The sequence below is a fragment of the Citrobacter sp. Igbk 16 genome, assembly GCF_028069755.1.
Classification (GTDB): domain Bacteria; phylum Pseudomonadota; class Gammaproteobacteria; order Enterobacterales; family Enterobacteriaceae; genus Citrobacter.
This window is the reverse complement of the sequence record NZ_JANEWJ010000012.1, coordinates 1-57671: the sequence shown is the minus strand read 5'-3', so window position 1 is coordinate 57671 and position 57671 is coordinate 1. Positions and strand designations below refer to the sequence as shown.

The 57671-nt window shown below is 50.9% G+C and carries 50 protein-coding genes, 1 tRNA gene and 1 pseudogene (1 of these 52 running past the window's edge); 24 read left to right on the top strand and 28 right to left on the bottom strand.

The genetic code is table 11. From position 1 onward, the window contains the following. From NNO03_RS10270 to tesA, 3 genes are all read right to left on the bottom strand, one after another. Positions 1-90, bottom strand: the beginning of a protein-coding gene (locus NNO03_RS10270; RefSeq protein WP_271441941.1) for a co-chaperone YbbN. 765 nt of this gene lie to the left of the window's left edge; 90 of the gene's 855 nt are visible here — the first part of the coding sequence; the start codon lies at positions 88-90; the stop codon falls past the left edge of the window. Between the two features lie 59 nt (positions 91-149). Next, positions 150-920, bottom strand: coding sequence for an SDR family oxidoreductase (locus NNO03_RS10265; RefSeq protein ID WP_271449458.1), 771 nt, complete (start codon positions 918-920; stop codon positions 150-152). A 163-nt stretch (positions 921-1083) separates the two neighbouring features. Further along, complete coding sequence (gene tesA, locus NNO03_RS10260) at positions 1084-1701, bottom strand: multifunctional acyl-CoA thioesterase I/protease I/lysophospholipase L1 (protein ID WP_271449457.1); 618 nt, start codon at positions 1699-1701, stop codon at positions 1084-1086. Here tesA and ybbA point away from each other — a divergent pair. From ybbA to NNO03_RS10230, 6 genes are all read left to right on the top strand, one after another. Then, positions 1669-2355 (top strand): putative ABC transporter ATP-binding protein YbbA, encoded by a 687-nt coding sequence (gene ybbA / locus NNO03_RS10255; RefSeq protein WP_271441944.1) that lies wholly within the window; start codon positions 1669-1671, stop codon positions 2353-2355. The genes tesA and ybbA overlap by 33 nt on opposite strands. After that, complete coding sequence (ybbP, locus tag NNO03_RS10250; protein WP_271449456.1) at positions 2352-4766, top strand: putative ABC transporter permease subunit YbbP; 2415 nt, start codon at positions 2352-2354, stop codon at positions 4764-4766. Before ybbA ends, ybbP begins: the two co-directional genes overlap by 4 nt. 188 nt (positions 4767-4954) lie before the next feature. Further along, on the top strand, positions 4955-6088 hold the full coding sequence (locus NNO03_RS10245; protein ID WP_271449455.1) for a porin: 1134 nt from the start codon (positions 4955-4957) through the stop codon (positions 6086-6088). A gap of 275 nt (positions 6089-6363) precedes the next feature. After that, the gene (locus NNO03_RS10240; protein ID WP_271441947.1) at positions 6364-7194 is read left to right on the top strand and encodes a MetQ/NlpA family ABC transporter substrate-binding protein; all 831 of its coding nucleotides are present in this window, start codon (positions 6364-6366) and stop codon (positions 7192-7194) included. Positions 7195-7256: 62 nt separating this feature from the next. After that, a complete protein-coding gene (sfbB, locus tag NNO03_RS10235; protein WP_271449454.1) occupies positions 7257-8273 on the top strand; it encodes a virulence-associated ABC transporter ATP-binding protein SfbB in 1017 nt (338 codons plus the stop codon). Next, positions 8266-8925: a methionine ABC transporter permease gene (locus NNO03_RS10230; RefSeq protein ID WP_005125237.1), complete on the top strand. Its 660-nt coding sequence runs from the start codon at positions 8266-8268 to the stop codon at positions 8923-8925. Before sfbB ends, NNO03_RS10230 begins: the two co-directional genes overlap by 8 nt. Here NNO03_RS10230 and mnmH read toward each other — a convergent pair whose 3' ends face one another. The 5 genes from mnmH to ppiB all read right to left on the bottom strand — a co-directional run bounded on the left by mnmH (position 8926) and on the right by ppiB (position 13141). Further along, entirely contained in the window at positions 8926-10011 is a 1086-nt protein-coding gene (gene mnmH, locus NNO03_RS10225) for a tRNA 2-selenouridine(34) synthase MnmH (protein ID WP_271449453.1), read from the bottom strand. Positions 10012-10107: 96 nt separating this feature from the next. Beyond that, the gene (gene purK, locus NNO03_RS10220) at positions 10108-11175 is read right to left on the bottom strand and encodes a 5-(carboxyamino)imidazole ribonucleotide synthase (protein WP_271449452.1); all 1068 of its coding nucleotides are present in this window, start codon (positions 11173-11175) and stop codon (positions 10108-10110) included. Continuing rightward, positions 11172-11681 (bottom strand): 5-(carboxyamino)imidazole ribonucleotide mutase, encoded by a 510-nt coding sequence (purE, locus tag NNO03_RS10215; protein WP_005125240.1) that lies wholly within the window; start codon positions 11679-11681, stop codon positions 11172-11174. The genes purK and purE overlap by 4 nt, the downstream gene beginning before the upstream one ends. A gap of 240 nt (positions 11682-11921) precedes the next feature. Beyond that, the gene (gene lpxH, locus NNO03_RS10210) at positions 11922-12644 is read right to left on the bottom strand and encodes a UDP-2,3-diacylglucosamine diphosphatase (protein WP_271449451.1); all 723 of its coding nucleotides are present in this window, start codon (positions 12642-12644) and stop codon (positions 11922-11924) included. A 2-nt stretch (positions 12645-12646) separates the two neighbouring features. Continuing rightward, positions 12647-13141, bottom strand: coding sequence for a peptidylprolyl isomerase B (ppiB, locus tag NNO03_RS10205; RefSeq protein ID WP_003021875.1), 495 nt, complete (start codon positions 13139-13141; stop codon positions 12647-12649). Between the two features lie 173 nt (positions 13142-13314). Here ppiB and cysS point away from each other — a divergent pair, with 173 nt between their 5' ends. Next, positions 13315-14700, top strand: coding sequence for a cysteine--tRNA ligase (gene cysS, locus NNO03_RS10200; RefSeq protein ID WP_271449450.1), 1386 nt, complete (start codon positions 13315-13317; stop codon positions 14698-14700). A gap of 94 nt (positions 14701-14794) precedes the next feature. Here cysS and NNO03_RS10195 read toward each other — a convergent pair whose 3' ends face one another. The 3 genes from NNO03_RS10195 to folD form a co-directional block, all read right to left on the bottom strand. Then, positions 14795-15319 (bottom strand): metal-dependent hydrolase, encoded by a 525-nt coding sequence (locus NNO03_RS10195; RefSeq protein WP_271449449.1) that lies wholly within the window; start codon positions 15317-15319, stop codon positions 14795-14797. Between the two features lie 122 nt (positions 15320-15441). Further along, complete coding sequence (gene ybcJ / locus NNO03_RS10190; RefSeq protein WP_003831111.1) at positions 15442-15654, bottom strand: ribosome-associated protein YbcJ; 213 nt, start codon at positions 15652-15654, stop codon at positions 15442-15444. Position 15655: 1 nt separating this feature from the next. After that, positions 15656-16522, bottom strand: coding sequence for a bifunctional methylenetetrahydrofolate dehydrogenase/methenyltetrahydrofolate cyclohydrolase FolD (folD, locus tag NNO03_RS10185; RefSeq protein ID WP_003021887.1), 867 nt, complete (start codon positions 16520-16522; stop codon positions 15656-15658). A 574-nt stretch (positions 16523-17096) separates the two neighbouring features. On the opposite strand from folD, the gene fimA reads away from it, so the two are divergent. From fimA to sfmF, 6 genes are all read left to right on the top strand, one after another. Beyond that, a complete protein-coding gene (gene fimA, locus NNO03_RS10180) occupies positions 17097-17651 on the top strand; it encodes a type 1 fimbrial major subunit FimA (protein WP_271449448.1) in 555 nt (184 codons plus the stop codon). A gap of 76 nt (positions 17652-17727) precedes the next feature. Beyond that, entirely contained in the window at positions 17728-18261 is a 534-nt protein-coding gene (gene fimI / locus NNO03_RS10175) for a type 1 fimbrial protein subunit FimI (protein ID WP_271449488.1), read from the top strand. Positions 18262-18302: 41 nt separating this feature from the next. Beyond that, a complete protein-coding gene (fimC, locus tag NNO03_RS10170; RefSeq protein ID WP_005122054.1) occupies positions 18303-18995 on the top strand; it encodes a type 1 fimbria chaperone FimC in 693 nt (230 codons plus the stop codon). Positions 18996-19002: 7 nt separating this feature from the next. Beyond that, the gene (locus tag NNO03_RS10165) at positions 19003-21624 is read left to right on the top strand and encodes a fimbrial biogenesis usher protein (protein ID WP_271449447.1); all 2622 of its coding nucleotides are present in this window, start codon (positions 19003-19005) and stop codon (positions 21622-21624) included. 4 nt (positions 21625-21628) lie between these two features. Beyond that, positions 21629-22636: a type 1 fimbria D-mannose specific adhesin FimH gene (gene fimH / locus NNO03_RS10160; RefSeq protein ID WP_271441958.1), complete on the top strand. Its 1008-nt coding sequence runs from the start codon at positions 21629-21631 to the stop codon at positions 22634-22636. A gap of 10 nt (positions 22637-22646) precedes the next feature. Next, complete coding sequence (gene sfmF / locus NNO03_RS10155) at positions 22647-23165, top strand: fimbria assembly protein (RefSeq protein WP_271449446.1); 519 nt, start codon at positions 22647-22649, stop codon at positions 23163-23165. Positions 23166-23215: 50 nt separating this feature from the next. On the opposite strand, the gene fimZ is transcribed toward sfmF, so the two are convergent. The 4 genes from fimZ to fimW form a co-directional block, all read right to left on the bottom strand. Next, a complete protein-coding gene (gene fimZ / locus NNO03_RS10150; RefSeq protein WP_271441957.1) occupies positions 23216-23848 on the bottom strand; it encodes a fimbria biosynthesis transcriptional regulator FimZ in 633 nt (210 codons plus the stop codon). Positions 23849-24437: 589 nt separating this feature from the next. Beyond that, positions 24438-25160, bottom strand: coding sequence for a fimbriae Y protein (locus tag NNO03_RS10145; protein WP_271449487.1), 723 nt, complete (start codon positions 25158-25160; stop codon positions 24438-24440). Between the two features lie 23 nt (positions 25161-25183). Beyond that, entirely contained in the window at positions 25184-25912 is a 729-nt protein-coding gene (locus NNO03_RS10140; RefSeq protein WP_271449445.1) for an EAL domain-containing protein, read from the bottom strand. A 167-nt stretch (positions 25913-26079) separates the two neighbouring features. Further along, positions 26080-26673, bottom strand: coding sequence for a fimbria biosynthesis transcriptional regulator FimW (fimW, locus tag NNO03_RS10135; RefSeq protein ID WP_271442819.1), 594 nt, complete (start codon positions 26671-26673; stop codon positions 26080-26082). Between the two features lie 254 nt (positions 26674-26927). On the opposite strand from fimW, the gene NNO03_RS10130 reads away from it, so the two are divergent. Continuing rightward, positions 26928-27004: transfer RNA gene (locus NNO03_RS10130), tRNA-Arg, on the top strand. Between the two features lie 15 nt (positions 27005-27019). Here NNO03_RS10130 and NNO03_RS10125 read toward each other — a convergent pair. The 10 genes and pseudogenes from NNO03_RS10125 to cusR form a co-directional block, all read right to left on the bottom strand. Next, positions 27020-27349 (bottom strand): annotated as a pseudogene (locus NNO03_RS10125) (site-specific integrase); the annotation flags it as partial. A gap of 236 nt (positions 27350-27585) precedes the next feature. Next, entirely contained in the window at positions 27586-28254 is a 669-nt protein-coding gene (locus NNO03_RS10120) for a hypothetical protein (RefSeq protein ID WP_271449444.1), read from the bottom strand. Further along, complete coding sequence (locus NNO03_RS10115; protein WP_271449443.1) at positions 28251-28796, bottom strand: hypothetical protein; 546 nt, start codon at positions 28794-28796, stop codon at positions 28251-28253. The genes NNO03_RS10120 and NNO03_RS10115 overlap by 4 nt, the downstream gene beginning before the upstream one ends. 523 nt (positions 28797-29319) lie before the next feature. Further along, positions 29320-29748 (bottom strand): universal stress protein UspF, encoded by a 429-nt coding sequence (gene uspF, locus NNO03_RS10110; RefSeq protein WP_061067464.1) that lies wholly within the window; start codon positions 29746-29748, stop codon positions 29320-29322. A gap of 145 nt (positions 29749-29893) precedes the next feature. Continuing rightward, entirely contained in the window at positions 29894-30697 is an 804-nt protein-coding gene (locus NNO03_RS10105) for an MBL fold metallo-hydrolase (RefSeq protein ID WP_271449442.1), read from the bottom strand. A gap of 80 nt (positions 30698-30777) precedes the next feature. After that, positions 30778-31029 carry a hypothetical protein gene (locus NNO03_RS10100; protein WP_271442821.1) on the bottom strand — a complete coding sequence of 84 codons (252 nt, stop codon included), beginning with the start codon at positions 31027-31029 and terminating at the stop codon, positions 30778-30780. A gap of 14 nt (positions 31030-31043) precedes the next feature. Continuing rightward, the gene (locus NNO03_RS10095; RefSeq protein ID WP_271449441.1) at positions 31044-31550 is read right to left on the bottom strand and encodes a hypothetical protein; all 507 of its coding nucleotides are present in this window, start codon (positions 31548-31550) and stop codon (positions 31044-31046) included. Positions 31551-31878: 328 nt separating this feature from the next. Then, positions 31879-32205, bottom strand: a complete 327-nt coding sequence (locus tag NNO03_RS10090) for a copper-binding protein (RefSeq protein WP_271449486.1) — start codon at positions 32203-32205, stop codon at positions 31879-31881. Between the two features lie 143 nt (positions 32206-32348). After that, positions 32349-33800: a Cu(+)/Ag(+) sensor histidine kinase gene (locus NNO03_RS10085; protein WP_271449440.1), complete on the bottom strand. Its 1452-nt coding sequence runs from the start codon at positions 33798-33800 to the stop codon at positions 32349-32351. Further along, positions 33790-34473: a copper response regulator transcription factor CusR gene (gene cusR, locus NNO03_RS10080; RefSeq protein WP_271442678.1), complete on the bottom strand. Its 684-nt coding sequence runs from the start codon at positions 34471-34473 to the stop codon at positions 33790-33792. Before cusR ends, NNO03_RS10085 begins: the two co-directional genes overlap by 11 nt. 182 nt (positions 34474-34655) lie before the next feature. On the opposite strand from cusR, the gene NNO03_RS10075 reads away from it, so the two are divergent. The 4 genes from NNO03_RS10075 (at position 34656) to NNO03_RS10060 (ending at position 40941) form a co-directional block, all read left to right on the top strand. Next, positions 34656-36038: an efflux transporter outer membrane subunit gene (locus NNO03_RS10075; protein ID WP_271449439.1), complete on the top strand. Its 1383-nt coding sequence runs from the start codon at positions 34656-34658 to the stop codon at positions 36036-36038. 30 nt (positions 36039-36068) lie between these two features. Then, on the top strand, positions 36069-36416 hold the full coding sequence (gene cusF, locus NNO03_RS10070; RefSeq protein WP_137345380.1) for a cation efflux system protein CusF: 348 nt from the start codon (positions 36069-36071) through the stop codon (positions 36414-36416). 77 nt (positions 36417-36493) lie between these two features. After that, positions 36494-37786, top strand: a complete 1293-nt coding sequence (locus NNO03_RS10065; RefSeq protein ID WP_271449438.1) for an efflux RND transporter periplasmic adaptor subunit — start codon at positions 36494-36496, stop codon at positions 37784-37786. A gap of 11 nt (positions 37787-37797) precedes the next feature. Continuing rightward, complete coding sequence (locus NNO03_RS10060; RefSeq protein ID WP_271449437.1) at positions 37798-40941, top strand: CusA/CzcA family heavy metal efflux RND transporter; 3144 nt, start codon at positions 37798-37800, stop codon at positions 40939-40941. 40 nt (positions 40942-40981) lie between these two features. On the opposite strand, the gene rclR is transcribed toward NNO03_RS10060, so the two are convergent. Beyond that, entirely contained in the window at positions 40982-41836 is an 855-nt protein-coding gene (gene rclR, locus NNO03_RS10055) for a reactive chlorine-specific transcriptional regulator RclR (RefSeq protein WP_271449436.1), read from the bottom strand. 236 nt (positions 41837-42072) lie between these two features. On the opposite strand from rclR, the gene rclA reads away from it, so the two are divergent. The 6 genes from rclA to NNO03_RS10025 all read left to right on the top strand — a co-directional run bounded on the left by rclA (position 42073) and on the right by NNO03_RS10025 (position 47118). Next, complete coding sequence (gene rclA, locus NNO03_RS10050; RefSeq protein WP_271449435.1) at positions 42073-43398, top strand: reactive chlorine resistance oxidoreductase RclA; 1326 nt, start codon at positions 42073-42075, stop codon at positions 43396-43398. Between the two features lie 171 nt (positions 43399-43569). Then, a complete protein-coding gene (rclB, locus tag NNO03_RS10045) occupies positions 43570-43806 on the top strand; it encodes a reactive chlorine resistance periplasmic protein RclB (protein ID WP_271442687.1) in 237 nt (78 codons plus the stop codon). 10 nt (positions 43807-43816) lie between these two features. Beyond that, complete coding sequence (gene rclC, locus NNO03_RS10040) at positions 43817-44377, top strand: reactive chlorine resistance membrane protein RclC (protein ID WP_271449434.1); 561 nt, start codon at positions 43817-43819, stop codon at positions 44375-44377. 573 nt (positions 44378-44950) lie between these two features. Next, positions 44951-45646, top strand: coding sequence for a flagellar brake protein (locus NNO03_RS10035; RefSeq protein ID WP_061067471.1), 696 nt, complete (start codon positions 44951-44953; stop codon positions 45644-45646). A 21-nt stretch (positions 45647-45667) separates the two neighbouring features. Continuing rightward, a complete protein-coding gene (locus tag NNO03_RS10030) occupies positions 45668-46249 on the top strand; it encodes a LuxR family transcriptional regulator (protein WP_271449433.1) in 582 nt (193 codons plus the stop codon). Between the two features lie 101 nt (positions 46250-46350). Beyond that, complete coding sequence (locus NNO03_RS10025; protein ID WP_271442689.1) at positions 46351-47118, top strand: bifunctional diguanylate cyclase/phosphodiesterase; 768 nt, start codon at positions 46351-46353, stop codon at positions 47116-47118. 144 nt (positions 47119-47262) lie between these two features. On the opposite strand, the gene NNO03_RS10020 is transcribed toward NNO03_RS10025, so the two are convergent. Together NNO03_RS10020 and NNO03_RS10015 are read right to left on the bottom strand one after the other, a co-directional pair. Then, entirely contained in the window at positions 47263-56601 is a 9339-nt protein-coding gene (locus NNO03_RS10020) for an autotransporter outer membrane beta-barrel domain-containing protein (protein WP_271449432.1), read from the bottom strand. Positions 56602-56797: 196 nt separating this feature from the next. Beyond that, positions 56798-57376 carry a LuxR C-terminal-related transcriptional regulator gene (locus NNO03_RS10015; protein ID WP_271449431.1) on the bottom strand — a complete coding sequence of 193 codons (579 nt, stop codon included), beginning with the start codon at positions 57374-57376 and terminating at the stop codon, positions 56798-56800. Positions 57377-57671: the final 295 nt, after the last annotated feature.

Below are 57671 nucleotides of genomic sequence, written 5' to 3'. Positions count from 1 at the left end.
GAAATAGAACAGGACCGGGGTGGTCATCGACAATTCAAGGGTCTGCTGCAGATTTGATTCGTTAATATTGACAATATTTTGTGCGGACATGGAGTCACTCTCTATTCGTCTATTTGTTTCTACATGGGGGCTGACGAGCAGGCTTCAACTCAGCCGTGTAAAATTTTGTCCATTGCGCGGCCCGGGAGCAGGCGTTTGAGAAACGTCACAGCCCAGGTCACCAGCGTAACGGGATAACGCAATTTGGGTTTGTCGCTCTCAAAAGCATGGCGCACTTTGGCGACAACGGCCTCCGGACCCAATGTAAACCGAGCAGCAATACCGGGGTTCTCGACGGGCTTATCACTCTGGGTCTGGTTGACGTTTTCAGTAAAGCGGGTGCGAATGGGGCCGGGTTCAATCAGGCTGACCTTAATTCCGCTATGGCGAAGTTCCATCCGTAGCGCATCGGACCAGGCTTCCAGCGCATATTTGCTGGCGGCATACGCGCCTCGCCCTGGTGTGGAAATTAATCCCATGACTGAAGAGGTCATCACAATACGCCCTTCGCCATGAGGTAACATGGCGGGTAGCAGGCGCATAGTGAGCTGATGAGCGCCAAAAAAGTTGGCGGAAAACTGCTGTTCCATTTGCTCGCGGCTGATGGTGGACAGTGGGCCGTAAACGCCAAATCCGGCGTTGTTAAAGATCCCATACAAACGGTTATCGGTCAGGGCGATCACCTCATCGGCGGCGCGATCCACGCTTTCTGGTGAGTCGAGATCCAGCAATATGCCGGTAAATCCCATGCCGTTCATGCGCGCGACATCCTCAGGTTTGCGGCAGCCAGCCAGAATTCGAAAACCCTGGCGTTTAAGCTCAAGCGCACTTTCCAGGCCAATACCACTGGAACATCCTGTTATTAAGACCGATTTTTGCATAACTTTACCTGTCAGGATCTCCGTTGATTTACGAGTCGTGATTTACTATATCCGTCATACTTCAAGTTGTCTGTGCGTTGGCTACGCTCGCTCACCCCAGTCACATAGTTATCTATGCTCCTGGGAACTCTCTCACTTGCCGCCTTCATACAACTCGAATTATTTAGGATAGAAAAGGGGTGAGATGTTTCGCCATCCAGTCGGCAATAAACGGCTGGGCGTCACGATTAGGATGGATACCATCATCCTGCATCCATTGGGGTTTCAGATAGACCTCCTCCATAAAAAAGGGCAGCAGAGGAATATCAAACTCTTTGGCAAGCTTGGGATAAATCGCGCTAAAGGTTTCATTATAACGGCGACCGTAGTTTGCTGGCAGACGAATTTGCATCAGCAGCGGTTCGGCATTCGCCGCTTTTACGTCCTGCAAAATGGTACGCAGGGTTTGTTCAGTTTGGGCAGGTGCAAACCCGCGCAGGCCATCATTGCCACCCAGTTCGACCAGCACCCAGCGCGGCTGATGTTGTTTCAGTAATGCGGGCAGACGGGCCAGACCCTGCTGCGAGGTATCGCCGCTAATACTGGCATTTACCACCGGTGTTTTGCTGTGCCATTTATCATTAAGCAGTGCAGGCCACGCCGCACTGGCTGACATACGGTATCCGGCGCTCAGGCTGTCACCCAGAATAAGTAACGTGTCCGCCGCGGCGACGCGGAAAGTTAACAGAACCAGGAACAGGAAAGGCAAATGCCAGCGGAAAACATTGTTGAAGTTCATCATCTTAAGAAATCCGTCGGTCAGGGTGATCACGAGCTATCCATCCTTACCGGAGTTGAACTGGTTGTCAAACGCGCCGAGACCATTGCGCTGATTGGCGAATCAGGATCGGGGAAATCTACGCTACTGGCGATCCTTGCCGGGCTGGACGATGGCTCCAGCGGTGAAGTGAGTCTGGTGGGACAGGCGCTGCATACCATGGACGAAGAGGCTCGGGCGCAGTTACGGGCGCGACATGTTGGCTTTGTCTTCCAGTCATTCATGTTAATTCCAACGCTGAACGCACTGGAGAACGTTGAGCTTCCTGCACTGTTGCGGGGAGAACACAGTGGGAAAAGCCGCGATGGTGCGAAAACGCTGCTTGAACAATTGGGGTTGGGAAAACGTCTCGATCATCTTCCGGCGCAGCTTTCCGGTGGTGAGCAGCAGCGTGTGGCGCTGGCAAGGGCGTTTAATGGGCGCCCTGATGTCCTGTTTGCCGATGAACCTACGGGCAATCTGGATCGGCAGACTGGGGACAAAATTGCCGATCTGCTGTTTTCTTTGAACCGCGAGCACGGCACGACCCTGATTCTGGTGACGCACGACCCACAACTGGCGGCGCGCTGCGATCGGCGTTTACGTCTGGTGAACGGGCTGTTGCAGGAGGAGGCATGATAGCACGCTGGTTCTGGCGCGAATGGCGCTCGCCTTCATTACTGATAGTCTGGCTGGCACTGAGTCTTGCGGTGGCCTGTGTCCTTGCGCTGGGTAATATCAGCGACCGGATGGAAAAAGGTCTGAGCCAGCAAAGTCGCGAATTTATGGCGGGTGATCGGTCGCTGCAAAGTTCACGAGCAGTCCCGAAAGCATGGATTGACATGGCGCGACAGCATGGCCTGAAGGTGGGTGAACAACTGACTTTTGCTACGATGACCTTTGCCCGGGATACGCCGCAACTGGCGAACGTCAAAGCGGTGGATGATGTGTATCCGATGTACGGCACGTTGCAGACCCATCCGTCGGGGCTGAAACCACAGCCAGGCTCGGTGCTGCTGGCACCGCGTTTGATGGCGCTGCTCAACTTAAAAATCGGAGACCCCATCGACGTTGGCGATGCCACGTTGCGCATTGCGGGTGAAGTGGTGCAGGAGCCTGACTCTGGTTTTAATCCGTTCCAGATAGCGCCGCGTCTGATGATGAACATGGCGGATGTTGAAAAAACGGGGGCGGTCCAGCCGGGAAGCCGGGTGACCTGGCGCTATAAATTTGGCGGGACACCGCAGCAATTAGAAGGCTATGAAAAGTGGCTGCTGCCACAACTGAAGCCAGAACAGCGCTGGTATGGGCTGGAACAGGATGAGGGGGCACTGGGGAAATCGCTTGAGCGTTCGCAACAATTCCTGCTGCTGTCGGCGCTGTTAACGCTGCTGCTGGCGGTGGCCGCGGTTGCCGTAGCGATGAGCCATTATTGCCGTAGTCGTTACGACCTGGTGGCGATTCTGAAAACACTCGGCGCGGGCAGGGCGCAGCTGCGCAAGCTGATTATCGGGCAGTGGCTGATGGTGCTGGTACTGTCTGGTGTAACCGGGGGGCTGTTTGGGCTGTTATTTGAACGTGTCCTGGTGGTGTTGCTCAAGCCGGTTCTGCCCGGCGAGTTGCCGCCTGCCAGCCCCTGGCCGTGGCTGTGGGCATTAGGCACGATGACAGTCATTTCCTTGTTAGTGGGGCTACGTCCTTATCGATTGTTGCTGGCGACGCAGCCATTGCGGGTGCTGCGTAGTGATGTCGTCGCCAACGTCTGGCCACTGAAGTTCTATTTGCCTGTGGTATTGATCGTTGTGGTCGCGCTGCTTGCCGGGCTGATGGGGGGGAGCATGCTGCTGTGGGCGGTGCTGGCCGGCGCGGTTGTACTGGCGCTCTTGTGCGGCGTGCTGGGCTGGATGCTGCTCAACGTACTGCGTGGTCTGACGTTAACGTCACTACCGCTACGTTTAGCGGTCAGTCGACTGTTGCGCCAGCCGTGGTCGACGCTGAGCCAGCTATCGGCCTTTTCGCTGTCCTTTATGCTGCTGGCGCTGCTGTTGGTACTGCGTGGCGATCTGCTCGATCGCTGGCAGCAGCAAATGCCGCCAGAAAGTCCCAACTACTTCCTTATTAACATCGCCAGCGAGCAGGTAGTGCCGCTGAAAGCGTTCCTGTCTGAACATCAGGTGATCCCGGAGTCGTTCTATCCCATCGTGCGGGCGCGTCTGACGGCGATCAATGACAAGGCAACCGAAGGTAATCAGGACGAGGCGCTTAATCGTGAACTGAATCTGACCTGGCAGGATACCCGGCCGGATCATAACCCGATTACCGCCGGAAGCTGGCCGCCAAAAGCGGGTGAAGTGTCGATGGAAGAGGGGCTGGCGAAGCGCTTAAACGTGAAGCTTGGCGATCGTGTGACCTTTATGGGCGATACCCAGGATTTCAGTGCCACGGTAAGCAGTCTGCGTAAAGTGGATTGGGAAAGCCTGCGGCCGAATTTCTTCTTTATTTTCCCTTCCGGTGCGCTCGACGGGCAGCCGCAAAGTTGGCTGACCAGCTTTCGCTGGGAGAACGGCAACGGCATGTTGACGCAGCTTAATCGGGAATTCCCAACCATCAGCCTGCTGGATATTGGCGCCATCCTCAAACAGGTCAGTCAGGTCCTTGAGCAGGTGAGTCGTGCGCTGGAAGTGATGGTGGTTCTGGTCACCGCTTGCGGCATGTTATTGCTGCTGGCGCAGGTTCAGGTGGGGATGCGTCAGCGTCATCAGGAGCTGGTGGTCTGGCGTACGCTGGGAGCGGGTAAGAAATTGCTGCGTACTACGCTGTGGTGCGAGTTCGCCATGTTGGGGATGGTCTCCGGCCTGGTGGCGGCCATCGGTGCGGAAACGGCTCTGGCGGTTCTGCAAACCAAAGTTTTTGATTTCCCTTGGGAACCTGACTGGCGACTGTGGGTAGTCTTACCCTTCTGTGGGGCGTTGCTACTCTCTCTATGCGGTGGATGGCTGGGCTCGCGTCTGTTAAAAGGCAAAGCACTTTTCCGTCAGTTCAGTCATTAATTCATTTCCTTGATGAATGCGCACCGATTTTGCCATCGGTGCGTATTTTTTTGTCTATAGAGCACAAATTGATAACCCCTTGATATTTAACAGCACAAATCAATAAAAACCAGACAACACGAGAGTATTAATAAAAGTTAATATTTGTATGCTGAATAATTGGCAGGCTATCTATCAAGGTAAAAATAATGACTATAAAAAAAACAGCGCTGGCAGTATCGATCGGCGCAGCAGTGGCATTAACGACTTTCGCCTCTCAGGCGGAAATCACGGTCCTGAAACAAGATCCGCAGGCGGGCAATCCGCTGAGTCGTCTTAACTTCACCGTTGGCGGGAGTATTCGTCCACAGTTCCAGAATATGGCTGGCGATGATGGTAAGAATGGTTACAAACGTAATGGTTTCGATGGCGGTACTCGTTTCCGTTTCGCTGCTGATTACTATCTGTTTGATGACATCAGTTGGGTGAGTTACTACGAGCTGGGCGTTAACTTCCCGGCCATGTTCAACTGGGATAATCACTATGCTGACGGCGCCAACGATACCACGCGCCGTATGTTGTACACCGGTCTGAAGAGCGCGACCTGGGGTACGCTGACCTTCGGTCAACAGAACAGCATCTACTATGATGTGGTTGGCGCGAAAACGGATATCTGGGACTACGATATGATCGGTCAGGCACCAGGTAACGGGATCAACGGCGACTATGACGGTTCATATCGTACACGTAAATCACTGAAGTATAAAAACACCGTGGGAGATGTTGATCTCTACGCTTCTTATCTGTTCAGCGATGACTACAACCCGAATAACGGCCTGCGTTACAAACGTAAAGGCGGCGGTTCACTGGGTGTGGATTATCACATTACGGATGACCTGACCTGGGGTACGGCGTGGAACTACACCCGCGCGGAGATGCGTGGCAACACCAGCAAAACCTACGATCAAAACATCGTCGGTACTGCACTGAGCTGGAAACCGGACAACTGGACCTTCTCAATGGGCGGCGGCTGGTACCAGAACTTCATGACCACCAAAAAAGTGTCTGTAAACGAATACTTTGCGGGTGATGCCTGGGGTCTGGAATACTTCGCGGGTTACACCTTCCCGGTGGGTCAGTATGCGCTGAAATCTGTTCAGCCTTACGTCATGGGCGATCGCATTGAATACGTGAACGGTCGTAACTACCTGCGTACCGATAACGGTCTGGGTATCAGCTTCCAACTGGACTACGGTTTCCGTGTTGATTATGAACACGTCTTTACCTCCAGCACCGACAACCTGGGTGATATGAACCTGGTTCGTCTGCGTTACGACTTCTAATCGAACCCCTGCCGCCCGATACGCTTGCGCTTATCGGGCCTGGGAGTGCAGGGGGATCGCGTTATTTGTAAGCCGGATAAGGCACTTGTGTCGACATCCGGCTTTTTCATGCCTTCTCTCATTTAAAAACATACTCTGCAACATCATGAAATAATTTCAAGGACAGCAGGTTGTGATCTGTGTCATGTTAACAATCAGCCTGTTAACAGGCCAACAAGAACAACGCCGCAAGAACGGCGTGAGACATTACACCACAACGTTAAAATGGAGAGATTATGGGATTGCGTCAGAGTTTACGCGTCGCGACCGGGGCACTGTTGCTGGCCTGCGGATTACAATTTGCTCATGCGAATAGCGACCCGCATACCATCGTGTTTGGCGTCGCACCGGGTCCGTATGGTGATATGGTAAAGCAGGCTATTGCACCGACGCTGAAAGAAAAGGGCTACAAGGTGGTGGTGCGCGAATTTAGTGACTATGTTCAGCCAAACATGGCACTCTCCAACGGCAGCATTGACGCAAACCTGTTTCAGCACTCGCTTTATTTTGACAAATTCACTGCCGATAAAGGGTTGAAATTGAGTAAGCTCATCGTTGTTCCAACGGCGGGGATGGGTTTTTACTCGCATAAAATCAAAAGTCTGGATGAACTGAAGAAAGGTGATGTCATCACGCTTTCTAACGATCCGACGAACTTGGCCCGCGGTTTGCGCTTCCTGCAATCTATCGACCTTATCACCATCAAAGACAATATTGATCCCACTAAAGCCTCTGAACGTGATATCGCCAGTAACCCGAAAGGGCTGGTGTTTAAACCGCTGGAAGCTGCGCAGTTGCCGCGTACACTGGATGGTGTGACCGGCGCACTGGTTAACGGTAACTTTGCGGTTGCGGCAAAACTGGATCTCGCCAGTGCGATCAAGCAAGAGCACCTGGATGAAAACCTGAAAAATATCATTGCGGTACGCAGTGAAGATGCAGATAAACCGTTCGCCAAAGACATTGTTGAAGCGGTGAAATCTCCGGCTTATCGTGCGGTGATAGACGATCCGCAAAACATCTACAGTGCCTTCCAGAAACCGGAATGGATGACGGCAGCCCAATAATCGCTGCGCTTAAAGTTTAACAGGGCAGCAACGACTGCCCTTTTCGCATTTCTGAGGTCGGTATGATTGAGATAGATAAGGTTTGCGTGGATTTCAGCGCAGGCCGAGGACCGTCAACCCGGGCGGTAGATGAGGTCAGCCTGCGCATCGGCGCAGGTGAGATATTTGGCATTGTGGGAACCAGTGGGGCGGGGAAAAGTACGCTGTTGCGTACCCTGAACGCCTTAACGCGCCCAAGCCAGGGAAGCGTGAAGGTGAACGGTGTTGAAATTTCAGCGCTGGAAGGAACGCACTTACGTAAGGCCCGTCAGCGTATTGGGATGATTTTTCAGCATTTTAATTTGATGCACACCCGCACGGTGGCGCAAAACGTTGCCTTCAGCCTGAAGGCTGCCGGATGGGAGCGCAGCAAAATCGCCCCACGCGTGGCGGAGATCTTAGCACTGGTCGGGTTAGCGGATAAAGCAAACCGTTTTCCGGTACAGCTCAGTGGTGGTCAAAAACAGCGTGTTGGCATTGCCCGCGCCATCGCCAACCACCCGGATGTACTGCTTTGCGATGAACCCACTTCCGCGTTAGATCTGGAAACATCAGCCACCATTTTGGCTCTGCTCAAACAGATCAACCAACAACTGGGGATCACGATCGTGCTGATCACTCACGAAATGAATGTGATCAAATCAATTTGCGATCGTGTGGCGGTCATGTCCGGTGGCAAGGTGGTGGAGTCAGGTGAGGTGTTTGATGTCTTTGCCCACCCGCAGCACGCTTTTACTCAGCAACTGGTCTCGCACACGCTTAATCTGACACTCCCGGAGCGCTTGCGGCAACATCTGCCAGGGCAACTGCTGAAAATTTTGTTTATCGGCGACTCAGCGGAACAGCCAGTGCTGTCTGAAGTGGCGGTAAAGTTTGGCGTGGCGGTAAATATCCTGCACGGCAAAATTGAATATATCGGTGAGCGCGCGATGGGTATTTTGGTCGTGCAACTGACCGCGCCGCATAACCCTTCGGCGGTCGATGCCGCTGTGGAACATATTCGTCAACGTACCGCACAGGTGGAGGTGATTCGTGGATGATTTATTGCCGGATTTGACGCTGGCGTTTAATGAAACCTTCCAGATGCTGAGTATCTCAACCGTGCTGGCGATCGTTGGCGGCCTGCCGTTAGGGTTTCTTATTTTTGTCACCGACCGGCATTTATTCTGGCAGAACCGTTTCGTGTATCTGCTCAGTTCTGTGCTGGTGAACATTATCCGTTCGGTACCGTTTGTGATCCTGTTGGTGCTGTTGCTGCCGTTAACCCAGTTTCTGCTCGGGAACACCATCGGACCGATTGCGGCGTCTGTTCCGCTCTCTGTAGCGGCGATTGCGTTTTATGCCCGACTGGTGGACAGCGCGTTACGTGAGGTTGATAAAGGCATTATCGAAGCCGCGGAAGCGTTTGGCGCCAGCCCGATGCGTATTATCTGCACCGTGCTGTTACCGGAAGCCAGCGCGGGATTACTGCGTGGGCTGACGATAACGCTGGTGAGTCTGATCGGTTACTCCGCGATGGCTGGGATCGTGGGTGGTGGCGGGGTAGGCGACCTGGCCATTCGCTTTGGTTATTACCGCTACGAAACCCAGGTCATGATTGTTACGGTCGTGGCGCTGATTATTCTGGTGCAGGTGGTTCAGGTGCTGGGCGACTGGTTGGCGAAACGCGCGGATAAGCGCGACAGACACTGATCACTGTGCGTTAAGCCATTCGGCAACATCCTGCCATGTGCCGCGAAAGACGATTTTCGCGGCTTTCTTTTCCAGTTGATAGCGATACATCGGGTCGTAATACTCGTTGAGTAACGGCACCAGCCAGCCCATATGGGCGTCGGTACTGCCTGTCGTCTGCTGTTCGCGCAGGGCAACGTCGAGCTGCGCGGTTAGCTCCGCAAAGCGTTGTAACCCCAGACGACGGCGGATGGCGAACAGGCCGTGATGCAGATAGTCACTGTACTCCTGCCAGCCCTGATTTTCCCCGTAAGCGTGGGTAAAATCGTGGTGCATGCGCACGAAATACTCCTCGCGCAGCCGTTCCAGACGCAGCTCAAAAGGATCGTCCACCACCGCAATGGATGCCTCGGTCATGCGCTCGCGCAGGCATTCGGGCAGATGGTTAGCGCCGATCATCCGGCCTTCATCTTCCAGCACCCACTGGCGCAAATCCTGTCGGCTGTCGGTTTTCAGCATTTCGACCGCCAGCAGATTTTCAAAACTCGCCTGGCTCAGCTGTGGTTCCACGGTACGTCCAAACGAGGAACCGCGATGATGTGCCAGACCTTCGAGATCCACGCCATTTGGCTGCTGTTGCACCAGTTGCGTTTTACCGTTCCCGGTACAGCCGCCAATCAGGACGATAGGTTTTTGCACCAGCGTTTCCGTCAGCTGTATCGTCGCCTGACGCAGTGCCTTGTAACCGCCTTTTACTAGCGGGTAGTCAATGCCGGACTCGTGCAGCCACTGCTGCACAATATGCGAGCGCTGGCCACCGCGGGCACAGCACAAGTATCCCTCTGGATGCTGGCGACAGGCTTCCAGCCAGGCGCTCATTCGCTGCTGGCGGGTTTCACCCGAGACCAGTTGGTGGCCCAATGCGAGCGCCGCCTCCGGTCCCTGACGTTTATAGCAGGTCCCGACCGCGGCGCGCTCGTCATCGTTCATTAGGGGGAGGTTGATCGCACCCGGCATCGCACCCTGTTGAAATTCGACGGGGGCGCGTACATCGATTAAAGGCGTACCGGCGAGCAGGATCGCGCGATAGTCCGTTCCATCGTTCATGTTCAGTCCTGAAAATACAAAACAGCAATGGAGGGGATTTTACGCGCCCGAAGAGGGGCCGGGGAAGGATAAAATCAACTCCCCGGCATTAATGGCTTATTTCAGCTTTGATTGCGCCCAGATAATTCCGCTGGCATATTCCGGCGGCAGTAGGGGAATTAACGCTTCAAGCGTGGCATTTAGACGTGCAGTATCGCTGTCGCTCAGGTTCAGGTGGCCGACCTTACGCCCTTCGCGCACTTCTTTGTCGTACCAGTGCAGATGGACCAGCGGCAATTTCAGCCAGTCGTAGTTCAGGTCGCTGCCAATCAGGTTCACCATCACCGAAGGATTGTTCACTACCGGCGTCGGTAACGGCAGGTTGGTAATGGCGCGCAGGTGCAACTCGAACTGGCTGATGCTGGCACCGTTTTGTGTCCAGTGCCCGCTGTTGTGCACGCGAGGTGCCAGTTCGTTAATCAGCAGACCTTCCGGGGTAATGAAACATTCCATCGCCATCACGCCGACATAACCCAGCTCCTGCATGATGGCGGAAAGCATCGCTTCGGCCTGTTCCTGCTGTCTGGCGTTAGACTGCGGGAAGACCACGCTGGTACGCAGAATGCCGTCCTGATGCAGGTTGTGGGTCAGCGGATAGAAAACCGTGCTGCCGTCGTGTGCGCGAGCGCCTACCAGTGACACTTCGCCCGAGAAGTTAATGCCCTGCTCGACGATACACTCACCGTAGCAATCACCCGGCAATTGTTCCGTTTCATTCGCGTGCAAACGCCACTGACCACGACCGTCATAGCCGCCGACGCGACGTTTAACAATCGCCAGCTCACCCAGCGTGTCGAATACCGCAGGCCATTCGCTTTTCTCTGCCAGCAGTTGCCACGGCGCGGTTGCCAGGTTGAGTTTGTCAAAAAGCTGCTTTTGCGTCAGGCGGTCGGCAATAATCGGGAAGACATCACGATTCACGAACGCCGGATGGCGCGCCAGCTCGCGGGTTAACGCGGTTTCCGGCCAGCGCTCGATCTCAGCGGTAATGACGCTTTGCTGAAAGGGAACGGCGGTGGGTTCGGCATCCAGCCCGACTGGCCAGACCGCAATGCCCAGCGGCTCGCCGGCCTGACGCAGCATGCGCCCTAACTGGCCGTTACCGAGTACGCAGACCTGCTTCATGCCGCACCTCGCGGGTCCGGGTTCTCCAGTACCTCATCGGTTTGTGCTTTGCGCCAGTCGCTCAGACGCTGATGTAACGCTTTGTCGTGTGTTGCCAGAATTTGTGCTGCCAGCAGGGCCGCATTTGCCGCGCCCGCTTTCCCAATCGCCAACGTACCCACAGGGATGCCGCGTGGCATCTGCACGATCGAATAGAGGCTATCTACGCCGCTCAGCGCTGCGCTTTGTACCGGAACGCCTAACACGGGGACCAGCGTTTTCGCGGCAATCATGCCCGGCAGATGCGCTGCACCGCCAGCACCCGCAATAATGACCTGATAACCGTTCTCTTCAGCACTTTCGGCGAAGCTGAACAGTTTGTCAGGGGTACGGTGGGCTGAGACGACTTCAACATGGTGTGGAACGTCCAGCATTTCGAAGATTTCGGCGGCGAACTGCATGGTAGCCCAGTCGCTTTTGGACCCCATCACGATGGCGACACGCGCCGGATTATTGCGGGAAGACATGCGTCTAAAAACTCCTGTGGGTGTGCTTCACACTGCTTTAGAGGCGAGAGAGAATAGCACGTTTTAAAAACAAGGAAAACGATTGCGTTGCTTTACACTTCACTCTTCAAGCTGCCTCTTTGTTGGCTGCATTTTCTCACCCCAGTCACTGACTTTTGTAAGCGCCAGGGGACTCACAGATTTGCCGCTTCGATGCAACTCGAATAGTTTTGTGTAAAGAGGAGCTGGGTATCTGCAGAATTAAAATGGAAAAGCGATCAGTTCAACGTCGTCAGGTGTGACTTTAATCATCGAACCTTCGGTATGCCAGGCACCTAACACCACGCGGAAAGCGGGTTGCGCATTGGCCGTGAGTTCGTGGACTGCCGGGCGATGGGTATGACCGTGAATTAACCACTGGACCTGATGTTTCTCCATTTCAGTAATGACGGCCTGTGGATTTACATCCATGATCTCCAGCGACTTGCTGCTATTGGCAGCTTTGCTGTTGGCACGCATCTTCGCGGCAATACGTTGGCGAATGAATAACGGCAGGGAGAGAAACAGTTTTTGTAGCCAGGGCTGATGAACCTTCGCGCGAAACGACTGATAGCCAGCATCGTCGGTGCACAATGTGTCGCCATGCATGATCAGTACGTTGCGACCATACAGGTCGAGCACTTTTTCCTGAGGTAACAGGGTCATGCCGCTCTCACGGGCAAAACGCTTGCCGATCAGAAAATCACGATTGCCATGAATGAAAAAGCAGGGAACACCGGAATCCGTCAGCGCTTTTATCGCTGCGGCCATTTCACGATGTAGGGGATTGGGATCGTCATCGCCTATCCAGGCTTCAAACAGATCGCCAAGAATGTACAGCGCATCGGCCTTTCGTGCATCGCCGGCTAAAAAACGCAGAAAACCGGCGGTGATCGCCGGTTCTTCCGTGCAGAGATGGAGATCTGCAATAAACAGTGTCGTCACGATTACTCGCTGACGGTCACGTTTTCGATGATAACGTCTTCTTTTGGTACGTCCTGATGCATACCGCTGCGACCGGTGGAAACGCCTTTGATTTTATCAACGACATCCATACCTTCAACAACTTCAGCGAATACACAGTAACCCCAGCCCTGCATGCTTTCGCCGGAGAAGTTCAGGAAGTCGTTGTCAGCAACGTTGATGAAGAACTGAGCTGTCGCGGAGTGCGGAGCCTGAGTACGCGCCATTGCCAGCGTTCCACGGGTGTTTTTCAGACCGTTGTTGGCTTCGTTTTTGATAGCCTCTTTCGTGGCTTTTTGCTTCATGCCCGGCTCAAAACCGCCGCCCTGGATCATGAAACCGTTAATAACACGGTGGAAAATGGTGTTGTTGTAAAAACCTTCGCGGCAGTAGTCCAGGAAGTTTTTAACTGTTTCAGGCGCTTTATCATCAAACGTTTTGATTACGATATCGCCGTGATTAGTGTGGAAAGTAACCATTTTTGCATCCTGTTCCGATAGAGTGGTGCTTCGACCCTGGTCAGGGTCACATGATAGGGGCTTGTTATAGCATAACCGCAAGGTTCGATCACCTTGCAAAGTGTGCTGCTTCGGGGCCAATTTATAGGTATTATAGGGCTTTGTTATCCACACACGTCTACACGGAATCTTCGATGTTAAAAATCTTTAATACACTGACGCGCCAAAAAGAGGAATTCAAACCCATTCATGCCGGGGAAGTCGGCATGTACGTGTGTGGCATCACCGTTTACGATCTCTGTCATATTGGACACGGGCGTACCTTTGTTTCTTTCGACGTTGTTGCCCGTTATCTGCGCTTCCTCGGCTACAAGCTGAAGTATGTGCGCAACATTACCGATATCGACGACAAAATCATTAAGCGCGCTAATGAAAATGGCGAGAGCTTTGTGGCGCTGGTTGATCGCATGATTGCGGAAATGCATAACGATTTCGATGCGCTGAATATTCTGCGTCCGGATCTTGAACCGCGTGCTACGCATCATATCCCTGAGATTATTGAAATCACCGAGCAGCTGATTGCCAAAGGTCACGCTTACGTTGCCGATAACGGCGACGTAATGTTCGATGTACCGACCGACCCGAATTACGGTCAGTTGTCACGTCAGGACCTGGATCAGCTGCAGGCGGGTGCGCGTGTTGATGTGGTTGATGTGAAGCGTAACCCGATGGACTTCGTGCTGTGGAAGATGTCCAAAGAGGGTGAGCCGAGCTGGCCATCCCCGTGGGGCGCAGGTCGTCCGGGCTGGCACATTGAATGTTCTGCGATGAACTGCAAACAACTGGGTAACCATTTCGATATTCATGGCGGCGGCTCTGACCTGATGTTCCCGCACCATGAAAACGAAATCGCGCAGTCTACCTGTGCACATGACGGTGAATACGTCAATTACTGGATGCACTCCGGGATGGTGATGGTTGACCGTGAGAAAATGTCCAAATCACTGGGCAACTTCTTCACCGTTCGCGACGTGCTGAAATATTATGATGCCGAAACCATTCGCTACTTCCTGATGTCTGGCCATTATCGTAGCCAACTGAACTACAGCGAAGAGAACCTGAAACAGGCTCGCTCAGCGCTGGAGCGCTTGTATACCGCGCTGCGCGGCACCGACAAGTCCGTTGCCCCTGCGGGTGGCGAAGCCTTTGAAGCGCGTTTCATTGAAGCGATGAACGATGACTTTAATACGCCAGAAGCCTACTCCGTGCTGTTTGACATGGCGCGTGAAGTTAACCGTCTGAAGGGCGAAGATATGGCGGCAGCTAACGCTATGGCTTCGCATCTGCGTAAGCTATCCGGCGTACTGGGTCTGCTGGAACAGGAGCCAGAAACATTCCTGCAAAGTGGTGCTCAGGCAGACGATAAAGAAGTGGCTGAAATTGAAGCGCTGATTCAACAGCGTTTAGATGCCCGTAAAGCGAAAGACTGGGCGGCGGCGGATGCGGCACGCGATCGTCTGAACGAGATGGGTATCGTGCTGGAAGATGGTCCACAGGGTACCACCTGGCGCCGTAAGTAAATCTCTCGATTGCCGGATGGCGGTTAACGCCTTATCCGGCCTACAGGCATGCTTTTGTAGGCCGGATAAGACTCCTGGTGTCGCATCCGGCACATTAGTGTTTCCGATACCACCACAACACCCCCATCATGACGGCTCCCGGCAGCCATACCCACATTAGCTCCGAAAGAATAACCTGATGCCCGTACGGCGTGGCATAGCGCGACAGCGCAAACGGCGCGACCTTAATCACCTGCCACGGCGCAAAGAAACGTTCATCGGACCACGGCCACAGCCAGCCAACGCCTTTCCCTCCGGTTGTCACTGAATCCAGCAAACTGTGCGACAGCAATGACACCGTCAAAAATAACCAGCAGCGTATTAGCCCTGCCTTAAACCATCGTCGGCCAATCAATACGCAAAGTAGCGGCACGACGAAGGCGAACAACAACGAGTGGGTAAATCCGCGATGGCCGAAGACGTTACCGTAAGCAACGCCAAGCTTAAATGACAAAACGTCAGCGTCTGGCAGCATCGCCAGAGCGATTCCGGTAAACAGTAATCGCACAGGGATGACTTTAAGTCCGAGACCTAACCCTAAACAGAGTGGAACGGCAGCGTGGGTAACGATTGTTGGCATGATGATCGCTTCGTGTGAAAAAACAGCATGCTAACAGGCCACGGTGAAGTGGGGATGAAGTCATTATCTGAAAATGGGGGAAGTGGCCGGATAAGGAACAAACCGTCATCCGGCACCTGGGATCACGCGACGACGTTAATGCTGTGACCTTCAAAGCTGACGGTCTGTCCGGCAACGATTTTGCAGCGCTTGCGCGTTTCAACAACACCGTCGACCTTCACTAACCCTTCGCCAATCGCAATTTTTGCCTGGGCACCGCTTTCGCTCCAGCCTTCCAGCTTCAGCAAATCGCAGAGTTCAACGTGAGGGTGTTTACCCAGTGAAAATGTGGCCATCTTAAACGTCCTTTACATCATGATATTCAACACACGCCTGCAGCGTGTTTTCGATAAGCGTGGCGACAGTCATTGGGCCAACGCCACCCGGCACCGGCGTAATATACGACGCACGTGCGGCAGCATCCTCAAAGACCACATCGCCAACAACCTTACCATTCTCCAGACGGTTGATGCCGACATCAATCACAATTGCACCTTCTTTGATCCACTCACCCGGAATAAAACCAGGTTTGCCAACGGCAACAATCAGCAAGTCGGCGTGCTCGACGTGGCGACGCAGATCCTTCGTGAAGCGGTGGGTGACCGTGGTGGTGCAACCCGCCAGCAGCAACTCCATGCTCATTGGGCGACCGACAATATTGGAGGCACCAATTACCACGGCGTTCAGGCCATAAGTGTCGATGTTGTAGCGTTCAAGCAGGGTCACGATACCGCGTGGGGTACATGGGCGCAGGCGCGGTGCGCGTTGGCACAAACGACCGACGTTATACGGATGGAAACCGTCAACGTCTTTGTCCGGTGCAATGCGCTCCAGAACTTTGACGTTGTCGATACCCGCCGGCAACGGCAGTTGTACCAGGATACCATCGATGGTGGTATCTGCATTGAGCGTATCGATCAGCTCAAGAAGCTCCGCCTCGCTGGTGGTTTCAGGCAGGTCATAGGAGCGGGAGACAAACCCCACTTCGTCGCAGGCTTTGCGTTTACTTGCCACGTAAATCTGCGAAGCCGGGTTGCTACCTACCAGCACAACAGCCAGTCCTGGGGCGCGTAATCCAGCCGCTAAACGCGCCTGAACTTTTTGAGCAACCTCAGAGCGCACCTGCTGCGCAATCGTTTTACCGTCAATAATCTTTGCTGCCATCAGAGAGAGGATTCCGTCTGTTACGTTAAGTCGAAGGGGATGTGACTATTTTGTCAGAAGCGGGGCGTGCTGTCAGTTTTCGTTTGCGTTTTTACGTGCGTTGGCGTGTTTCGCGTAGCCCGTGTGCGCGGCAACAGGTGTTGGATGTTGGCGCGTGATTCATGAGCATGCTAATGAAACTTAACCTAAATGAAACAACTCATCACCCTGGTATTTTCATGGGTAATATCTCAGAAACCAGACTGTTACGTCTTGTTATGGATGTTTTTGCCTCATTTCCACCCGGAATTTTCTTAGAGTCCAATAAGAATAAGCCAGGGTCATTAAAAGGAATTACAGGTATTTTTCATTAATTGAAATGTTTAATTTATCCCTGTGACGAATTGTCATATTCGTGAAGATTAATTAGTGAATCAAATACTCAGGAGAGTGGGGGTACACGTTTCGCTAATTCTCTCTCGATATATATCTTTACAGGACGCAGAGATAATTTGCCTGACATTTAATGTCGATAATGATTCAAACGGATCCCGCAGGACGCTGGAGCCGGATGTGTGTAATTCAAGGGAAATCCATGAAACGTAAATTAATGACCTCTTCTGTTTTTGCCAGCATGATGTTAATGGCGGGCGCAGCGGTGGCGGCAGATCCGGTAAGCGTGAGCGGCGGTACGGTTCACTTTGAAGGTGAACTGGTCAATGCAGCCTGTGCGGTGAGCACTCAGTCAGCCGACCAGGTTGTCACATTAGGCCAATATCGTACCGCCAGCTTCACCGCGGTTGGTGACACCACGGCGCAAATTCCGTTCTCCATCGTGCTGAACGACTGTGATCCGAAAGTTGCTGCGACTGCTGCTGTTGCTTTCTCGGGCCAGACGGATCTTACCAACAACAGCCTGTTGGCTATCTCCTCCTCAGATAACAGCACCACGGCGGGCGGTGTAGGGATCGAAATCCTGGACAACACGTCCACCGCACTGAAGCCAGATGGCGCGACCTTCTCAACCGCTCAGGCGCTGGTGGAAGGTACCAACACCCTGCGTTTCTCCGCGCGTTATAAAGCCACTGCAACCAGCGCTACGCCGGGTCAGGCAAATGCGGATGCGACTTTCATCATGAAGTACGAATAAGCCGTTTGATTCTCGCAGGGATGACTACCGCCTCATGGGATGAGGCACTATCCGGGGATGATGAAGGATGTGGCAGATGATAGGGAAAGGCGTAGCGCTGGCGGGAATAGTCTGCGTAATGCCGGCGTTTGCACACACAGTAATACTGGAAAGTGGCCGTCTTCATTTACGTGGGCAGTTGGTTAATGGTGCCTGTACGGTTGCCACGGACAGCCAGAGTTTGCGGGTGCAAATGGGGCAGTACCGCACTAACGCGTTCTCCGGGACGGGAAGCTTTGCCTCTACCGGCGTACCGTTTTCGCTGCGCCTGACGTCGTGCAGTGCTGATGTTTATGACCACGTGGGGATTGCCTTTGCGGGCGTTACGCCAGCCGAAGACCCACAGGTCTTTCTTGCCAGCGGTGATGCGTCTGCGGCTTCGGGTATTGGTTTGGCGTTATTTGATGAGCGACAACGACAAATAATTCCGAATGCGCTGCCGCTTCATTATGCCCCGATTTTAACGCAAGAGATGACGTTTCATTTCACTGCGCGCTATCGGGCTGTCTCGGAATATATAACACCGGGAACGCTTCGTTCAGATGTGTGGTTTACGTTGGTGTATCCCTGATTTATTTCCTAACGATAATCACGCCAAAGGTATTTGTAGCTATGTTTAATTATCTAAAATCAGGCTTTATCATTTTACTGGCCTTATTTTCTGCCACCAGTGTGCAGGCATCTGGAGGAATTGCATTAGGTGCAACTCGTGTTATTTATCCTGCCGAGGCCAAACAAACGTCCCTCGCCATTAGTAATAGTGATACAAAAGAACGTTTCCTGATTAATTCATGGATAGAGAACAGCGCAGGCGTCAAAGATAAATCGTTTGTGGTCACACCGCCGCTGTTTGTCAGTGAACCTAAAAGCGAAAACACGCTGCGTATCATCTACGCGGGCGAGCCGCTGCCCAAAGACCGTGAATCACTGTTCTGGATGAATGTGAAGGCTATTCCGTCGGTCAATAAAAACAGTCTTGAGGGAAAAAACGTTCTGCAACTGGCGATTTTGTCGCGTATCAAACTTTTTGTCCGCCCAAATAATCTGCCACAAATCGCGGAAGATGCGCCAGGCATGCTGCAGTTTTCCCGTACCGGCAACCACCTGAAAATCACCAACCCGTCAGCGTATTACGTCACGTTGGTCAATCTCAATGTCGGAAATACGAAGATTGATAACGTCATGGTTGCGCCAAAAAATGACACGCAGGTCCTGTTGCCGACGGGTGTTCAGGGAAACGTTACATTCCAGACGGTGAACGATTATGGCGCAGTAACCACCGCTAAAACGGTTAGCGTGCGTTGAGAAAACGATGAATAAGACAACGTATTTTCCTGGCCTGTTACCGGGGGTTACGCCACCGCTGGCGGGGGTGGCGTTGTCCACGCTGGCCGCGCTCTTTCCCTCATTTAGCCACGGTGAAAGCTATTTCAATCCGGCATTTTTATCTGCGGATACCGCTACCGTGGCGGATTTGTCTCGTTTCGAAAAAGGGAATCACCAGCCTGCAGGCGTTTATCGTGTGGATATTTGGCGCAATGATGAGTTTGTGGCCACCCAGGATATTCGTTTCTCCACCAGCGCGGGGAAAGCCGGAGAAAAATCCGGCGGGCTGATGCCGTGCTTTGATCTCGACTGGGTTAAACGCCTTGGCGTCAATATCACTGCGTTTCCGGCACTCAGTCAGGATGCGAACAATAGCTGTATTAATTTGCCAGAGGCGATTCCTGGTAGCGAAATTGCCTTCGATTTTTCTACGCTGCGCTTAAATGTCAGCCTGCCGCAAGCCTCAATGTTGAACAGTGCGCGTGGTTATATTCCGCCAGAGGAGTGGGATGAGGGTATTCCGGCGGCGCTGGTTAACTACAGCTTTACCGGCAGCCGCGGCAGCGATACCGACAGCTATTTCTTAAGTATGTTAAGCGGCCTGAACTATGGCCCATGGCGGCTGAGGAATAACGGTGCATGGAACTACTCGAAAGGTGACGGTTACCATTCGCAAAGCTGGAAAAATATTGGCACATGGCTTCAGCGCGCGATTATTCCGCTGAAGGGTGAGCTGGTGATGGGTGACAGTAACACTGGCAACGACGTTTTTGACAGCATCGGTTTTCGTGGTGCGCGTCTCTATTCGTCTGACAGCATGTATCCCGACAGCTTACAGGGCTACGCGCCAACCGTCCGTGGGATTGCGCGTACCGCAGCGAAACTGACTATTCGCCAGAATGGCTACGTGATTTATCAAAGCTATGTTTCGCCAGGCGCTTTTTCAATAACCGATCTCAACCCCACCTCGTCGAGTGGTGACCTGGACGTAACGGTTGATGAGAAGGACGGCAGTCAACAGCGCTATACGGTGCCGTATTCCACGGTACCTCTGCTACAGCGTGAAGGGCGTTTCAAATATGACGTTGTCGCTGGGGATTTTCGTAGCGGTAATAGCCAGCAGTCTTCGCCATTCTTTTTCCAGGGAACGTTAATCGCCGGGTTACCAGAAGGTTACACCGCGTATGGCGGCACGCAGTTAGCTTCACGCTACACCGCACTGGTGTTAGGCACCGGCCGTAACCTGGGTGACTGGGGAGCCGTCTCTGTCGATTTAACGCATGCCCGTAGCCAACTGGCGGATGACAGTACGCATCAGGGGCAATCGCTGCGTTTTCTGTATGCAAAATCACTGAACAACTTCGGTACCAACTTCCAACTGCTGGGGTACCGCTATTCGACGCGCGGGTTTTATACCCTCGATGATGTGGCGTATCGCAGTATGGAAGGTTACGAATACGATTATGACAGCGAAGGGAATCGCCACGATGTTCCACAGGTGAAGAGCTACCACAATCTGAGCTACAGCAAAAAGGGCCGTTTTCAGATCAACATTTCGCAGAACCTTGGCGATTACGGTTCACTGTATGTCTCGGGTAGCCAACAAACGTACTGGAACACCTCAGATACCAATACCTGGTACCAGCTGGGGTATGCCAGCGGCTGGCAGGGGATTAGCTATTCACTCTCCTGGTCATGGAATGAATCAGTCGGGATCGCCGATACCGACCGTATCCTGGCCTTCAATGTGTCCGTACCGTTCAGCCTGCTGACCGGGCGGCGCTACTCGCGTGATAACGCACTCGATCGCACCTACGCCACTTTCAATGCGAACCGTAACAGCAATGGACAAAACAGCTGGCAAAGCGGTATTGGCGGCACGCTGTTAGAGGGGCGCAATCTCAGCTACAGCGTTAATCAGGGGCACAGCAGCGCCAACGGGTACAGCGGGAGCGCTAACGCGAACTGGCAGGCGGCCTATGGCACGCTGGGCGTGGGTTACAACTATGACCGTGACCAGCATGACTATAACTGGCAACTCTCCGGTGGCGTCATCGGACATGCGGACGGCATTACGCTCAGCCAACCACTGGGCGATACCAACGTACTGATAAAAGCACCTGGGGCCCAGGGGGTGCGGATAGAAAACCAGACCGGCGTGCAGACCGACTGGCGCGGCTATGCGGTCATGCCGTATGCCACCGTTTATCGCTACAACCGCGTCGCGCTGGATACCAATTCAATGAATAACAACACCGATGTGGAAAATAACGTTAGCAGCGTTGTGCCAACGCAGGGGGCACTGGTACGTGCGGCGTTTGATACACGCATTGGCGTGCGTGCGCTTATCACGGTTAACCGGGATGGAAAACCGGTGCCATTTGGGTCGGTGGTACGCGAAACCACGAGCGGCGTCACCAGCATGGTCGGTGAAGATGGACAAATTTATCTCAGTGGTTTGCCGCTCAAAGGCAACTTGCTGATCCAATGGGGTGAAGGCGCAAACGCACGCTGCGAAGCGCACTACACCTTGCCTGAGGAGAGCCTGAAACAGGCCGTAACGCTCACCAACGTGACGTGCCAACGACCGTCGGCACGTCAGGGATAATATGATGAAACGACAAACCGGTTTGCTACTGGGAAGCGCTTTACTGCTTATAGCTAATACATCATGGGCGAAGGTCTGCCATAACTCGAACGGAACGCCAACGGACGTTTATTACGATCTGTCGAATGTTTTTAACAGCAGCAATAACCAACCGGGCCAGGTAGTGACATTGCCAGAAAAGTCAGGCTGGGTTGGGGTGAATGCAACCTGTCCGGCAGGGACGACGGTGAATTACACCTACCGAAGTTATGTGACTGAGCTCCCCGTGCAAAGTACGGAAAATAATTTTCAGTATCTGAAACTCAATGATTATCTGTTGGGGGCCATGAGTATTACCGACAGCTATGCCGGGTTGTTTTATCCCCCACGCAATTATATCCGCATGGGGAATCACCCAAACGTTTCCAAACAGCAGCCTTTTGGCGTGATGGATTCTAAGCTGGTGTTTAAATTAAAAGTGATTCGCTCATTTATCAACATGGTGCCGATCCCGCGACAGACGATGTTCAGTGTCTACGTCACAACCAGCACGGGAGATGCGCTGAGTACGCCGGTTTACACCATAAGCTACAGTGGCAAGGTGGAAGTTCCACAAAACTGTGAGGTGAATGCCGGACAAATCGTGGAGTTTGATTTTGGCGATATTGGTGCCTCGTTGTTCAGCAAGGCGGGGGCTGGTAACCGGCCCGAAGGCGTCAATACGCAAACGAAAACGGTCGCCATAAAGTGCACTAACGTTGCCGCACAAGCTTATCTGACCATGCGGGTCGAGGCCGAAAAAGCGTCCGGGCAAATGATGATATCGGACAACCCGGATTTAGGTTTTATCGTGGCTGACAGCAGCGGTAAACCGCTGACCCCCAACAATCTGTCCAGCACCATTCCCTTTCAGTTGGATGATAACGCTGCCGCGCGGGTTGGCATTAGAGCATGGCCAGTCAGCGTGACGGGCAATAAACCAGCAGAAGGGCCTTTCACCGCCCGTGGCTATCTGCGAGTTGATTATGAATAAGCAGAAAACAATGAGACGTCGTGCACTTTTCGTATTGATATCCGCAGTGTCAGCCAGTTCGCTATGCCAGGCGGATACCTCGCTGGGTGAGATTAATATCGAACTGCACGGCAATATCGTGGACTTCACCTGTGCGGTTATTGCCAGTGACAACAATAAGTTGGTTGAATTAGGTACCTGGCCAACAAAACAATTAAAGACCACCGGGGATACGACCCAACCGGTTCCCTTTACGTTGAAACTTGAAGGTTGCCCGCCGGGGTCGGCCTCGATAACCTTTTCCGGCACGCCAGCAGTGGGTACCACGTTGTTGGCGCTGGACGATGCCGTGATGGCACAAAAGGTCGCGATTGAATTGCACGATAGTGACCATACGCGATTACCGCTTGAACAAGCCAGCCAGACAGTAAACATTGATGAAAATGGCAATGCTATGCTGACTTTTTTTGCCAACTATATTGCGCTGGCAGATGGCGTTCAACCGGGGATCGCGAAAGCAGATGCTACGTTTATGATTAACTACAATTGACATCATGCGCTGATAATTCACTCCCGAACGACGCCTCGTCGGGAGTGCGATCACATTAATTCATGCATCTTGGCATAATCGATTAGCTCAACAATGGTATGTAGTCCGAGCTTGGAATAGATGTTAGCTTTGTGAGCACTGATTGTTTTATTACTCAATAAAAGTTGCTCAGCAATTTCTTTATTAGATAATCCGTTCGCCAGATAACGTAAAACCGTAACCTCGCGATTCGATAATGGCATGTCATTCAGCATGCCTTTACGTATATTAATATTATTAATAAAATTAAGCGTGTCTGAAGGGAAAAATGAATATCCTGATAAAATCATTTTTACCGCGTTATAGATATCATTGAGATCCTTTCGTTTACTGACGAAACCATTGGCACCGGCACGGATCGCCCGTCCAGCATAAAACGATTCAGACTTTGAGGATAGAAACAATACCCGGGTTTTTTCCTGCAGAGATTTTATTCTCTTGAGTAATGTAAACCCATCGGAGCCAGGTAACTCAATATCCAGAATGACCAAATCGACTGGATAGGTCCGCAGATGGTCTATTGCCGTGCGACTGTCGTCGGTTTCCAGAACAACCTGAATATTACTATTCTTTTCGAGCAGTACTTCTATCGACATTCTGACAATAGGGTGTTCGTCCATAATGATAACGGATGCTGGTTTCATTGTTGTATGCCTCAAACTGTTTGTGTATCTTGCGATTTTGATAAAACATCAGGCGTTATAATATTGTCAAATAGCCAAGGATTGCTCTGGAAGAAGAACCGAATAAATATTATATCATCCTTGTTTATTCGGTTGTTCTACGTCAGAACAATGAGTTTGTGGAATATCCATTTCACACCAGGGAAAACTTACAATTAATCAGAAAACAGTGAGGATTATACCTGCTCTGCACTTTCGGAAAAGGCTTACAGCACGTAAGTTCATAATGTCTGTTAGGATATCCTGAAAGACCAGGGTATGGTAATGACTATTGATATTAATCTCCTGCTGTTTGAATTATGGCAGATTGAAAAAATTTTTTAAATAGTAAAAACGACACAATGGGCTAATTGTTTAGGTTTTGTTAAGGCGGCGAGGCAATTCTTTTTTGTCGAAATGTACTGAATCTGTCGGCTAAAGCAGGATACCCGCGCGATATATAATACCAGGAATAGTTGTAAATATTAAATGTTTGTAAAAATCACATTCGTTTTCTCAGTTGAAAATAAGTAATTTCCTATAAATTCTTATATCACAGAGGGTTAGGGTGTTAAATTAAATGGGGAGAGGTAACGCTCAGGCGATGTATCAGATGCAAAAAATGTTGACGATGTGGCAACCCCAGCCGTGTGATCAGTTGGTTCAGGCGATAGATAATGCGGTGATAGGGTTGGGCCTGCACGAGAGCAATCTTCTTTAATGATTTACCTTGCAAGAGTAATGAGATCATCTCCCAATCAGCCTGATTTATGTACCCGGAGTGAATATGATCCTGCTTCATCGATAATAAAGCATGGCGCATCTCCAGGAGGCGCTGGCGGCGCGGCAGGATATCAAATGGCCCAGCCATCGCAATAAAGTGCCTGAGCGCTTCGTGGCGACTGGGAAGTAATATGAAAATTTGAATATTACTCTGCTCTTTAATGAGTCGGCGAAGATATTCCAGAACATCGAAATATGAGCTTGATGCACCATCCATATCAACCACTAACTGACTAACTTCAGACTCCTTCAACAGTGGTAGGGCCGATTCAATCGTCTGGAAGATGGCTGTGTGTGTACCAGAAAATAAATAGCGATTAAGCGTGTAGCCGAGATAGTTGTCTGTTGTGATAATTGCTTGAGATATTGTGTCGCCCGGTAATGTGTAATCAAGTTTTTGAGCCAGATACTCAATTCTGTCAAATTCTTGCGGTGCACAGTGATCATATTGCCAGGTACAGTGGGCGTTTCGTAAACGGCGATGCCGTTCCCGGCGTTTTACACTGCGCATCCTTCCTTTTTCCCTGTCCGTATCTATTGCGCCTGCTCTGGATAAATTGCTGGCCACAAATATCCCTGACCCAAATTTGCGCCAGCGCGCAGGGCAATTTCCTGCTGTTTTTGCGTTTCGATTCCTTCAACGACCACCAGGCCGGCGATTGCGCGCCCCATCTGAATAACCTGGCGGAGTTTTTCCGGCACATGGCTAAGTGTCCAGAACGTATTTTTATCCAATTTCACCCCTGACAAATGCCAGTTGGCTGCGGTGAATGCGCCCAGCAGTTCCTCATTGACGTCATCCAGCCATATTGGGATACCATGGTCTTCAAGATGTTGAATTACGCCATAGACGATCGTCCGCTGAGGTGTACTTAAAGAATAAAACGTATTTGGATCTTGTATTTCGATAATCAAGCTGGACGGAGAGGGCATAATCAAAGAATGGAATAACGGCCAACTCAGGAAGGCTTGCATCGGTAAATTCAATGAGTAGCGTAGCCCCGGTTGATAGCACTTAATTTTGTCAATTTGCTGATAAAACAGATGCAGTCGATGTTGAACCGACAGTTGGTGAAAATATTTTTCACTGTTTATATTCGCGGGAAGATGTGTGAGAACCTCACAACCGTATCTCAACGCGGTAGACAAATCGACAATGGGCTCGAATTTAAGTGCGAATTGCAGGGGTTCTGCATCGCTGTTTTTGGCGGTAAAGACAGAGTGCTCAGATTTATCATTCCATAATAACAGGCTCGGTGCCACGATATCCCCCCTGGCGTCAGAGCAAATATTACCGAGTATGTCTATTTGTTTCCCCGGAAATAATATACATAGGGTATTCTGGCAGCATGCGGTTAGGTACAGTAGGTACCGATACTTAATTGATGATGAGACATTTCTCAATACAATGCCCGACAGCAAGGCCCACTCTACTGTTGCAGAAAACTCAGGTGTGCCCTGATATACCTTAAAAATTGCTGATCATTTTTCACATCCAGCTTTTTCATAATACGGCGGCGAGTTGCTCTGGCCTGTATATCGCTGATGGAGAGAAGATGTGCCGTTTCAGCGAGCGTGTTACCGCTGGCAAGTAGCATTAAGAACTGGCGTTCCTCCACCGAAAAGTTGCGGGTGGTACAGAAATGGCAGACGGTTGCAGGCACACTGTGGCGGAGCGCGCGTTTTTGCAGAATTAGGATCAGTTTTTGGGTTATCGCTTCCACATTATCTTCCCGATAGATCAGCGGCAGCATATACAGGCAGGGGCGAAACATCAGCTTATCCTTATCGCCTCCGTTGCAGATGATAACCCGATGTTGGCGTCTGGTGTGGATGGGAACCTGATAACATCCTGCACTGAGCCAATCGTCATCCAGCGAAATAAAGGCGATGTCTGCGCGATCGATATCTTCGGTAGGTAAAAAGCAGATGTCCTGATGCCACTGATTTGCCAGGCGGGAGATGATGATTTTCAGCCCATGTTCGAAATGACTATTTTCTTCCTTGATAGCGATACTTAACATTGACGAGGTCCTGAACTGCAGGGAAGTGGTTGGGGAATGTTAAGCAAAATCATTAAGTTTCTAAATACTTGTAACCTTAAATCCCGCATTATGCTGGCTGAGTTGTTACCAGGTGATTTCCTGGAACCCCATGAACGACCAGAAAAAACAACATTCGTACACTTCGTCAGCAACCGGAACAAAAGGCATTGACTCAGCAGGCGCTGACCGTATAATTCACGCGTTTCATCTGCATGAAGTCATCACTTCTCTATGCGCCCTTAGCTCAGTTGGATAGAGCAACGGCCTTCTAAGCCGTAGGTCGTAGGTTCGAATCCTACAGGGCGTACCATTGATAATCATGTACTTACGCAAGTTTCAAACCAGCCTGATTTTCCTCTTGTGTCATATTTGTGTCGTGATTGCCAAAAATGGCATCGATTTTCCGTGCGTGCTCGGTTCAATGGTTTGGCGCGAGGTGAGCATAACGACGCACCATCTCGATACTTTCCCAGCCGCCCATTTCCTGCAAAACAGAAAGCGGAACGCCAGACTGAATTAGCCAACTGGCCCACGTGTGTCTCAGGTCGTGGAATCGGAAATCCTCAATCCCCGCCCGACGGCAAGTTGCATTCCATGCCCGATGATTGTCGACGCGCATCTTTCTGACGGAAGGTGTCTTTGACCCACCAGGACGGATGCCTTGCCCGGCAATACGCTGATTAACGATTTCAGCCGTCAGCGGGGTATTACCGGAACAAACCGCACAACCATTGCCAGCCAATACGGCGTTATGCCATGCTTCCCACTCGTGAGCAGTAACGCAACGGAACCGCGCATTATGGTGGGTATTCATCAACTCTCCCGGTTGGCTATACACAGGCGGTGTCAGGCGTCTCTTATCACATCTACCGTTAATTTTTTTGCCGTCTTCTACTCCTTCACCCTGCTTTTAATCCACGCGATCACCTCCGTTTTCCCTATCGGGTTATAGCGGCTCAGGTGCGGCAGGCCAACAACGCATGTGTTTTGGCCGTTGATGACCGCGTCAAAACTCCTGACAACCCAGGAGCCGTGGCCTGAGGGAATGCTCTCATCCTGGCCACCAGCGTGAAATTTATTGCACAGATAGCCATACGCTGACCGGTCTGAATTGCCATAAGCAAGGATCAACTTCGGCTGTACGATACCGAGTATCTCCTCGTGTATCGGCCAGCAGTCATCTGCAATTCTGTACTCCACGCCCGCGGCGTCGCGGCTACGCAGAAAAATCAGGTTACTGCTGCATACTTCCCGTGGCTGATAGCCCAGCGCATTCAGCAACCACGTTACGCGCTTTTGTAACGGAGCCTTGTCACCCTTGCTCGTCCACCCCTCATCGAGGTATGCGTTGGTCGTTCTCTCAGTCAGTGCATCGATCATTTCGCTGATGGTCGGGTATTTACATGCAGGGTCATCATCATTGCCGCCTGGGTTAAACCCCATCAAATATACGTCGCCCGATTTTAGTGTGCTGCCCGCGCTATACAGAATGCTCCCCGAGCGCTCTAAGTGGCCGCTGAGGTGGTGTTTCAATGACTCAGTAAGGGCTCTGAGCGTCATAACAAACCACCGACTTTACACAGCGACTCGCTCAGGGAATGAATTGATGATTCGTAAGACATACCTCCACTGGGGTGGATGATACCGCACCATTCGACCGGAAACGTTGGCGGCAATTCATCCACGTTGTTCCATAGCCGGGAACCCAGGACCAGGATCACATCAGGTTTCAACTCTCGGACAACATTCAGAAACGGCGCTTGTGCCTCCCTCCACATCGCTTCTGTAGGTGCTACGCGGGGCTCAACTGCAACGAATTCCTGAACGAAGTTGTAAAATGCGACATGCTGCCAGGTCTCGTGACGCTCTTCATCCGAAGGCCAGTCAGTCCGACCGCGCAGAACGTTGGTCAGCTTGCTGAAAAACGCAAAACCTGGCCGATAGGCATAATCACGAATAACCCTTTGCGTGAAGTCGGCGTAATTATCTTCTTCGCTGCCGTAATGTGATTCACCCAGCACGAGTACTCGCACGCCATAGCGGCTGTTATAGTATTTTTCGCCAACAAAGGGCAGAAAGTTAACGCCATTCAAATTGTGCATATTCGTTCCCTATGCGATTTGTTCATTGTATCCGGTGAGGCACGGTTGGTGGCTGGTACGCGTTGTTGCTTGTCCAGGGTACGGTGCTTCTACCGCTCATTTTTCGGTAAGTTCTGAATCGTGCGCTCAAGATAGGGCCGGAAATCAATAACTTTATGGGGTGCCACTGTGAGCATATAGCCGTTTTATGCCGGGATACTGCATTTAACGGCATGTTGCTTACATCGCACATTGATGTTTATCAGTGATTTCTTTCCTAAACGTGCGATTCACCAAAAAGACCCGGTTCTCGGATTTAACCAGGTATCGATATTGGGAAGAGATCAATTGCGATAAGTCGGAACAAACCAGCATGAAAAACTCATTATAAAAGCGATGATAAAAACATTTGGGGGCATTAATGAGGCAAGCCATAAAATTAAATGTAGTATTTTTAATTTAAAATAGCGTGTTATCAGTTCGTATTGAACCCTAAAATAACGGGAGCCTGCTCGCTCCCGTTTTCCTGTTTTTCTAACCAATATCACCGCACAACAAGCACGGGGCATTTGGCATGACGTACTACAGCTGCGGCGGTTGACCCCAACAGATAGGTGCTGAACCCCGGCTTATGGGATGCAATGACGATCAATTCGGCGTCCACAGCATCTGCAAGTTTAAGGATCTGATCTTTCGGTGGGCCATAAACCACATGGGTCTGAGTTCTGCCGGCGGGGATATTGAATTGCTTAACAATGTCGTCGAGCTTTTCGGTGGCTTTCGCTTGTATACCACTTCTGTCCGGGAACTCGTTGGAGTAGGCAAGCCCGAGTGATGCGTAGAACGGAACGGTAGGAATGACCGCTAAAAAATGGACTTTAGCGGTTTTTGCATGCGCTTCAACCTGCGGAATAACATGGCGAGTTAAATCGGCTTCAGAGATATCAATGGGCACCAGAATAGAGCGATACATATTCACTACCTCCTGTTTGTTTACCTCTGTCCTGAGTGTAGCGAACTTTATTTCTGTATAATAAGTGACCAGATCAAGGTTGTGCGTGCATTTTGATATTCATGAATGTTATGTGATGGAGATACAACAACCACAATGGTGATTATTATTCGTCCAGCACAATAACATCCCCTGTCGCGGGGGCTTCTTGTCCTGGCAACCACAAACGTCCCCACGCGCCGGTGCAGTGACAGCCGAGAATTTTTTCTGGCTGCTGTTGTTTAATAAATCGTCGGGTTTGCCATAACGTATAGGGCGATGCGCAGCGTAAATGGAAGCCACCGACCAGGGCATGAATTTTGCTGATGCCCGTTATTTTCTGGCAGTGAGCGACGATATTGGCAATACCCCGATGTCCGCAGCCGGTAATGATGACTAATCCGCGGTCTGATTTGTAGATCAATACCCCTTCGTCAGTGATGTAGTCCTGTTGGGGAGGATGCTCATTGATGACACCGTAGGCCTGCGGTGCGGATACGGATATTTCTCCTGACCACAGAAAGCGTTCGCTAAGGGGCAAAGGCTCACGGGAGTATGCCATCTGCAGGCGAGAGTAATCATTCTCGCGTGATAGTTTCTTGATTTTACGGGTATACCCTGCAAGGGTGAACGCTGCGTAACGTTCGCAGGCAATGCGTGGATGACAGATGACGCGGCTGCTATCGGGAAGCCACGGGACGCCGCCACAGTGATCATAGTGACCATGTGAGAGCACGACAGCGGTCAACTGAGACAGGTCTACGCCCATCAATGCAGCATTGTGCCTAAAACTGTCATCAGGCCCGGTATCGAATAATATTGTGGTGGTTTCATCCTGAACTAACAGACTTAATCCAGGTTTTGCCCGTAGGGCTTTTTCTGCACCGCGGGCGCGCCTGTTTTCAAGCAATACCGTAAGGGTTAAAGCCATGCCTGACTCCAGCGTTAAAGCGGCATACTGTAACGCACGGAATGTCAGAGCGCTGTGATCTCAGCGCTCTTTGGGACGGCTCAACGATGATAGTCGTGGCCGTCATCATCATGGTGATGGTGATTATGCCGCCATGCATGCTGATTTTCCCTTTGCTCGCGCTCCTGGCGTTCATGCTCTTTATCGCGGTTAGATTCGCGGTTTTTGTGGTTGGCGATTGCCGTGGCAACCGCCGCAGCACCTACCCCTACGGCTGCAGCCGAAAGATAAGGATGTTCCGCACAACCCGACAGGCTGGCCATAATAATCCCCGCGGATATCAGCTTTTTCATTGTGACGTTACCCATTATTCACGCACAATTTTGCCAGCATTCCCGGCGTCAGGATTGTTCCAGCTACCGCGACCATTCGTTTTAAGGGTATAAGTGGCATATCCCACGCGGAAGGTCATCGTATCTTTATAGGTATTCACGTCACGCACTTCATGACCATTTACGTAGACGCCAGAGTCTTCAACGTGAATATCAACGCTTCGTTGGCCATTCTCAAATTCGGCAACATAATTACCGGTGAATTTGCCATCAATACCGGCATTATCATGATTATCTTGATTGCGGGTATTTTGCTGATCTTCAGCATGACGATGATGGCGATTTTGCTGGCTTTGATCGTTCTCGATAAAACCATGATCGCGGTTCCACTGATAAGATTTATTGACATCGCAACCGTTGAGTTCACTTATCTGCGTACAACCTGAACGTTCATATTTTTTCTGCATTGCAGGGGTGATTGCACATGCTGTTGTGGCAGTTGTCAGGCCGAGGACGAAAATGGTCAGCAGACGTTTATTCATTTTGTTACTCGCTATCATCATTAAATTTATATATAGAAATGAAAATCTATTTTGTCATGTATACGACGACAGCAGTCTCCCATTAAATAGTAATGACGAATACCAGGGAGATTCCTAAATTTTAATCGGGGAGGAATGTTGATATTAATATTTACGGCGTTATGTGAGCGTTGTTTACGGGGCTAAAACAATTTTATTGCACTGTTTATATTATTTAACGTCTTGTTTGGAGATTTAATAGAATTCTAATATTGACATTAACCAAGGGGAAGCGCGCAGGCTGTGTTGCTATACAGGCCCGCACGCGTGGTTTGGTGGAGACGATGGACTACCCTTGCGTTGCTGCCTGTTCGCGATGTTTTTCCGCCTGCAGTTCATGTGAATAGGAATGACTGTTATTCATTGACTGATGAACAACCATCGCTTTCTCATGTTCATTCATGCGTGAAAAAGACGGTGCGCTAGCCCGTGTTGATTGGCTATTTTTCACCTGTGCTTCATGTGTTTGTGCCATTTGCTGATGAGCAGGTGCATCGCTGTTATTCATCATATCGTGAGCCATAGCTGCCTGCTGATGCATTGTGGATGTTTCTGCCGCATTAACGCCAGCTGAGATAAAAAAAGCGATAGCTAAAAAGGAAGATATCTTATTCATCATATTTCTCCAGTGTCGGTTTACAGGAGAATTATAATCAGCAGGGGCTGTCAGTGGGGTGACAGGATTATGACTATGATGTCAGAGAAAAATAATTTTAATCTCAGGTTTAATCGATGGCGCATCAGCGCCACCAATAATAATTAAGCGGCATACTTGGGTAATGTCAGAATAAAGCGGGTAGCGCGAGCGTCGGATGTCACGGAGACCTTGCCCTGGTGGGCAATCACAATCGATTTCACTATCGCCAGGCCAATACCGCTACCTTCGCCTTTACGCTGTCGTGAGGGATCGACGCGATAAAACCGGTCAAAGAGTCGTGGCAGATGTTCCGCGGCTATTGGCGTACCGGGATTTTCCACAATAATATGCACGAGATCATCGGCCTCTTTCACTCGCACGGTGACAGACTCGCCTTTTGGCGTATAGCGCATCGCGTTAGAGAGCAGGTTGCTCATTGCCCGGCGTAACATTAACGGGTCGCCAGAAACCCAGCATGCCCGACCTTCAAAGCGCAGGCTGACTTCGCGTTCTTCCGCCCAGGCTTCGAAAAAGTCGAACACTTTACTGACCTCATCCGCAAGATTCAGCGCTGTTTTTTCCGGGATCAGCTGATTATTGTCTGCCTGTGCCAAAAACAACATATCACTCACCATCTTCGACATGCGGCCAAACTCTTCGAGATTAGAGTAGAGCACATCTTCCAGCTCTTTCGTGCTGCGGGGATGGCTGAGGGCAATTTCTGTTTGCGTGACCAGGTTGGTGATTGGCGTGCGGATCTCGTGAGCAATATCTGCAGAAAAATTGGATTGGCGTTTAAACACATCTTCGATTCGTTCGATCATGTGATTAAACGACTCAACCAGTTGCTCAAGCTCAATCGGCACGGCCTGCGGGTCCAGGCGGACATCGAGATCTTTAGAGGTGATATTTTGGATGCGCCGACTGACATTACGGATCGGTTCATGGCCTTTATAGACCGCGAACAGCACGATAAAAACAATCATCATGCTAATTAACGATGCTGTCATGATCAGCTTGTTTTTCAGATCGTTAATGTAGTGCAGATGAAAATCGATCGATAATGCCATAAACAACGTATAGGCCGGTTTCCCGTCTGGCAACTGCCCAATGGGCAAACGAATCATTCGCCAGTTGGAGGATGCGTTTTTCCCGTGCGCATGTTCTGATGTTTGCAGCGTTGGGCCGGAAATTAAAAAGACATTCCGGGTATGGGAATTTTTATCCGGCGTTGCCGTGGCGATAAACTGACGAAGATCCGGCGCATTAGGTGAATGGAAAATAGCCCTCTGATTGGCATCTTCCAGAGAAATAATGACGTTAGAATAACCCGAAACTACGTTTTTTAGTGTTTCCAGCCGACGCGATTCCGGTTCGTTCGGGTGGTTAATAATACGCTCCAGCGTCGCGCTGATCTCTTTTAAATCATTGATATCCTGCTCTGCGAAATGGACTTTTACCGAGTGGATCATTATCCATGCAAAAGCGAAAAATGAGGCGATAGTCGCCAGACTGATAAAAAAGGTTAACCGTGTTGCCAGCGAAAAAGGGCGCTGTAATCGTTTAGCGGACATCCGGCACCTCAAGCATGTACCCCACGCCACGCACGGTCTGAATCAGTTTCGGCTCAAAGTCATTATCGATTTTGGCCCGCAGACGCTTCACGGCGACGTCAATCGCGTTAGTGTCGCTGTCAAAATTCATATCCCAGACCTGAGAGGCAATCAGTGAACGCGGCAACACCTCTCCCTGATGACGCAGGAAAAATTCAAGCAGCGTAAACTCTTTACTGGTCAGGGTGATGCGTGTGCCGTTGCGGGTGACTTTTCTGCTGACCAGATCGACCATTAAATCCGCGACCTGAAACTGACTTTCGACAATGACTGCGGCCCCCCGTCGCAGCAGTGTCCTGACCCGCGCCAGCAATTCCGCAAAGGCAAACGGTTTAACCAAATAATCATCAGCTCCCAGCTCCAGACCTTTGACCCGATGCTCAATGGTACCCAGTGCGGTGAGAAGCAGAATGGGCATGCCTTTGTTGGCGGTGCGCAGCATTCGCACGATATCCCAGCCGTTTACATCGGGCAGCATGATGTCGAGAATGAGCAGGTCATAATCACCGGTCATCGCCAGGTGATATCCGTTCAGACCGTTGTCCGCCAAATCCACAACAAAACCCGCTTCCGTCAGGCCTTTCGTTAGGTATTCACCGGTTTTTTTTTCATCTTCGACAATCAAAATCTTCATGACATTCTCCATCACGCACTGGCTGTGCGGATTTTCAATTCTAGAGAAGGCGGATCGGATAGCAATCGGTTATTGGGAAAATGACAGTTTTGTCATTTTCCTGTCACCGGTTAAACAGAGTCATTCAGGTATAAATTCACACATCTTTTATGGTTATCAGTCCGGTCTGGACGAGAAGAACTATGTACAAATTTAAGCTTCTTACCCTCAGCGCTATTTTTGTTCTGGCCGGCTGCTCGTTGGCACCGGACTATCAGCGTCCTGCATTGCCGGTTCCGCAGCAATTCTCCTTAAGTCAGAACACGCTGGTTTCGGCTCCTATGGGATATCAGGATACAGGCTGGCGTACCTTTTTTGTTGACTCCCAGGTGAAGGCGTTGATTGGAGAGGCGCTGGTCAATAACCGTGATTTACGCATGGCGGTACTGAAGGTTCAGGAAGCGAAAGCGCAATATGGTGTGACGGATGCCGATCGTTACCCGCAGCTTAACGCCGGTTCCAGCGGTACTTATAGTGGGAAATTAAAAGGCGATAGCAGCACCAACCGGGAATTTGAAGCAGGACTGAATCTCAGTTTCGATCTGGATTTCTTTGGACGACTGAAAAATATGAGTGAAGCCGATCGGCAGAATTTTTTCGCCAGTGAAGAGGCGCGTCGAATGGTGCATATCTCATTAATTTCTAACGTGGCGCAAAGTTATTTCAACCAGCGTCTGGCTTATGCGCAACTGCAAATTGCCGAAGAAACGTTGCAAAACTACCAGCGCTCTTATGCGTTCGTCGAGAAGCAGTTGATGACCGGCAGTACGAACGTGCTGGCACTGGAACAGGCTCGCGGCGTGATTGAAAGCACACGCAGCGATATTGCCAAACGCCAGGGCGAACTGGCGCAGGCGAACAACGCACTGCAACTATTGCTGGGGACGTACGGGAAATTACCGGACGACCGTGTGCACAGTCGCGGTGATATAAAACCCGTGACACTGCCCCCCGCACTCCCATCGCAAATATTATTGCAGCGCCCGGATATTATGGAAGCCGAACATGGATTGCTGGCGGCGAACGCCAATATTGGCGCTGCACGAGCGGCATTTTTCCCATCGATTACGCTGACCAGCTCTGTATCCAGCAGCAGTGGCGATCTCTCCAGCCTCTTTAATGCGGCCAGCGGCATGTGGAATTTTGTCCCGAAAATAGACATTCCGATCTTTAACGCTGGACGTAATCAGTCAAATCTCGATTTAGCAGAAATCCGCCAGCAGCAATCGGTGGTGAATTATGAGCAGAAAATTCAGAACGCATTTAAAGAAGTTGCGGATGCGCTGGTGCTGCGTCAAAGCCTTGCCGATCAAATTACCGGTCAACAGCGTTATCTGGACTCATTACAAATCACGCTGCAACGTGCTCGTGCACTCTATCAAAATGGTGCTGTTAGTTATATCGAAGTACTGGACGCCGAGCGTTCTTTATTCACTACACAGCAATCGCTACTCGACCTTAACTATGCCCAACAGGTTAATGAAATTAAGCTGTTTGCTGCCTTAGGCGGTGGCTGGGTTGAATGATCTTTAATCTTAAATTCTCAGGAGTATATTATGAAAACTACCGCTAAAGCCGCTTTGTTTACTGTGTTATCTGTCGTCATGTTTAACGCTCAGGCCAATGAACATCAGCATGGCGAGATGATGAATATGGCGCCTGCGGCCCAGCAGGAGCAAGTGATTAGTGCGACAGGCGTGATTGAATCTATTGATATGGATAGCAAAAAAGTCACGATTAAACATGAACCTATTCCCGCAGTGAACTGGCCGGCAATGACGATGCGTTTCACGCTGGTATCTGATACCAAGGCCGACGATATTCAGCCAGGTGATAAAGTTGCCTTTACGTTTGTTCAGCAGGGAAATCTCTCTGTCTTACGCGATATTCACATCAGTAAATAACGGATCTCGCTGGTCTCTTTTATTCTTGCCCGGGTTTTCCTGAACACGGGCGAGACTATCGCGCAATGGAAATCACTATGGCGTCTTTAAATATTAAAAATACCGCGCTTATTCTCGGCAGCATGATTGTCGGCGGAATTATTTCTGTCGGTGTGTATACCTATTATTCATCCGCAAAAGTATCGGCCGATACCGGCGCTGCTCAAAAAAAAGAAGAGCGTAAAGTTTTATTCTGGTACGACCCCATGTATCCCAACACGCGGTTTGATAAACCGGGTAAATCACCGTTTATGGATATGGATCTGATCCCGAAATATGCCGATGAAGAGACAGCGAGTACATCCGCACCGGGTGTGCGTATTGACCCGACACAGACCCAGAATCTGGGGCTAAAAACCGAACCCGTGCGTCGTGGGCCATTGCAATATGCACAAACTTTCCCGGCGAACGTCAGTTATAACGAATATCAATTTGTCATTGTTCAGGCGCGGTCGGCAGGTTTTATTGAGAAGGTCTATCCGTTGACCGTGGGCGACAAAATTAAGCAGGGCTCGCCGCTTATCGATCTGACAATCCCTGACTGGGTAGAAGCACAAAGTGAATATTTATTGCTGCGGGAAACGGGCGGCAGTGCGACGCAGGTTGAAGGCATTCTGGAGAGATTACGCCTGGCGGGAATGCCAGAGGCGGACATTCAACGCTTGAAAGCGACGCGTAAAATTCAGACCCGCTTTACCCTGAAGGCCCCTATTGATGGGGTGATTACCGCGTTTGATTTACGTACTGGTATGAACATCTTAAAAGATAATGTGGTCGCGAAAATTCAGGGAATGGATCCGGTATGGGTCAGTGCTTCAGTCCCGGAATCTATCGCCTGGCTGATTAAAGACGCCTCACAATTCACCATTACCGTGCCTGCCTGGCCGGGTAAACCCTTCACCATTAGCAAATGGAGTATTTTGCCGAGTGTGGATGCCACGACGCGCACGCTCCAGGTTCGCCTGCAGGTTGATAACCCGGATGAGGCCCTGAAGCCGGGAATGAATGCCTATCTGCAACTAAAAACGCAAAGCGAACCGATGCTGCTGATCCCGTCTAAGGCGCTGATTGATACCGGTACCGAGCAGCGGGTTATCACCGTCGATAATGAAGGACGATTTGTACCTAAGCAGGTTGCCGTATTCCATGAGTCTCAGGGGTTAACGGCCATCCGCTCTGGTCTGAGCGAAGGTGAAAACGTGGTGTCCAGCGGTCTGTTTCTGATCGATTCCGAAGCGAATATTTCTGGCGCTCTGGATCGTATGCGTGCCCAGACAAACGGGACACACGCTGTACCCGCGATGCCAGCCCAGGCGAGCCATTCACACTGAGGACATGATAAATGATTGAATGGATTATTCGCCGCTCGGTGGCAAACCGTTTCCTGGTGATGATGGGGGCGCTGTTTCTCAGCATCTGGGGCACCTGGACCATCGTGAATACGCCGGTTGATGCGCTGCCCGATCTCTCTGATGTGCAGGTGATCATCAAAACCAGTTATCCGGGGCAAGCGCCGCAAATTGTTGAAAATCAGGTGACCTATCCGCTGACCACCACCATGCTATCGGTGCCGGGAGCGAAAACGGTGCGGGGTTTCTCGCAGTTTGGCGACTCTTACGTGTATGTCATTTTTGAAGACGGTACCGATCCTTACTGGGCACGCTCCCGTGTCCTGGAATACCTCAACCAGGTGCAGGGGAAATTACCCGCAGGCGTCAGTGCTGAAATGGGACCGGATGCGACAGGGGTCGGCTGGATATTTGAATATGCGCTGGTGGATCGCAGCGGTAAACATGATCTTGCTGAATTACGTTCGCTGCAGGACTGGTTCTTAAAATATGAATTGAAAACTATCCCTAACGTGGCGGAAGTTGCCTCGGTGGGCGGTGTGGTTAAAGAGTACCAGGTTGTCATCGATCCGATGAAGCTGACGCAATATGGCATCAGCTTGGGTGAGGTGAAATCGGCGCTGGATGCCTCAAACCAGGAAGCCGGTGGTTCATCTGTCGAAATGGCCGAAGCGGAATACATGGTCCGCGCCAGTGGGTATCTGCAGTCCCTTGATGACTTCAATAATATCGTACTGAAAACCGGCGCTGATGGCGTTCCGGTCTATCTGCGTGATGTTGCCCGCGTACAAATTGGGCCGGAAATGCGCCGTGGGATCGCCGAGCTGAATGGCGAAGGCGAAGTGGCAGGCGGCGTAGTCATCCTGCGCTCAGGTAAAAATGCGCGCGAGGTGATCTCTGCGGTTAAGGCTAAACTTGAAACGCTGAAGAGCAGTCTGCCGGAAGGTGTTGAAGTAGTTACAACATACGATCGCAGTCAACTGATCGATCGCGCGATTGATAACCTGAGCTACAAGCTACTGGAAGAGTTTATCGTTGTGGCGCTGGTATGCGCGCTTTTCCTGTGGCATATCCGCTCAGCGCTGGTGGCCATAATTTCTCTGCCACTGGGACTGTGTATCGCGTTTATCGTGATGCATTTCCAGGGACTGAACGCCAACATTATGTCGCTTGGGGGGATAGCCATCGCGGTCGGGGCGATGGTTGATGCCGCAATCGTTATGATTGAGAACGCGCATAAGCGGCTGGAAGAGTGGGGGCATCAGCATCCGGGTGAAAAGCTGGATAACGACACGCGCTGGAAAGTCATCACCAATGCCTCGGTGGAAGTCGGCCCGGCGCTGTTCATTAGCTTACTGATTATCACACTGTCGTTTATCCCCATCTTCACGCTTGAAGGGCAGGAAGGACGGTTATTTGGTCCGCTGGCATTTACCAAAACCTACGCCATGGCAGGCGCTGCGTTTCTGGCCATTGTGGTGATCCCGATCCTGATGGGGTTTTGGATCCGTGGCAAGATCCCAGCGGAAAGCAGCAACCCGCTTAACCGTTTCCTGATTCGTATTTACCATCCGTTATTGTTGAAGGTGCTGCATTGGCCAAAAATGACCCTGCTGGTGGCGGTGCTGTCGATCCTGACCGTTATCTTCCCGCTGAATAAGGTTGGGGGCGAATTTTTACCGCAGATTAACGAAGGCGATCTGTTGTATATGCCTTCAACCTTACCGGGAATTTCCGCAGCACAGGCGGCAGATATGCTGCAAAAAACCGATAAGCTCATCATGACGGTTCCTGAAGTGGCGCGCGTGTTTGGTAAAACCGGTAAAGCTGAAACGGCGACCGATTCCGCACCGTTAGAAATGGTGGAAACCACCATCCAACTGAAGCCGCAGGATCAGTGGCGTCCAGGGATGACGATGGACAAAATCATTGAGGAACTGGACAAAACCGTTCGTTTACCGGGGCTGGCGAATCTGTGGGTACCGCCAATTCGTAACCGTATCGATATGCTCTCTACGGGGATTAAAAGCCCTATCGGCATTAAAGTTTCGGGTACCGTTTTGTCGGATATTGACGCCACGGCAGAGCAAATCGAAGAAGTCGCAAGAACGGTGCCTGGTGTGGCGTCCGCATTGGCTGAACGTCTGGTCGGCGGGCGTTATCTTAGCGTAGATATTCATCGTGAAAAGGCCGCCCGTTATGGGATGACCGTCGGTGATGTGCAACTGTTTATCACCTCAGCGGTAGGCGGTGCCATGGTAAGTGAAACGGTTGAAGGTATCGCTCGCTATCCGATTAATCTGCGTTATCCACAAAGCTATCGCGATAGCCCGGAAACGCTACGCAATCTGCCGATATTGACGCCAATGAAACAGCAAATCACGCTAGCGGATGTGGCGGATGTGCAGGTGGTTTCGGGGCCATCGATGTTGAAAACTGAGAACGCGCGGCCAACCAGTTGGATCTACATTGATGCCCGCGATCGCGACATGGTGTCGGTGGTGAACGATCTGAAAAAAGCGATTGCGGAAAACGTCCAGCTAAAACCGGGGACCAGCGTGGCATTCTCCGGGCAGTTTGAGCTGCTTGAGCGCGCCAGCCACAAGCTTAAACTGATGGTGCCGATGACGCTGATGATTATCTTCGTGCTGCTGTATCTGGCATTCCGTCGTTTTGGTGAAGCCCTGTTGATTATTACCAGTGTGCCCTTTGCGCTGGTAGGCGGAATTTGGTTTCTCTATTGGATGGGATTCCATATGTCGGTCGCGACCGGAACTGGATTCATCGCACTGGCAGGCGTGGCTGCCGAATTTGGTGTGGTGATGCTGATGTACCTGCGCCACGCCATTGAAGCAGAGCCTGCGCTGGAAAATCCGCAAACCTTTACCGTGGATAAACTGGATGAGGCGTTGTACCACGGAGCGGTACTGCGTGTGCGTCCTAAAGCAATGACTGTGGCGGTCATCATTGCGGGTCTGCTGCCGATTTTATGGGGAACGGGAGCCGGGTCTGAAGTCATGAGCCGTATCGCTGCACCGATGATTGGCGGCATGATCACGGCACCGTTGCTGTCACTGTTCATCATTCCGGCAGCGTATAAGCTGATGTGGCTACACAGGCATCGCACCCAGAAATAGCCCCTGCTAGCGCTCGCTTTCATTCCTTTGAAGGTGAGCGCTATGATTCCAGCGCTTTCACCCGTTTACGGTACTCGCCAGGCGTGCAACCGAATTCACGCAGAAAAACTTTGTGAAAAGATGACTCGCTGGCATATCCCACCGATTCGGCAATCACGACCAACGGTTGGGCGCCGCGCGACAGCATCTGGGCGGCGAATTGCAGACGCAATGTGGTGAGTACGGCGAGCGGCGTGGAGTTTGAAACCTCGCGAAACAGTTGGGCAAAACTGGCCCGGGACATATGCGCGCGCTGCGCCAGTTCTTCAACACTCCAGGGATGTGCGGGTGATTCCAGCATCTGGAACACCACGGCTCCCAGTCGGGGATGTAATAGCAGATTCAGCACATTTTTGGCGGGGGGAGCCTGAGATAACCATTCGCGAACGGCAAACGTGAAAAGCGTGGCGCATTGCTGGCTGCACACAACGTTGGAACCGGGCAGCATGCTCAATGATTCCTGCTGCATCAGCCCAATCATCGCCTTAAGCCAGTGGTAAGCGGGGCTATTTTCGCCAGGTGCCAGCAGCAAAACTTCCGGCAGCGCGGTTAAGAAATAGCGGGAGGATGTCTGTAGTTGCAGACTTCCGCAGACAATATGCGTTTGCTCTTCACCTGACTGGCACAACCGATGTGCGGAGTTTTGCGGCAAGATGACTACCGTACCTGGACGCAGTGTATAAGTGTTGCCGTCAGGCATCTCCAGTAAAGCGCTACCCTGGGTTACCGTATGCCAGCGGATCACGGATAACTCACCTGCTGCATGAGGGAGTTGCCAGTCTCTGCTCAATAGGCAGTTTTGATCAATAGAACCCTGCGGATCGTTAAGCATTAGCAAGCGGCTAAGTGCATCCATAAAGACTCCTGAACAATTTTCATTGTCGTTGATAGAACCGTAATTATCGTCATCTTTTTACATTAAAGTAATACCATCAAATTGTTACTTTATATTTTATCTGGGGGTTTTTAAGTTTTTATTATATGGCTGTAGACGATTGAACAAAAAGTGGCGCGTTATGGATATGCTGACCTGATAGGGCACTGCCTATAATCCAGAGTAACAAATGAACAATGACTTTGCGGAGAGGCAGTATGAAACAGTATCAGGCGATCATTATTGGATTTGGCAAAGCAGGTAAGACGCTGGCGGCTACGCTGGCAAAGACGGGCTGGCGGGTAGCGATTATTGAACAGTCCAACACCATGTATGGCGGAACATGCATTAATATCGGCTGTATTCCAACCAAAACCCTGGTGCACGATGCTGAGCTTCAGCATGACTTTGCGACTGCGATGCAACGTAAAACTTCCGTGGTCAGTTTTCTGCGCGATAAAAACTTCCATAATCTGGCCGATCTGGAAAATGTGGATGTGATTGAAGGGCGTGCTGAATTTGTCGACAACCATACCGTGCGGGTAATGCAGTCGACAGGAACGATTGAGCTGAGCGGTGAGAAGATTTTTATTAATACCGGTGCACAGTCGACGATTCCGGATATTGAGGGATTATCCAGTACGCCAGGCGTCTTTGACAGCACCGGGGTGCTGAATTTGACCCAACGCCCACAGCGCCTGGGTATCCTGGGAGGGGGCTATATCGGCGTTGAGTTTGCGTCGATGTTTGCCAACTTCGGCAGTCAGGTCACTATTTTTGAGGCTGCACCGCTGTTTTTACCCCGTGAGGACCGGGATATCGCCGATGCGATCGCTGATATTTTACGCGATAAAGGCGTAGAGCTGATCCTCAATGCTAAGGTGCAGTCTGTTTCGTCTCATGATGGCGCGGTGCAGCTACAGATGCCGGAAGGGGAACAGGTTGTTGACGCACTGCTGGTCGCATCAGGCCGCAAGCCGGCGACCGAACAGCTGCAACTGAAAAAAGCCGGTGTCGATGTGAACGATCGTGGCGGCATTATTGTGAATAAGTATTTGCGGACATCGGCGGATAACATCTGGGCGATGGGAGATGTAACAGGGGGGCTGCAATTTACCTATATCTCACTGGACGACTTCCGTATTGTGCGTGATGGTCTGTTAGGTGAAGGGCTGCGAAATACCGGCGATCGGCAAAATGTGCCATATTCCGTGTTTATGACACCGCCGCTTTCCCGCGTGGGGATGACTGCAGAGCAGGCTCGTGCCAGCGGTGCGGCGGTACAGGTGGTGACGCTTCCCGTCGCTGCGATTCCACGGGCGCGAGTCATGGATGATACGCGTGGTGTACTTAAAGCGGTGGTGGACACGGATACGCAGCGGATATTAGGTGTCTCACTGCTGTGTGTGGATTCGCATGAGATGATTAATATCATTAAAACGGTGATGGATGCCGGGTTACCTTATACCGTATTGCGCGACCAAATATTTACCCATCCAAGTATGAGTGAGTCATTAAACGATCTTTTTTCTCTCATTCAATAATAAATATAGCGTCTGCATCTTTGCCCCACTTGTGTGGGGCTTTTTTTTATCATGTTTTTATAAAGCAATACTATCGAACAGCTATTCTGGCGTTCTGGAATAAATGAAATTAGTGGCTGTGTTTTATTATATCGGTACTGAAATTACGAATGAATGGAAATAGAAATGAACATGGTTAAAACGACGCTACTGATGACAACGTTATTGGCGGCACCAGTGACTTTTTCCGTACAGGCCCAGACACCAACCGAACTGGCCCACGTTACTGTATCCGCTGTTTCAGCGGCACCTTCTGTTGTCGAAGCGGCCATTGCTAAACTGGCGCAAGAAAAGCAGGCATCCTCATGGAAAATTACCTCGATGAGAATTGATAGCAGTACTTATGCCACTGCCATTTTGTACAAGTAGGATAGCCGTCATGGAAAAATATCTTCGTTTACTGGGGCTGGGGGATCGAATTGGATTAACCTTGATTCGCCTGAGTATTGCGATTGTCTTTATCTGGATTGGTTTATTGAAATTTATACCTTATGAAGCTGACAGTATTACACCGTTTGTGGCAAACAGCCCGCTGATGTCATTCTTTTATGAGCATCCGAATGAATACCAACAGCATTTGACGCACGAAGGTGAGTTAAAACCGCAAGAGCGAGAATGGCAAACTGCGAATAATACGTATCGCTTCTCTAATGGGCTCGGTGTAGTTGAAATTATTATCGCGCTGCTGGTACTTGCTAATCCGATCAGCCGTTGGTTAGGATTGATGGGGGGAGTGCTGGCATTTGCAACGCCGGTTGTCACCTTGTCGTTTTTAATTACCACACCGGAAGCATGGGTTATGCCATTGGGTGATTTACACCACGGTTTTCCGTATTTATCGGGGGCGGGACGTCTGGTGCTAAAAGACACGTTAATGTTGGCTGGGGCAGTGATGATAATTGCTGATTCTGCCCGAGCAATCGTTAAACAACGGTATTGAATTTTTAACGCTGTACCCTCTGTAAGAGAGTTTGCCACTCTAATTTAATTCGGTATTTACCGGGGCCAGCATGATGCTGGCCTTTTTTATCACTTAAGTTAAATTACGATTAATATACCTGAATAATGCATTCTTCCCTGTGAAATGAGAGGTTATGGTATTGGTATCAATCCCCGCTGGATATCGTGCCTATAGGTTCAGCCCCCCCCGTCCACGCTCTGTGTTGTCAACCCCTTAGTTTTACAGCATTTTTTCTATTTTATTTCTATGCGATTATTGCTATTTATTATCTCAAAATCGCATTTTTATAAGTCTTGTTATTCGCTTTTGTTATAGCTATTGCGTAGGTTTGCATGGTTTTAGGCATGGCTTAAGCTAAAATTAATTCTGATTAAATGTTTTTACGTATCAATAAATGGCAAAAGATAGTTAAAAACTTAAGTTTTAATCAACTGTTCGACATGGAATCCACTATGGTAATTAGGCGCCAGGGGTGGATGCTGATCTCGCGTTTTTGTCTGTCATCAGACCGGGGCCGAGACATATCTTAAATATGGAAATAAGGGTTTTAGAATGAACTTTGGATTAGCAAAGGACAACAAGTTTGAGATCATCGCTATCCTTCGTGAAGAGCTGCATAAGAAGACGAAGCTGGAAGTTTTATGTGAAAACACCAGTGTCATCACGCAGTTAGAAAGGATCGATTTCGAACGCTTTGTGGTCACCGGTCATGAAGACATCATTCCTGAAAAGATCCAATACTTTATCCTGCACAGTGACAGCGGGATTATAAAATTTAGCGCCAGATTTGAAGCAACCCCATCAACAGGTGCTGAGGCAGGATTATCCTACCTCATCCCGGATATGATTTTCTTTGCCCAACAGCGACAGAATCAGCGGTTTTCTTTTCTGAAGGGGTTCGATTTTTTCTGTTTTGGTCGTTACAAAAACGGAGAGAACTACTCACTTAAGATTAAAAACATCTCTCAGGGTGGCTGTGCGTTAATCGCTAAAGATGTTAATGCCCGTTTTCTTTACAAGGATGCAGTGATTAAAAATGCTGCTCTGGATTTTGATACGTTCGGCAGTTTTCAGCTTGATTTAAAAGTCATTGATGTCGTCGCGATCAACGAATTTGATGAGGATAATCAGTTGTATTCCTGTCATCAGGTTTCTTGCGAGTTCGATTTTAAGAACCGTCGTGAAGAGGCTGAAGTTGAGAAAACCATTATTAAATTTTTAATGAGTAATAAAATTAGAAGCTTATAAGGAGCGGTGAACAGGATGTTGATGTGTGGCAGTGATAATTTTGTGGGCAACGGTATGTTTGCCTACCTGACAAGCAAACATGTGCCGATAAAAACATTCCAGTTTGAGGATATGTTGCAGCAGTCGTCATTATGCCAGCATCAGACAATGGTTTTTAATATCATTAACAATGAACAGCCGTGTTCCGCCATTGTGCAGTTTTTGAATAAAAACCGGTTCAAGTTTTATAATAGCGTCGTCGTCATCGTCGCTGATAGTTTGGTGGCGAAATTATGTGTTGAATTATTATACGTTGAAAAAACGATAGTATTGACTGAGAAATCCTCATTACGTGATTTTTCTCAGTTGGCAACGTTATCGGTCGGGAAATGGAATCCCCGGCTGTATCGCTCGCAGAAAAGATTGACGGAAAGAGAACAACAAATCCTCAGTCTATTGGTAAGTGGTTATTCTGCCAAGGAAATTTCTGAGCTGGTTAGTCTGAACTATAAAACTATTCAGGCGCATAAAATGAGAGTTGTCGCCAAGCTGGGACTGACCAATACCTCTGATCTGAATAAACTGATTGTCAGATTTACCCATAGCATGTCTTTTTTACCCTAACCTGGCTATTCTTTTCTGATGTAGCGCACTTAACAGCAGGTACAACTCGGGAGTGATTTTGACTGGTTTTTAATGTATATGATTTGTAAAGGGAGAGGGGAATGTTTAATTCCGATGAGGTGCTCACCGCGCTTGAAAAGGCATTGAATACCAGTCAGCTTTATATGGTTTATCAGCCTATTTTTAATTTACATACCGAGTGTATTAGCGGGTTTGAAGCATTAATGCGGTGGAACAGTCCTCAGATGGGTATGATTTCTCCTGATGTGTTTATTACGTTACTGGAAGACAGTGGCAATATATTTTCAATTGAAGATATGGTTGCCAGCCCACCGTGGAATGTTGCGAGTGCTTGGCCTGAACCTCTTGTATTATCAGTAAATATTTCTGCGCTTGAATTCTGCGATCCTCTTTTACCTCAACGAATAAGACAAAACTTGGCCGCTTCCGGCCTTCCGGTTCATCGATGCCAGATTGAAGTAACGGAAACATCGCCGCTGTGTGACAGTCAAATAGCGGCGAAAAATATGACGGAACTGAAGGCAATAGGGGTCAAATTAGCGCTCGATGATTTTGGTACCGGGCACGCTAATCTTAATTATCTGCTGAAATATCCTTTTGATACCTTAAAAATTGATAAAGAGTTTGTCACCGAAATAGAGCCCGACACTAAATCGACAAGGATTATTGAGGGCATCATTTCTTTAGCGCACAATTTTGGCATTGAAGTCCTGGCCGAAGGGGTCGAAACCCAGTCTCAACTTGATCGCCTGACGCAGATTGGCTGCGACAAAATTCAAGGCTTCTTCATTTCTCCCCCGGTGTTGGCAGAAGAGATCCCTTCACTGTTAGCGCAATATAACCGTTAATCCCTCCTTATTTACGTTTCCCAATCCCTTGATTGTTCCGCGTTGCTGGTAAGTCTGTCAGCCTGATAAGCGTAGCGCATCAGGCGGCCCTGAACGGCAAAAAAAAGCCCCCTGTGAACAGGGGGCTTGCGAGGTTATGCCTGCTTAAAACGATTTCTTAAAGCCAATAGACGCATTGACCGGGGCTTCAACCTGCGATTTATTGCTGCCGTTGCTGAACTGTGTCCCCAGTTCGCCGTAGACCTGCAGATTACGATCGATAGACCACGACAGACCCGCTGCAACCTCGGTGCTGGAGTACTGCTGTGAAGATTCCAGTGTGGTAGTGGCGACCGCATTGCTGAAGTGCGTTTTATCTTTGGAACCCAGACCCTGCCAGACGTTTACCCGGCCGTACGGCTGGAACTTGCCGTGGTTGGTGTCGTAGTCCGCGACCAGACGCACGCCCAGACGCGCGGTAAATGAATCGGCGGTATCCATATTCACTCTCGTTTGGGTTACACCATCCAGCGTGCTGTTATCAAAGTCGCTGTACTGATAGATCAACTGGGCCTGCGGTTCCAGGCTCCAGGCGCTGGCACCTAAACGGAATGCTTTACCCACTTCAGTTGAGGCCGTCAGCGTATTGCCTTTGACGGTGTAAGAGCCGTTGTTACCCGATGCCGACAGGCGGGATTTATGGTTCCCGTACTGCAGCACGTTATCGACATACATACCGTCACCAGAGAACCAGGTGGCATAACCGCCAACGTAAAATGCGTTGTCGTCGATGTTGCCGCCTTTGCCGTTGCTGCCCGTTTTACTGCCTTTCACATTGCTGTCGATATCCAGAATGCTGGTGTACATACCGGCTTTCCAGCTTTCATTGGCGTACATATCGACGCCGACCTGAATACCCATGGTATGGGAGCTGGTTTGCGTACCGGCTGCATCATCCAGTTTGGTTTTACCGGAATAACCAATCATTCTCGCCCAGGCGCGATTGTCTTCATCAATACCCGGTTTAACCTCATCACCCATACGTTGGTGCATGTTGCCCAACAGACTGATGTCACCCTGGCGAACGACGCTGGCGAGACCGGAGTACAGCATGGTTTCCGGACGATATTCACTCCGCAGATACCAGTTTTCGCCCTGACCCTGAGCATTCCCGGCGTGGAGCTGATACTCAAAGGCACCCGCAGCCATACGCTCAGCGGCAAGATGGAAGGCATCCCGCGACGTTTGCGCCGTCGTCGTTGCGCCATTAAGCGCTGTGACCACTTCGATACCGTCACCCACGGTCGGTGCGCCGAGCCCGGAACCGTCGACATCCAGCAGCGTGCTTCCGCTGGCTTTACCGCCATCAATAATCAGGCGGTCGGCAATACCTGTGCCGCCGGCATTCTGCCGGGCAGCCATGTTGATAGTGCCTTGTTCGCCGCTGTAATCCCCTTTAACCGTTAAGGTTGTGCCAGGTTGCTGGCCGATAAGGGATACATCGCCACCGTTGCTCAGCCCGGCGACTGTCTGGTTATAACCCTGGGTATTCAGGGTGGTGCCCGCGACAACATAGTGGTGCGAGGCGGCGCTCAGGGTGTTGGTATCACCGGCTTGCAATACCCCGCTGGTGATGAGCGTTGCACCGCTGTAGCTGTTTTGGCCTTGCAGCTCCGTCGTACCGCTACCGGTCTGATGCAGTTGGCCTGCACCACTGATGTTTCCGCTTAACGCCAGCGTATCGGCGCGATTAACGTTAAGCACGCCGTTATCAACGATATCCCCTTCAATGCTACCTATCGTACCGCCGGTGCCGAGCTGCAATACACCTTGTTCGATGGTGGTACCGCCGGTATAGGTGTTATCCAGCGTCAGCGTCAGTGAACCTTTACCGGTTTTGGTCAGTTGACCGTTACCTTCGACTTCCGTCAGCAGGGATACATCATGTCCGTTGGTGTCGAATGTCCCACCACCAGATTCCAGCGTAACCTGACGTGCGGTATCAAACGCTTCACCATATTTCAGCGTACCGCCATTAAAGGTGATTCCGGTCTCTGCTGCGCCGAGGTTGGTATCGCCTGCAACCTGAAGCGTCCCTGAGGTGATAGTCGTACCGCCGCTGTAGGTGTTGTTGCCTGTCAGGATCAAGGTACCGAGGTCGCCTTTATTCAGACCACCGGTACCGCGGATCACGCTATCAATGGTTGCGGTGTAGTTGACGCCATCGACCGTGCCATCGCCGACGCGAATCAAGGTATTGGCGGTATCGGTAGTGATGGCTTCACCGCCTACACGATAACCGTCGGTGGCGAATTGTGCGCCACTGATGATCACGTCGCCTTTGCTGTTATCGACGGTCACATTACCGGCTTCCCCCTGGAAGACGGCAAATGCGGCATCGGTAAACGGTGCGTTCAGCGCGCCTTCTGGCGTAGACTCATCCGTCGTCCAGTTGTCGTTCCCCTGGCTTGACTGCCAGATACCATCACCGCCGTTGATGACGCCGTTATTTTTCAGCTCGCCATTTTCACCGCCGGTACCGTCCCAGAAGCGCAGCGTCAGCCCGGCATGGTTGACCAGGTTGACCTGATTTTTCACCGACGTCTGCACGTACAGGCTGTCAGCCGCTTCCGGCGCGTTAGCAATATCCATCACATTGTTAGTCAATGTGCCGGTGTAGTTGATGACGCGATAGACGCCAACGTCAAAGCTACCGCCCGGTGAGGTTTCAATGTTGAGCTTACCGTCGAGCGTCAGATCGCCATTCACGTCAATCAAGTCGTTGAAAGCACCGCCCGGGGTATAAGCCTGTCCAAACTGATAATCCAGTTGGGCGTTATCGCTGAGCGTCAGAGAACCGGTAGTCAGTTTACCCACGCTATTGATGGCGGCACCGGCAGTAATGTGGCCGTTATCCTGCACATCGACCGCACCGCCGATAATACCGTTACCGCCGAGTGTGGCACCCGATTTCACTGTGACCTGACCGGTAGAAGCAGATTGATTGCCGTTGACCAGCAATACCCCCTCATTGACATCAGTGATACCGGTGTAGGTGTTGTCGCCTGTCAGGGTCAACGTACCGTTACCCACTTTCACCAGGCTGCCGTCGTTGCCGCTGATAATCCCGCTGATGGTGTCAGCAAGATGCAGATTCCCCAGCGACAGTTGCTTATTACCCAGCTCGACGTTACCTGCGCCGGACAACGAACCGATGGCGGTCTCGCTGTTTACTGCGCTGACATCTACCAGGCCGCCTGCAAGGTTGGCCACACGGGTATTTTCTGCCATCGCCTCATCGGCCATGGTCATCAGCCCACTGTTGGTCACAATGGCATTCCCGCCGCTGGCATTGTCTTCCAGCGCCAGTGTGCTGTCTTTCGCCACGCTGACCGTCGCGTCACCGGCTGTTGCGTTGTTTGAGAGTACGGCTTTGGCTTTACCTGTCAGATTCAGTTTGGCACTGGCGGCGGTGACGGTATCCGCCAGCGTTAACAGGCTGTCGGCAATGTTCATGGTCAGTGATTGCAGACGGGTGTCTGCGCCGCTGACGTTAAGCGTTGCCCCATTATTAACCGTGATGGTGCTGCTCTCGTTGCTGCCGAATACCCCTGTTTTGCTGGCATTGACCGTCACATTGTTGCTATTACCGGTACCGGCAATTTCTGTGTCGCCTTTGTAGCTGTTGGCACGGTCGAGCGTCAGAGTACTGCCCGCATCGCTTGAGCTACTGGTGACTTTCAGTTTGCCATCACCGGTAATCTCGCCGGTCGGCGTGAAGTGGTGCGAATTGAGATCGAATACGGCCGCATTAGCATTGGCGCCCAGCTCAATGGTGCGATTGCTGGTTAAATCTGCGCCTAATTGCAGCGTCGAGGCGTTGTTAATCGCCAAATCGGTTCCGCTCTGGCCGAGGTTGCTGTCAGAGGAGATCTGCAACGTACCGCCATCAATTCGCGTGCCGCCGCGATATGTGTTATCCCCGCTTAGGATCAGACGGCCGAGGTCGGTTTTCACCAGTGTCAGTTTGTCGTTGGTGCTGGCTTCACGAAGGATTGACTCAATGGTTGCCGTAAAGTTTTGTCCCGCACCACCGGCGCCTACGCGCAGCAACAGTTCACCGGTTCCCGGTGTCTGCCCCGCATGGGTGGCATTTTCTGTGGTGGCCCAGGCGTTAAGTGCATCGCCTTTTACGACGTAACCATCGGCATCAAACTGCGCACCAGAGAAGTTGACGTCACCTGCAGCGTTATCCACGGTAACGGTGCCACCCTGAGTGGTGAATACGGCAAAGGACTTCTGCGCCCACGGGGCGTTGCCCTCGCCGGTAGCTGTCGTCCAGTTGTTGTCACCCTGAGCACCGATCGCCATCCATTTGCCATCGCCACCGTCAATCTTGCTGTTGCCTTCGATGCCCGTTAAGCCGTGGTTCTGACTGGTGGTTGCGCCATCCCAGAATTGCAGGGTCACGCCATTGGCATTTACCAGGTTGACCTGTTTGTCGATAGAGGTCTGGACAAAAATGTTGCTCTTATCCTGACTGTCCGGTACAGCACCTAACTCCAGCGTCTGGTTATTCAGCGTACCGCCGTAGTTATAAATACGGTACACACCAGGGCCGAAATTCCCGCCTGATGATGTGGTGACATCCAGAGTTCCGTCCAGTTGCAGATCGCCTTTGACGTTGATCAGGTCATTCAGCTTACCGCCCGGTGTATAGGCCTGGCCCAGCTCGAAGGCGGACGTCGTTTTGCTGCCAAGTTGCAGATTACCGTTAATGGATAACGTACCCGCACCACCGTCACCAGCGCTAATCGTTGTGGCATCGTTCATCGACACGTTGCCGCCGATAATGCCATTACCACCCAGTGTGGATGTGCCGCTGACGGTGGTTGCGCCACGTGCCGCGCTTTGATCGCCATTCACCAACAGCGTGCCGTGGGTGACCGTTGTGTCGCCGGTATAGATGTTGTTGCCGGCCAGACGGGTAATGCCGCCACCTATTTGCTGCAGTGCACCGATACCGGAAATAACGCCGTTCAGCAAGACGTCGTTGGCGCGATTAATTGCCAGTATGCCGTTATCGATGATGTCAGAAACGGCGCTGACTTCGCCCGTATTTCCGCCGGAACCTAACTGCAACGTACCTGTTTGCGCAATGGTGGTAGAGCCTTTGTAGCTGTTGTTGGCGGTAAACACCGTGGTGCCGCCTGCCGCACGTTCAAACTTTCCGTCGCCGCTGATAGTACCGTTATAGATTTGCGCCGCGGTGTTATCACCCTGGGTATCAAAGATGACCCGGCTGTCTGGGCCTTGAGTCGTCACATCGTAATCAGCAATCGTTGCCGCGGTGCTGGTGGATTCACCGTGATCGCCTGTACGCAGCGTTGCACCGCCGGTAACGGCAATGGTTTGGCTGGCCAGTTCCAGACGGTCGACAATACGCATATCCGCCTTTTGACCGCTAATTGTCAGTGAATCCCACCCCGTGCCGATGTTGGTGCCGGTGGTCAGGTTATCGCCGCTCAGGCTGCCAATTTTTGCACTGATGCCATGTGTATCGGTGAAGGTGAGGGCGTTGCCGCTACCGGCTTTCGTAGTGATGTGGCGGGTCTCATTCAGTTCAACGTCGCCAATATTGGCTTTATTGTTGCCGTTGGCTCCCGCGAAATTCACTTCGCCCGCAAAAGAGCCACTACGCCAGTTAAAGGTATCAGTGCCTTCACCCGTGTTGATCACGCCACTGGTCGTGCCTTTACTGATATCAATCGTGTCATTGCCCTTGCCCGATTCGATAGCCACCGCTGTGTCGGTCAGGGCCTGAAGGGTACCGGTGTTGGTAATGGTTTTATTACTGTCGCCGCTGGCGTCAATCACTGGAGCCGTGGTGCTGGCTGAGACAATTTTTCCGCTGTTGGTCAACGCGCTGACGTTTTTCGCGATGATGGCAGAGCCACCGGCGGCGTTTCGCACATTGATATCGGCACTGGTAGTGACTTTACCGTTTGTGTTGGCGCGGATACCGCTGCCTTCGCTATTCAGCACCTCAATGGTATAGCCTGTGCCGATGGCCAGGTTACCCGTCGTCGCGCTCCCGTCGTGCTGCTCAAAAGCGAAGCCGGTACCTTTACCATTGACGTTAAGGATGTTGTTAAGCCCATCTTTCATGTTCAGGGCAACGCTGGTGCGGATCCCCGCGCCGTCGTTGGCATCGATGGTCACATTTTGCAGAGTGATATTAGTGTTGTTCGCATCGTTTTGAATGCCTGCGCCCGTGCCATCAGCACGGATCTTCACATGCTGCGCTGACAGGTCGCCGGCTTTATCTGCCAGACGAATGCCATCGGCGGTGCCGTTGGTGGTAATGCTGTCGCCACTAATGCCGTTAATCTGCAGGCTGGCCCCTTCCGTCAGCAATACGCCAGCGGTGCCATCATCAACCTTAACCTGGCCCAGTTGATTAATTTGCGCACTGGCACCCGACGCGCGAACGCCGATACCGTTGCTGACATGCAGAGCGGAGGCGGATTTATTGGTCAGACTCCCGCCTTGTTGAACGTCCACGCCGATACTATCGACGCTGGCAAGATTGATACTCGATTCGCTATCGAGGATCAGGTTACCCAGATTTCTCGCTATATAGGCAATCACTTCATTGCCACTGGCTTCAGAGGTGATCTTCGCGTTTGAGGTAAGCGTCGTGCTGGTGGCATTGTCCTGATTACGGCCATTGAGCTGATGCGCCTGGCCATCAACCACCCCGGCAACGGTACGTTCACCGGTTAAATTAATGGTGGTTTTGTCGCTGATATTACCGCTGGCGCCGCCTTCGATGACCAGCGCTGCGGAATCGCTACCCTGCACGGTAAATGTGGCTTCACCAGTATCGACTTTACTGCCTGCGCCGGTAGCGAGAACGCCAACAGAGTTTTTGCCGCTTAAGGTGAGATCAAGGTTGGATTGGGTCGGGCTCTGCGGATCGTTGGGGTCGCCGGACAACAATGCACCATTGGCAATACGGAAAATGGTGGTACGTTCTTTACCGTTGTCATTCATCACCGCCTGACCAATATTGGCGGTAGCGCCTTCCCCATACAGATAATAGCCAATCTGATCGGTGTTGTTGAACACCGGGCTGCTCAGGTTGTCGACGTTAGCAATGGCGTTATCACGTACGTGCACGCCGATATTCCCGACCTTGTCCAATATGATGTTGGAATAGACGTTGACTGTCGCCTGTCCGTTGGTGCCACCTTCAGCCCAGACCGCATAGTTACGATCGTTGATGCCACCCGTACCATCTACGATAATGGAACCTGTATCGCTGGTGGTCACTGCGGCGTTCTTTTTGTTGGCGCTGACGTGGATCCCCACGTTATTCGTGCCGTTGACGTTAATCTTGCCGTCGTTTCTGATTTGCTGATTATTTTCCGCGCCGCTGTCACGCACGGAGATACCGTAGTTCTTGCTGTTCCCTGCATCCCCATTACCATTGATGACGATGTTGCCCGTATTCAGTACGTTACCGGTTGCGTTGCCGATCAAAATTCCTGCCGCGTTACGGACACCGGTGCCCAACGTGATGAGACCGTTGTTAACAACCTCTTGGGTACTTTTGGTCATAATCCCGGCGCTCAGGCTGGCACCACCTGGCATGATGACATCCTGGGTCAGGTTACTTGCGTCACGCCCCAGGTAAATAGCGGCATCGGCACTGTTGGTAAAGGTCGCATTTCCCGCAACTTCCACGCCAAAGGCGGTGCCGTCACCGTAAGATGCACCGTTTTTACGTCCGTCGACGACGTTAATATTGCCGTTATTGACACCTTTTGCCTCGTTGGACAACTGCATACCAATGGCCAGCGTCAGCGAAGCATCCGGGACATCTTTGCTCCAGGGATCGGCGGCAGATGCGGTGCCGAAGTTATCGGTGGTGATCGCCTGATTGATGGTGCCTTCGTTGGTGACAACACTGGTACCTTGTCCCTGCATACCGAATGCGCCGTAGCTGTTGACGTTTTGATTACCGTCTTTATCAATGAACAGACCTGAGTTGATAGTCCCGCGGTTGGTTGCCTCGGCGTTTAGCGCCAACATGCCAATCGCCAGGCTTTGCCCACCAGAACTGCGTAGCGCGTTCAGCTCGCCGAGGTTGTTGATAACCCCACCGTCAATGGCTTTCATGACGCCATTAATACTGCCGTCAACGGCGATTATCGCCCCTTTATTCAGAGTGCCGGTAGTGCCAGCGCCGTTGGCATAAATGGCATGCAACTCACCGCGCGCGGCAGTGGCGTTGTTGGTATGTGAGTCGCCATCGGTCCAGACTTTGTAGTCCCAGGTGAGTTCGTCAGACGGCTGACTGGAATGAATTAAACTATCGATATACCCGGCATACTTTGCTTGTGCTGCTGTGACGGTTGTGACCTCTTTAGCATCCAGCCACAATTGGATTTGGCTGACCTTATCGCCATTGGCATTTTCTGCGGCGTCGTCACTTCTGCCCAACAGGAAGTCGTTAAAATCGGCCAACTCCTGCGTACTGGTAATGGTGAATGTGCGCACCCCGGTTTCGATAACCTTGCCATCTGCGTCATAGCCATAAGTCATCAGCGACACATCATCGCCAAAGACAGAGGTTTGCTTTGAGCCGGTGAACGTTTGTGTGGGAACCACGGGTGCTGCGTTAAATTTTATATAGTTGTCAGACTGCCAGTTTACCTGGCTGCTGGTGCCTTGCGCTTCCAGTAAGGAGGAGTCTTTGGCCAGTAACTCGATGGTATTGGCTTTGTCGCGTACATGGAGCGTGTCATTACCTATATTCAGGTTGGCCGTAGCGCCATGGGTTGCCAGTGCGATACCAAACTGCTTATAGATTTCAGACTTGGTTGCATCATAAGTATTTAAGACGAAATCGCCGATTTGCGATTTAGTGAGAAAGCTACTTAACACATTGGTATCAAAGACTTTAATGGTTTCTGAACCGTCCGGGAATGCGGGGTCAACCACCGTGAAGTTTTCGCTTTGAGAAGGCTCAGCCGATTGGTTATACGTCAGGTATTCCGCCAGCTCTTCAGGTGTGGTGATTGTTTTTGCACCCTGGCCTGGGCTGGTGGCCTGCAGCGTGATTTTTTTTTCTTGCAGCAATTGACTGATGGTGGTTGATTCTACAACGCCGCTTTGACCGGGATTAATCGTCGGGATTGCGCCGCTGATATTGAGTTCCTGACTGGCGGTATTATTTTCATATAAGAAGCCGTAGTCGTGGGGAGCCTGATAAACGCCCGCAGAAATACCGTTCTGGAAGTCGTCAGAAATATTTCGCGCGCCCGTCGCGGTAATCTGCGCCGCTGAAGCCATCATCGTAGCGCCACTTAATGCGCTGGCTGCCAGTACCGCAACAGTTTTACGTGAACTGCTTTTTTTCTTACCTCTGGTTAATTCAGAGACGACAACCCAGATACCGAGTGCCGCGTTCCAAATAATGCTGTAAACCTTATTCATATATAACCCTCGTCTACATTCCTGTTATGTATGTGTTAATACGTTGAGTTGTTGGCTATGGTTGGCACGCGGATGTGCTACCCGGTATGTCTATTTTCGAAAATAGCGATCCCTTCCGGGCCAGGCGGAATTAAAAAATGAGCCGAAAGAAAATCTGTTAATAATTAACCGTGATTACTATCCTTAAATAAGTCAGTTACGGCTGGCTATAGTGAGAAATGGTGTACTTGAGCCGGGTATTACTTTTACCCAGCTTTCTGGCAATGTTGCTTTTGTACGCCCCGATTGTTTTTTCACTTTTTTGTGATACGCCGGCGATTTGTGTCAGTGACCACCCCCGGGCTAGCATCATCATCACATTGAATTCGTTGGTCGTTATTTTTGTTTGTAGCTCTTTGATATTACGCGTATTTTTGTTATCGGTGATACGCGTGATAGTTTGCAATAGCTGATCAAGGCTGGTGTCCTGATCGAGGAACTGCAGGGCCATTCCGCACACTGTTTGAAAAATAGAAAAAGTGGCTTCATCGGCTAACACGATGATCGTTGTGGATGGTCGTATAGCCATGTTGCGGATAATCCTGGCATATTTTAAGAAATCTGATTTGTCAGGATTAATAATGATGCAATCCGTTTCATGAGATAGCGTTTGGACGGCAGAAAGCGTCTGGGAGGAATGGTACGCGATATCAATATATAATGATGAGCCACGTAGGATTTCTCGCATGCCTAGCCAGGGGTAAATTGAGTCACCCAAAAAAATAGCTTTAGACATAACGATCTCCTTGAAATTTTGGTGCAAGCAGTCGCCTCTTTTTTTAGTTAAAAAAGAGTTTCTCGCGATGCATGAAATGTTAATTAATTCTCGTATGCCCTAAATAATTCCAGTTGCAGGAAGTCCGGGGAGTGAATTCCCAGGCACACAGATACGATGTGGCTGAGGTGAACTAACGCAGCCAACGCATAGGCAACTTGAAATATGACGGGTATATTTCGCTCTTTGCTTTGAACGCATCCTTATTTATTCGGATATCAACAGATATTTTCTGTCTTTATTTAAATCATTAACT

Bases quoted from the DNA above. Each gene is read 5' to 3' on its own strand.
- NNO03_RS10090 (WP_271449486.1), bottom strand. From the start codon at position 32,205: ATGAATAAGATATCTTCCTTTTTAGCTATCGCTTTTTTTATCTCAGCT.
- NNO03_RS10060 (WP_271449437.1), top strand. From the start codon at position 37,798: ATGATTGAATGGATTATTCGCCGCTCGGTGGCAAACCGTTTCCTGGTG.
- cusF (WP_137345380.1), top strand. From the start codon at position 36,069: ATGAAAACTACCGCTAAAGCCGCTTTGTTTACTGTGTTATCTGTCGTC.
- fimH (WP_271441958.1), top strand. From the start codon at position 21,629: ATGAAACGACAAACCGGTTTGCTACTGGGAAGCGCTTTACTGCTTATA.
- fimA (WP_271449448.1), top strand. From the start codon at position 17,097: ATGAAACGTAAATTAATGACCTCTTCTGTTTTTGCCAGCATGATGTTA.
- NNO03_RS10035 (WP_061067471.1), top strand. From the start codon at position 44,951: ATGAACTTTGGATTAGCAAAGGACAACAAGTTTGAGATCATCGCTATC.
- NNO03_RS10245 (WP_271449455.1), top strand. From the start codon at position 4,955: ATGACTATAAAAAAAACAGCGCTGGCAGTATCGATCGGCGCAGCAGTG.
- cusR (WP_271442678.1), bottom strand. From the start codon at position 34,473: ATGAAGATTTTGATTGTCGAAGATGAAAAAAAAACCGGTGAATACCTA.
- ybbA (WP_271441944.1), top strand. From the start codon at position 1,669: ATGCCAGCGGAAAACATTGTTGAAGTTCATCATCTTAAGAAATCCGTC.
- ybcJ (WP_003831111.1), bottom strand. From the start codon at position 15,654: ATGGCCACATTTTCACTGGGTAAACACCCTCACGTTGAACTCTGCGAT.
- NNO03_RS10065 (WP_271449438.1), top strand. From the start codon at position 36,494: ATGGCGTCTTTAAATATTAAAAATACCGCGCTTATTCTCGGCAGCATG.
- NNO03_RS10015 (WP_271449431.1), bottom strand. From the start codon at position 57,376: ATGTCTAAAGCTATTTTTTTGGGTGACTCAATTTACCCCTGGCTAGGC.
- NNO03_RS10085 (WP_271449440.1), bottom strand. From the start codon at position 33,800: ATGTCCGCTAAACGATTACAGCGCCCTTTTTCGCTGGCAACACGGTTA.
- NNO03_RS10095 (WP_271449441.1), bottom strand. From the start codon at position 31,550: ATGAATAAACGTCTGCTGACCATTTTCGTCCTCGGCCTGACAACTGCC.
- fimC (WP_005122054.1), top strand. From the start codon at position 18,303: ATGTTTAATTATCTAAAATCAGGCTTTATCATTTTACTGGCCTTATTT.
- NNO03_RS10265 (WP_271449458.1), bottom strand. From the start codon at position 920: ATGCAAAAATCGGTCTTAATAACAGGATGTTCCAGTGGTATTGGCCTG.
- rclC (WP_271449434.1), top strand. From the start codon at position 43,817: ATGGAAAAATATCTTCGTTTACTGGGGCTGGGGGATCGAATTGGATTA.
- fimI (WP_271449488.1), top strand. From the start codon at position 17,728: ATGATAGGGAAAGGCGTAGCGCTGGCGGGAATAGTCTGCGTAATGCCG.
- sfbB (WP_271449454.1), top strand. From the start codon at position 7,257: ATGATTGAGATAGATAAGGTTTGCGTGGATTTCAGCGCAGGCCGAGGA.
- fimZ (WP_271441957.1), bottom strand. From the start codon at position 23,848: ATGAAACCAGCATCCGTTATCATTATGGACGAACACCCTATTGTCAGA.
- NNO03_RS10240 (WP_271441947.1), top strand. From the start codon at position 6,364: ATGGGATTGCGTCAGAGTTTACGCGTCGCGACCGGGGCACTGTTGCTG.
- NNO03_RS10075 (WP_271449439.1), top strand. From the start codon at position 34,656: ATGTACAAATTTAAGCTTCTTACCCTCAGCGCTATTTTTGTTCTGGCC.
- NNO03_RS10120 (WP_271449444.1), bottom strand. From the start codon at position 28,254: ATGACGCTCAGAGCCCTTACTGAGTCATTGAAACACCACCTCAGCGGC.
- rclR (WP_271449436.1), bottom strand. From the start codon at position 41,836: ATGGATGCACTTAGCCGCTTGCTAATGCTTAACGATCCGCAGGGTTCT.
- NNO03_RS10025 (WP_271442689.1), top strand. From the start codon at position 46,351: ATGTTTAATTCCGATGAGGTGCTCACCGCGCTTGAAAAGGCATTGAAT.
- NNO03_RS10145 (WP_271449487.1), bottom strand. From the start codon at position 25,160: ATGCGCAGTGTAAAACGCCGGGAACGGCATCGCCGTTTACGAAACGCC.
- rclA (WP_271449435.1), top strand. From the start codon at position 42,073: ATGAAACAGTATCAGGCGATCATTATTGGATTTGGCAAAGCAGGTAAG.
- uspF (WP_061067464.1), bottom strand. From the start codon at position 29,748: ATGTATCGCTCTATTCTGGTGCCCATTGATATCTCTGAAGCCGATTTA.
- purE (WP_005125240.1), bottom strand. From the start codon at position 11,681: ATGTCTTCCCGCAATAATCCGGCGCGTGTCGCCATCGTGATGGGGTCC.
- NNO03_RS10020 (WP_271449432.1), bottom strand. From the start codon at position 56,601: ATGAATAAGGTTTACAGCATTATTTGGAACGCGGCACTCGGTATCTGG.
- tesA (WP_271449457.1), bottom strand. From the start codon at position 1,701: ATGATGAACTTCAACAATGTTTTCCGCTGGCATTTGCCTTTCCTGTTC.
- rclB (WP_271442687.1), top strand. From the start codon at position 43,570: ATGGTTAAAACGACGCTACTGATGACAACGTTATTGGCGGCACCAGTG.
- fimW (WP_271442819.1), bottom strand. From the start codon at position 26,673: ATGTTAAGTATCGCTATCAAGGAAGAAAATAGTCATTTCGAACATGGG.
- NNO03_RS10100 (WP_271442821.1), bottom strand. From the start codon at position 31,029: ATGAAAAAGCTGATATCCGCGGGGATTATTATGGCCAGCCTGTCGGGT.
- NNO03_RS10030 (WP_271449433.1), top strand. From the start codon at position 45,668: ATGTGTGGCAGTGATAATTTTGTGGGCAACGGTATGTTTGCCTACCTG.
- ppiB (WP_003021875.1), bottom strand. From the start codon at position 13,141: ATGGTTACTTTCCACACTAATCACGGCGATATCGTAATCAAAACGTTT.
- NNO03_RS10195 (WP_271449449.1), bottom strand. From the start codon at position 15,319: ATGCCAACAATCGTTACCCACGCTGCCGTTCCACTCTGTTTAGGGTTA.
- NNO03_RS10115 (WP_271449443.1), bottom strand. From the start codon at position 28,796: ATGCACAATTTGAATGGCGTTAACTTTCTGCCCTTTGTTGGCGAAAAA.
- sfmF (WP_271449446.1), top strand. From the start codon at position 22,647: ATGAGACGTCGTGCACTTTTCGTATTGATATCCGCAGTGTCAGCCAGT.
- mnmH (WP_271449453.1), bottom strand. From the start codon at position 10,011: ATGAACGATGGAACGGACTATCGCGCGATCCTGCTCGCCGGTACGCCT.
- NNO03_RS10165 (WP_271449447.1), top strand. From the start codon at position 19,003: ATGAATAAGACAACGTATTTTCCTGGCCTGTTACCGGGGGTTACGCCA.
- folD (WP_003021887.1), bottom strand. From the start codon at position 16,522: ATGGCAGCAAAGATTATTGACGGTAAAACGATTGCGCAGCAGGTGCGC.
- ybbP (WP_271449456.1), top strand. From the start codon at position 2,352: ATGATAGCACGCTGGTTCTGGCGCGAATGGCGCTCGCCTTCATTACTG.
- cysS (WP_271449450.1), top strand. From the start codon at position 13,315: ATGTTAAAAATCTTTAATACACTGACGCGCCAAAAAGAGGAATTCAAA.
- NNO03_RS10105 (WP_271449442.1), bottom strand. From the start codon at position 30,697: ATGGCTTTAACCCTTACGGTATTGCTTGAAAACAGGCGCGCCCGCGGT.
- purK (WP_271449452.1), bottom strand. From the start codon at position 11,175: ATGAAGCAGGTCTGCGTACTCGGTAACGGCCAGTTAGGGCGCATGCTG.